45 protein-coding genes (1 of these 45 only partly in view) are annotated in these 55,960 nt (G+C 45.8%); 21 read left to right on the top strand and 24 right to left on the bottom strand.

Annotated features, from left to right (window positions below; all coding sequences use genetic code 11):
* On the bottom strand, window positions 1–1,027 hold a 1,027-nt coding region (locus L4D05_RS18525), incomplete at its 3' end, for a diaminopimelate decarboxylase family protein (RefSeq protein WP_428794884.1).
* Between the two features lie 585 nt (window positions 1,028–1,612).
* Between L4D05_RS18525 and L4D05_RS18520 the strand changes: the two genes are divergently transcribed.
* Together L4D05_RS18520 and L4D05_RS18515 are read left to right on the top strand one after the other, a co-directional pair.
* Complete coding sequence (locus L4D05_RS18520) at window positions 1,613–2,989, top strand: aldehyde dehydrogenase (protein ID WP_428753584.1); 1,377 nt, start codon at window positions 1,613–1,615, stop codon at window positions 2,987–2,989.
* Window positions 2,990–3,208: 219 nt separating this feature from the next.
* Entirely contained in the window at window positions 3,209–4,219 is a 1,011-nt protein-coding gene (locus tag L4D05_RS18515) for a hypothetical protein (protein ID WP_428794883.1), read from the top strand.
* A 224-nt stretch (window positions 4,220–4,443) separates the two neighbouring features.
* Here L4D05_RS18515 and L4D05_RS18510 read toward each other — a convergent pair whose 3' ends face one another.
* The 4 genes from L4D05_RS18510 to L4D05_RS18495 form a co-directional block, all read right to left on the bottom strand.
* Window positions 4,444–5,487, bottom strand: coding sequence for an ABC transporter permease (locus L4D05_RS18510; protein ID WP_428753581.1), 1,044 nt, complete (start codon window positions 5,485–5,487; stop codon window positions 4,444–4,446).
* A gap of 14 nt (window positions 5,488–5,501) precedes the next feature.
* Window positions 5,502–6,527, bottom strand: a complete 1,026-nt coding sequence (locus tag L4D05_RS18505) for an ABC transporter permease (protein WP_428794882.1) — start codon at window positions 6,525–6,527, stop codon at window positions 5,502–5,504.
* Window positions 6,527–8,035, bottom strand: coding sequence for a sugar ABC transporter ATP-binding protein (locus tag L4D05_RS18500; protein ID WP_428794881.1), 1,509 nt, complete (start codon window positions 8,033–8,035; stop codon window positions 6,527–6,529). Before L4D05_RS18500 ends, L4D05_RS18505 begins: the two co-directional genes overlap by 1 nt.
* Window positions 8,036–8,181: 146 nt before the next feature.
* The gene (locus tag L4D05_RS18495) at window positions 8,182–9,207 is read right to left on the bottom strand and encodes a sugar ABC transporter substrate-binding protein (RefSeq protein WP_428753578.1); all 1,026 of its coding nucleotides are present in this window, start codon (window positions 9,205–9,207) and stop codon (window positions 8,182–8,184) included.
* A 453-nt stretch (window positions 9,208–9,660) separates the two neighbouring features.
* Between L4D05_RS18495 and L4D05_RS18490 the strand changes: the two genes are divergently transcribed.
* The 10 genes from L4D05_RS18490 (at window position 9,661) to L4D05_RS18445 (ending at window position 26,173) form a co-directional block, all read left to right on the top strand.
* Window positions 9,661–10,620, top strand: coding sequence for a sugar-binding transcriptional regulator (locus tag L4D05_RS18490; protein WP_428794880.1), 960 nt, complete (start codon window positions 9,661–9,663; stop codon window positions 10,618–10,620).
* A gap of 9 nt (window positions 10,621–10,629) precedes the next feature.
* Window positions 10,630–11,616: an aldo/keto reductase gene (locus L4D05_RS18485; RefSeq protein ID WP_428794879.1), complete on the top strand. Its 987-nt coding sequence runs from the start codon at window positions 10,630–10,632 to the stop codon at window positions 11,614–11,616.
* 85 nt (window positions 11,617–11,701) lie between these two features.
* Window positions 11,702–13,474, top strand: coding sequence for a glycerol-3-phosphate dehydrogenase/oxidase (locus L4D05_RS18480; RefSeq protein WP_428794878.1), 1,773 nt, complete (start codon window positions 11,702–11,704; stop codon window positions 13,472–13,474).
* A complete protein-coding gene (locus tag L4D05_RS18475) occupies window positions 13,458–14,303 on the top strand; it encodes a class I fructose-bisphosphate aldolase (protein WP_428794877.1) in 846 nt (281 codons plus the stop codon). Before L4D05_RS18480 ends, L4D05_RS18475 begins: the two co-directional genes overlap by 17 nt.
* Before the next feature lie 21 nt (window positions 14,304–14,324).
* Window positions 14,325–15,815 (top strand): FGGY-family carbohydrate kinase, encoded by a 1,491-nt coding sequence (locus L4D05_RS18470; protein WP_428794876.1) that lies wholly within the window; start codon window positions 14,325–14,327, stop codon window positions 15,813–15,815.
* A 128-nt stretch (window positions 15,816–15,943) separates the two neighbouring features.
* The gene (locus L4D05_RS18465) at window positions 15,944–17,101 is read left to right on the top strand and encodes an iron-containing alcohol dehydrogenase (protein ID WP_428794875.1); all 1,158 of its coding nucleotides are present in this window, start codon (window positions 15,944–15,946) and stop codon (window positions 17,099–17,101) included.
* A 136-nt stretch (window positions 17,102–17,237) separates the two neighbouring features.
* The gene (locus tag L4D05_RS18460) at window positions 17,238–18,761 is read left to right on the top strand and encodes a CoA-acylating methylmalonate-semialdehyde dehydrogenase (RefSeq protein WP_428794874.1); all 1,524 of its coding nucleotides are present in this window, start codon (window positions 17,238–17,240) and stop codon (window positions 18,759–18,761) included.
* Window positions 18,762–18,947: 186 nt separating this feature from the next.
* Complete coding sequence (locus L4D05_RS18455; protein WP_428794873.1) at window positions 18,948–23,996, top strand: NPCBM/NEW2 domain-containing protein; 5,049 nt, start codon at window positions 18,948–18,950, stop codon at window positions 23,994–23,996.
* Window positions 23,997–24,147: 151 nt separating this feature from the next.
* Window positions 24,148–24,993, top strand: coding sequence for an IclR family transcriptional regulator (locus tag L4D05_RS18450; RefSeq protein WP_428794872.1), 846 nt, complete (start codon window positions 24,148–24,150; stop codon window positions 24,991–24,993).
* 220 nt (window positions 24,994–25,213) lie between these two features.
* Window positions 25,214–26,173: a transposase gene (locus L4D05_RS18445; protein ID WP_428794871.1), complete on the top strand. Its 960-nt coding sequence runs from the start codon at window positions 25,214–25,216 to the stop codon at window positions 26,171–26,173.
* A gap of 453 nt (window positions 26,174–26,626) precedes the next feature.
* Here L4D05_RS18445 and L4D05_RS18440 read toward each other — a convergent pair whose 3' ends face one another.
* Window positions 26,627–27,415, bottom strand: a complete 789-nt coding sequence (locus L4D05_RS18440) for an IclR family transcriptional regulator (RefSeq protein WP_428753563.1) — start codon at window positions 27,413–27,415, stop codon at window positions 26,627–26,629.
* A 108-nt stretch (window positions 27,416–27,523) separates the two neighbouring features.
* Complete coding sequence (locus L4D05_RS18435) at window positions 27,524–28,450, bottom strand: SMP-30/gluconolactonase/LRE family protein (protein WP_428794870.1); 927 nt, start codon at window positions 28,448–28,450, stop codon at window positions 27,524–27,526.
* A gap of 228 nt (window positions 28,451–28,678) precedes the next feature.
* On the opposite strand from L4D05_RS18435, the gene L4D05_RS18430 reads away from it, so the two are divergent.
* From L4D05_RS18430 to L4D05_RS18415, 4 genes are all read left to right on the top strand, one after another.
* Window positions 28,679–29,563 (top strand): radical SAM protein, encoded by an 885-nt coding sequence (locus tag L4D05_RS18430; protein ID WP_428794869.1) that lies wholly within the window; start codon window positions 28,679–28,681, stop codon window positions 29,561–29,563.
* A gap of 305 nt (window positions 29,564–29,868) precedes the next feature.
* The gene (locus L4D05_RS18425; RefSeq protein WP_428794868.1) at window positions 29,869–30,438 is read left to right on the top strand and encodes an aldolase/citrate lyase/malate synthase family protein; all 570 of its coding nucleotides are present in this window, start codon (window positions 29,869–29,871) and stop codon (window positions 30,436–30,438) included.
* Between the two features lie 242 nt (window positions 30,439–30,680).
* Window positions 30,681–31,637 carry a hypothetical protein gene (locus L4D05_RS18420; protein ID WP_428794867.1) on the top strand — a complete coding sequence of 319 codons (957 nt, stop codon included), beginning with the start codon at window positions 30,681–30,683 and terminating at the stop codon, window positions 31,635–31,637.
* A 251-nt stretch (window positions 31,638–31,888) separates the two neighbouring features.
* On the top strand, window positions 31,889–33,382 hold the full coding sequence (locus tag L4D05_RS18415) for an ArnT family glycosyltransferase (RefSeq protein ID WP_428794866.1): 1,494 nt from the start codon (window positions 31,889–31,891) through the stop codon (window positions 33,380–33,382).
* A gap of 173 nt (window positions 33,383–33,555) precedes the next feature.
* Here L4D05_RS18415 and metR read toward each other — a convergent pair whose 3' ends face one another.
* Window positions 33,556–34,467 carry an HTH-type transcriptional regulator MetR gene (gene metR, locus L4D05_RS18410; RefSeq protein ID WP_428794865.1) on the bottom strand — a complete coding sequence of 304 codons (912 nt, stop codon included), beginning with the start codon at window positions 34,465–34,467 and terminating at the stop codon, window positions 33,556–33,558.
* Between the two features lie 193 nt (window positions 34,468–34,660).
* Here metR and metE point away from each other — a divergent pair, with 193 nt between their 5' ends.
* Entirely contained in the window at window positions 34,661–36,940 is a 2,280-nt protein-coding gene (gene metE / locus L4D05_RS18405; protein WP_428794864.1) for a 5-methyltetrahydropteroyltriglutamate--homocysteine S-methyltransferase, read from the top strand.
* A 103-nt stretch (window positions 36,941–37,043) separates the two neighbouring features.
* Here the strand turns inward: metE and L4D05_RS18400 are convergent, their stop codons facing one another.
* From L4D05_RS18400 to L4D05_RS18380, 5 genes are all read right to left on the bottom strand, one after another.
* Window positions 37,044–37,484 carry a GspS/AspS pilotin family protein gene (locus L4D05_RS18400; RefSeq protein WP_428794863.1) on the bottom strand — a complete coding sequence of 147 codons (441 nt, stop codon included), beginning with the start codon at window positions 37,482–37,484 and terminating at the stop codon, window positions 37,044–37,046.
* A gap of 4 nt (window positions 37,485–37,488) precedes the next feature.
* Window positions 37,489–37,785 carry a YciI family protein gene (locus L4D05_RS18395; RefSeq protein WP_428794862.1) on the bottom strand — a complete coding sequence of 99 codons (297 nt, stop codon included), beginning with the start codon at window positions 37,783–37,785 and terminating at the stop codon, window positions 37,489–37,491.
* Between the two features lie 187 nt (window positions 37,786–37,972).
* Window positions 37,973–38,374: an acyl-CoA thioester hydrolase YciA gene (gene yciA, locus L4D05_RS18390; RefSeq protein ID WP_250618213.1), complete on the bottom strand. Its 402-nt coding sequence runs from the start codon at window positions 38,372–38,374 to the stop codon at window positions 37,973–37,975.
* A gap of 88 nt (window positions 38,375–38,462) precedes the next feature.
* A complete protein-coding gene (locus L4D05_RS18385) occupies window positions 38,463–39,035 on the bottom strand; it encodes a septation protein A (protein ID WP_428794861.1) in 573 nt (190 codons plus the stop codon).
* 362 nt (window positions 39,036–39,397) lie between these two features.
* Window positions 39,398–40,066 carry a hypothetical protein gene (locus L4D05_RS18380; RefSeq protein ID WP_428794860.1) on the bottom strand — a complete coding sequence of 223 codons (669 nt, stop codon included), beginning with the start codon at window positions 40,064–40,066 and terminating at the stop codon, window positions 39,398–39,400.
* Between the two features lie 423 nt (window positions 40,067–40,489).
* Here L4D05_RS18380 and L4D05_RS18375 point away from each other — a divergent pair, with 423 nt between their 5' ends.
* On the top strand, window positions 40,490–41,695 hold the full coding sequence (locus L4D05_RS18375) for a methyl-accepting chemotaxis protein (protein WP_428794859.1): 1,206 nt from the start codon (window positions 40,490–40,492) through the stop codon (window positions 41,693–41,695).
* Window positions 41,696–41,839: 144 nt separating this feature from the next.
* On the opposite strand, the gene L4D05_RS18370 is transcribed toward L4D05_RS18375, so the two are convergent.
* The 7 genes from L4D05_RS18370 to L4D05_RS18340 form a co-directional block, all read right to left on the bottom strand.
* Window positions 41,840–43,141 (bottom strand): dicarboxylate/amino acid:cation symporter, encoded by a 1,302-nt coding sequence (locus L4D05_RS18370; protein ID WP_428794858.1) that lies wholly within the window; start codon window positions 43,139–43,141, stop codon window positions 41,840–41,842.
* Between the two features lie 264 nt (window positions 43,142–43,405).
* Window positions 43,406–44,212 carry a tryptophan synthase subunit alpha gene (trpA, locus tag L4D05_RS18365; RefSeq protein WP_428794857.1) on the bottom strand — a complete coding sequence of 269 codons (807 nt, stop codon included), beginning with the start codon at window positions 44,210–44,212 and terminating at the stop codon, window positions 43,406–43,408.
* Entirely contained in the window at window positions 44,212–45,402 is a 1,191-nt protein-coding gene (gene trpB, locus L4D05_RS18360; protein WP_428753541.1) for a tryptophan synthase subunit beta, read from the bottom strand. Before trpB ends, trpA begins: the two co-directional genes overlap by 1 nt.
* A 46-nt stretch (window positions 45,403–45,448) precedes the next feature.
* Window positions 45,449–46,813, bottom strand: coding sequence for a bifunctional indole-3-glycerol-phosphate synthase TrpC/phosphoribosylanthranilate isomerase TrpF (trpCF, locus tag L4D05_RS18355; RefSeq protein ID WP_428794856.1), 1,365 nt, complete (start codon window positions 46,811–46,813; stop codon window positions 45,449–45,451).
* Window positions 46,814–46,828: 15 nt separating this feature from the next.
* The gene (trpD, locus tag L4D05_RS18350) at window positions 46,829–47,827 is read right to left on the bottom strand and encodes an anthranilate phosphoribosyltransferase (protein WP_428794855.1); all 999 of its coding nucleotides are present in this window, start codon (window positions 47,825–47,827) and stop codon (window positions 46,829–46,831) included.
* A gap of 34 nt (window positions 47,828–47,861) precedes the next feature.
* A complete protein-coding gene (locus L4D05_RS18345) occupies window positions 47,862–48,503 on the bottom strand; it encodes an aminodeoxychorismate/anthranilate synthase component II (protein ID WP_428794854.1) in 642 nt (213 codons plus the stop codon).
* A 6-nt stretch (window positions 48,504–48,509) separates the two neighbouring features.
* A complete protein-coding gene (locus L4D05_RS18340) occupies window positions 48,510–50,075 on the bottom strand; it encodes an anthranilate synthase component 1 (protein WP_428794853.1) in 1,566 nt (521 codons plus the stop codon).
* 377 nt (window positions 50,076–50,452) lie between these two features.
* Between L4D05_RS18340 and rnm the strand changes: the two genes are divergently transcribed.
* From rnm to rluB, 3 genes are all read left to right on the top strand, one after another.
* Window positions 50,453–51,325: an RNase RNM gene (rnm, locus tag L4D05_RS18335; protein WP_428753533.1), complete on the top strand. Its 873-nt coding sequence runs from the start codon at window positions 50,453–50,455 to the stop codon at window positions 51,323–51,325.
* A gap of 70 nt (window positions 51,326–51,395) precedes the next feature.
* Complete coding sequence (locus L4D05_RS18330) at window positions 51,396–52,016, top strand: L-threonylcarbamoyladenylate synthase (RefSeq protein WP_428794852.1); 621 nt, start codon at window positions 51,396–51,398, stop codon at window positions 52,014–52,016.
* A gap of 142 nt (window positions 52,017–52,158) precedes the next feature.
* Window positions 52,159–53,100, top strand: a complete 942-nt coding sequence (gene rluB / locus L4D05_RS18325) for a 23S rRNA pseudouridine(2605) synthase RluB (RefSeq protein WP_428753530.1) — start codon at window positions 52,159–52,161, stop codon at window positions 53,098–53,100.
* A gap of 178 nt (window positions 53,101–53,278) precedes the next feature.
* Here rluB and L4D05_RS18320 read toward each other — a convergent pair whose 3' ends face one another.
* The 4 genes in view from L4D05_RS18320 to L4D05_RS18305 are tightly spaced (each overlapping or abutting the next) and all read right to left on the bottom strand, a layout consistent with a single transcriptional unit that may run on beyond the window.
* Window positions 53,279–54,064 carry a peptide ABC transporter ATP-binding protein gene (locus tag L4D05_RS18320; RefSeq protein WP_265675564.1) on the bottom strand — a complete coding sequence of 262 codons (786 nt, stop codon included), beginning with the start codon at window positions 54,062–54,064 and terminating at the stop codon, window positions 53,279–53,281.
* Window positions 54,061–55,056, bottom strand: a complete 996-nt coding sequence (locus L4D05_RS18315; protein WP_428794851.1) for a peptide ABC transporter ATP-binding protein — start codon at window positions 55,054–55,056, stop codon at window positions 54,061–54,063. Before L4D05_RS18315 ends, L4D05_RS18320 begins: the two co-directional genes overlap by 4 nt.
* Complete coding sequence (sapC, locus tag L4D05_RS18310; protein ID WP_428753528.1) at window positions 55,056–55,943, bottom strand: putrescine export ABC transporter permease SapC; 888 nt, start codon at window positions 55,941–55,943, stop codon at window positions 55,056–55,058. The genes L4D05_RS18315 and sapC overlap by 1 nt, the downstream gene beginning before the upstream one ends.
* A protein-coding gene (locus L4D05_RS18305; protein WP_428794850.1) for an ABC transporter permease crosses the window boundary here: on the bottom strand, window positions 55,930–55,960 show its end. It continues 932 nt past the right edge of the window; the window shows 31 of its 963 coding nt (coding positions 933–963); its start codon lies off the right edge, out of view; its stop codon occupies window positions 55,930–55,932. Before L4D05_RS18305 ends, sapC begins: the two co-directional genes overlap by 14 nt.

The following is a 55,960-nucleotide window of genomic DNA, read 5'->3' as shown; positions in this document are numbered from 1 at the left end:
GTTGTGGGACTTCAAAGCCTTCTTTGTTGAACTCTTCAAGCATACCGGCACAGACGATCTTCGCGTAGTCTTCGATAGTGTTTGAGTTCATCATGTGTTCTTTGCTACGACACTCTGGCTCACGCTCACGTGGCCAACCGCCGCCTAGGTCACATTGGAAAGGTTGCACGCCACACTCGCGAGAGATCTCAATGATGTTGCGCGCGTATTCGCGGTAAAGCGCATCCCAACCTTCAGGCTGCTTAGAGAAGCGACCTAAGTGAGTATGGAAACCGTAGAATTCAAATACATCGATTTCTTTCACGCGGTTAACAATCTTCTTCGCTTCTTCTTTAAGAAGACCGAATTTGATCCACTTCATCGCGCCGATGAAGTTAGGGAACGGGTATGCATCTGGTTCGAAGTCGTTGAAGAAATCTTCTGGGATCACTTTTAGACGAACGGCGATACGAACTTTTTCAGCTGGCTTCACTTCGCGAGCGATGCGCTCAACGATTTCAATTTCTTCATAAGAATCTAGGTGAACCGCGTAGCCGTATTCAATTGCTTTACGGATAGCAAGCTCAGGCTTAACCGTACCGTTAAGTGCAATCGTTTTTGGATCGGCACCAGCGTAGTGAGTCGCTTCCACTTCACCAGGACCAAAACAGTCACCGCCTACGCCTTCTTCGTTACAAATAGCACGAACCGCGAAGTTAGTGTTTGATTTGATAGCAAACATAACGTTTACCGGCTTTGGCCAGTAGTTGCCGAAAGCGTTCTTAACACGACGTAGGTTGTTACGCAGTGTGTCTTCGCTTAGTACGAATAGCGGGCTACCGTATTGCTCGATAAGATCAGAGGCTTTGCAACCGCCGATGTATAAGTCGTCGCCTTGAGTGCTTAGCTCGTCAGTAGGAGTAAGAATATTTTCGAGGCGTTCAGCATAGTTTTGGTTCGCTTTATGCTCGTCCAACAGTTGTTGCTGAGTCTCTAAAATAGTGCTCAGTTGCTTTACAGATTCTTCTAAAAGCGCATGATTTTTCATATTCGTTCCTCACGAGATCGTTTCAGTTTGTGGCATGCTTTTGGTTAGCATTGCTCGATGAATACTAGTCTATCTGGCGGCTAAAAATTCAACATGTCACTCAGGGTCAATTAATCTTACGCTTAATGTTAACGTTATGAATTGTCTGGTCTTTATTTATGAGAGGTGATGAAAAGATATTTTTGGTGACGATGAGCAAGGCCTACGTATGGGGGTTATTTACGTAACTTTCATTGCGTTAAAAATAGCCGTTCATAGGGGGGAGGGAAGGTAACTTGCTGATCTTTAGTCCAATCATGAATCGGGTGAGGAGTCGTCAAGTAACATGCTCGAGAAAATTAAGGTGCTTGGTCAATTAATCTGACGCCCAGTGACGGTGCTGAGCGGCAAACTTAGGTTAGATTGTAGTCAATTTAAGGCGGGTCTCTGAGTCTTATCACTTTCGAGTCACAGCACTTTTTGAGTTTTAGTACTTTTTGAGAATTAGAACTTTTGAGTCTTAGTACATAGAGTGTCGCCAAATAACTCGAAGAGAGAAGACGATGTCTGACTCTTCACAGTACCCAATTTTACGAGGTAATTATCATGTCTTTTGATATCAACAACGCTAAAGGTGTATTCGCGACAGTGGACGCTGCGATTGAAGCAACTCATAAAGCGCAACAAGAGTTTTATGTGAACGCCACTAAAGAAGATCGCGAAGCCATCATTGCTGCTATCCGTGGAGCAGTATTAGCGCGTGCAGAAGACTTCGCTAAAATGGTTCGTGAAGAGACAAAACTAGGCCGTGTTGAAGATAAAATTGCCAAGCACCAACTAACAGCAGCTAAGACGCCAGGCACTGAAATTCTAGATACAGAAGTATGGTCGGGCGATAACGGCATCTCTTTGGGTGAGCGCGCACCATACGGTGTGATTGGCGCAGTAACGCCAGTGACTAACCCAACAGAAACCATTGTTAACAATGCAATCTCTATGCTTGCGGGTGGCAACGCGGTGACCTTCAACGTTCACCCTTCTTCTAAAGTCGTGTCTGCTGTCATGATTGATATGCTAAACACCAGCATTGTTGAAGCGGGCGGCCCAGAAAACCTTATCACTATGGTGAAAGAGCCAACGCTAGAAACACTGAACGAAATCGCGAAATCACCGCTTATCAACATGCTTGTTGGTACGGGTGGTCCGGGTCTTGTTAAGGCGATTCTACAGTCTGGTAAGAAAGGTATTGGCGCTGGCGCAGGTAACCCACCTGTCATCGTTGATGCTTCTGCTAACCTAGACCTTGCTGCTGCTGGCGTATACGGCGGCGCATCTTTCGATAACAACTTGCTTTGTATCGGTGAAAAAGAAGTCTTTGTTGAAGAAGCGGTAGCCGATGCGTTCCTAGACAAGCTAGAAGAAGTCGGCGCTTACGTTCTATCAGCAGAAGAAGCAGAGAAGCTAACCGAGCAAATCCTAACGCTTGATGAATTTGAAGGTGCTAAGCCTTGTACTGCGCATGAAATCGCACGCGTGTGGCACCCGGTGAAGCAGCATGTTGGTCAAGACGCTGGCGACATCCTGAAGTCTATTGGTGTTGAATCTGATACTCGTCTTGCGGTTATGCTTGTTGAAAATGATCACCCACTTGTGCACGTTGAACAAATGATGCCAGTACTGCCAGTGGTTATCTGTAAAGATATCGATGAAGCGGTTGAGCGCGCTGTCGCTGCAGAGCGTGGTAACAAGCACTCTTCTTGCATCTACTCAGGTAACATTGACAACGTGACTAAGTTTGGTCGCGCGGTTAACACCACTATCTTCGCGCACAATGGCCCAACGCTTTCAGGTGTTGGCTACAACGCAGAAGGCACGTCAACGTTCACGATTGCAGGTCCTACGGGCGAAGGCATCACGAACGCACTGTCTTACACGCGTGCACGCCGATTTGCTATCGCTCAAGGCGGTCTGCGCATCGTTTAATCGACGCAGTTACTTTGTTAGAAAAGACGCCTTAGGGCGTCTTTTTTTGTACCTGAAATAACGCTTAACAGTAAGCATCGTATCGATATCTTTTAGCGCTAATATCGTTTGTCACCTGTGTCACCTGTCTCCGATATCGCTTGTCACGTCAGAGTCTGATTACTCATGATGCCAATGCAATGACATGCTGGCTTAAGACATCAATGTGAGGTGAATGTGATGCAAAACAAGCTTAAAAAAACGACGCAGACTGACATTTGGGTTGGATCAGAATGGGGTGTGCTTAAAGAAGTGATCATTGGTCGAGTAGACCAACTTGCATATCCGACAATCAGTAAAGCGTTGGCTGCTCGTATGGGGATATTCAATAAGCCAGGTCGCGATAAGATTCTGGCTAACGCAGGAAAGCCGTACGCTGAAGCCGACCCAATGCGCTTTAAGAAAATTCGAAAAGAAGTCGAAGACTGGGTTAATCTGCTTGAAGGTCGTGGTATTAAGGTGCATCGACCAAGGCTACTAACAGCAGAAGAATTACAATATAAAGAGCCCGGTGTTGGGTCGCTGTTTGTCAAAGATCCTCTCTCTGTTGTCGGCAAGATGGTGATAGAAGGGGCTAATCGTTTTCCTATGCGCCATAAAGATGTGTTTACTTATCGTCATATTCTTAACAAGCGTATTAGCGGCACTGACGCCAAATGGGTAACCATACCAACCCCTCAAACGGACACCCATTGCGTAGAAGGTGGCAAAGGGCCATTTTTGACAGGTGGCGATGTGTTTGTGATGGGGAACAACAACGTGTTGCTTGGTTATAATGGTGTCGACTCGAATATGCTAGGGCTGCAATGGGCGGCCGATCTATTGAGTTCAGAAGGTTGGACGGTACATTTTGTTGAATACAGCCCGGAAGTGATGCACTTAGATTGCTGTCTCTCTTTACCTAGAGAAGGGTTAGCGTTGGTGTGTCGTGATGCTTTTCCAAATGGTCTACCTGCGCTCATTGAAGGCTGGGATATTGTGAACTGCTCGTTAGAAGAAGCACGCATAGATGCCTGTAATGGCCTACCGCTTGGCGAAGGTGTTTACGCGATGTCACCAGAGTTTGCGCATATTGGTAAGCAGTTAGAAGCCAAAGGTATTGAAGTGCTTTACTCTAATATGACCGAAACCAACCACGCGACTGGTGGTGGAATGCGTTGTAGCCACGCTGCGCTGGTGAGAGAAGACTAACCACAGTCGGCCACTGCTAGCGATAATGGGTGATGGCGCATAGCTATATAGATTTAGACGGGATAACGAAAAAGGTTAGCTTATTAGTAGGCTAACCTTTGTGTTTTTCGTATGTTCATTCATTCGAAATGATGAGTGCTTCCATGACAATTACTGAAACCTATTCAGTGGGAAGCTCGTTACTCTGGCGACGTATTATCAGTGAATCAATAATACGTGTTTATTTAGGCGGATTTTGTTTCATTTCGCTTCCGGCTCACCAAGTGGTTAGACGCCGCTGCAGCAAGCAAAGCGCCACCAATAACCAAAGTTTGGTAGTAGGCGGGAACCAGCGTTAGCATGCCTACTGTCAGTGTCATGATGATCAAGGCGCCGACAAACGAGCGCAAAACCTTACCTTCGCCGCCACTAAATGCGGTGCCGCCAATTAACACCACCAAAATAGCCGTCAGCTCCATGCCATCACCAGACAGTGGGTCGCCTAATGACATGAAACTAGAGCGAGCAATCCCAGCGAGCGCGGCAGTCGCACCCACAATGGCGTATAAGCTGAATACCACGAGCCCGGTTTTGATACCAGAAAGTTTGGCTGCGGTTGGGTTGCCGCCTGTCGCCGCCGCGTATTTGCCAAGTAATGAACGGTTTTGCAAGATGATCAAGAGCGCGGTGACGCCCACCGCGACCCAAAAGGCCATTGGCAGGCCGAGTAGCACACCATCGCGACCATAGTCGTTGAACCATGCTGGCATTTTTAAGTCGCCCATGGATTTGATTGCCGACACGCCGTCTTGTACCAACAGTAACGCAATGCCTTTGTACAGACTAAGCGTAATGAGCGTGGCAATCACTGGGGTGATATTAAACTTCACCACCAATAAGCCATTAAATGCCCCCAATAACACGCCGCAAAAGACGGTAATGGAAAATGCCGCCCAGAAGGGGACGCCATTAATGGCAAGTAGCGCGTAGATGACTGCGGTCAGCCCCATGGTACTGCCCACCGATAAATCGATGTAACCTGAAACCATGAGTAATGTGAACGCGCCAGCCAAGACTAAAATTGGCGCCGACACACGCAAAATATTGATGACATTTTTCTTATAAAGAAAGTTGCCTCGTTCAAACAGCGCATATTGCTCAAGGTTGATGCTACTTAAGAAAATAACGATCGCCGCCAGTACAAAATAGATGTAGTAATTGGCAATAAACTTTGTAATTTGTCCACCAAACGTGGGTGCCATGCTAAGTGATTTGGTTGAATCAGACATAACCCTCACCTTCCTTATTTATTTCTGAGGGACAGTGCCCACGTTTGCGCGGTGATCGCTAGAAATACCGCGACCGCTTTAAGAATGAATTGCCAATCGGGCGATAGGGTGAGTCCGGTCGCGGCCGAGGTCACGACGGCTAAAATAATGGCGCCGAAGAACATGCCAATCACCGAGCCAAATCCGCCAGCAATCGCAATACCGCCAAGCAGCGCGATAACCAATGCATCGAATTCCATTAAAAGGCCACGATTAGAAAAGCCAGATTTGAACTCTGAAGACAGCAGGACCCCAACAATACCGGCAACTAACGCACTAAACAGATACAAGTAAGTGATGTGCTTAGCGTTATCGATACCCGACAGTTTGGCGGCTTCTGGGTTGGCGCCAATCCAGTAGGTGATGCGCCCAAAGACGGTCTTACGTTCAATAAAGATCGCGACAAAGAACAGTACCAACATGAATAACACCGGGAATTGCATAGAGGTGTCGAAGACTTTTAGATTGCCTAGTACGCCAAATTCTTCAGGTAGGTTGGTATTGCGTTGCGAGCCTTGGGTAATGACCTGAGCGATCCCCCGCGCGACCATCATTGTCCCTAAGGTCACAATAATCGATGGAATACGAAATTTGACCACAAACAGCGCATTGAGTCCGCCGATTGCAAGCGCTCCCATTAAAGCACCGACAACCGCCAGCCAATAGGGTAATCCAAGCCCTGTTGAAAGTGCGGAACCGCCACCAATGGCTTGGGCGAACCACACCGATAGGACCCCTGAAAGCGCAACAATACCGCCGACAGAAAGATCGAAATTGCCAGATACAAGAAGAAAAGAAACCCCAATACCAAGTGATATTACGGCCCAGTTGTTGGTGATTAAGTTCAACATGTTTTGAACTTGAAAAAAGTTAGGCACGAAAGCAGACGCCACTAAAAAGAGGCCGATGGCAACAAATGCAACCAGTAAGGTAATGTACATTTGGTCGCTTATCCGTCGATATTCGACGGGAGAGTGATTAGGCTTTACCGACGTGTTCATTATACTGCCTCCTCAAGGCCACCCGTGGCGGCATTCAAAATATAGTTGGTGTCGACATTGGGTCCGTTTTGAATCTCTGAAACCAGTGAGCCATCGTAGAGCAAGAAAATCCGGTCACACACGCCAAGGATCTCCTCAAGTTCAGTAGAGAAGACGGCGACGGAATTTCCTTCGTTCGCTAAGCTTTTCACTAAGTCATAAATTTCTTTTTTTGCGCCTACGTCCACGCCACGAGTGGGTTCGTCAAGCAGCAGCAGCTTTGCTTGGGAAAAAAGACATTTGGCAATGACCACTTTTTGTTGGTTACCGCCGGACAGCTTTTCGGTGTGCTTTTCGATTGAGCTGGTGGCGATGGACAGTTTGTCGACATAATCCATGGCAGCGTTGAGCTCGTCATTTTCTCGAAATACTCCAAAATCCGACATTCGCGGTAGGTTCATTACTGGAATGTTTTCGCGAATGGTTAAATTGGTGAATAGACCTTGCGTGCGACGTTCTTCGGGGACTAAGGCAATACCGGCGGCGATGGCCTGTTTCGGTGAGTTGCCGACGTCTTTCCCGTTTAGGCGAATAGTGCCAGAGACTTTATCGGCACCAAAAATTGCGCGGGCGATTTCGGTTTTACCGGCACCCACTAGCCCATAAAAACCAACGATTTCGCCTTTTTTAATATCAAATGAGACATTTTTAAGTCGGTGATTGTTGAGACGTTGCGCGGCTAAAAAGACTTCATCGGTGATGGCGTCACGGGGGGAGTAATTGTGCATGATGCTGCGACCAATCATCATATCAATCAACTCTGCTCGTCCGTTAACTTCTGACATCGGTTTTGTGGCAATGTGCTTACCATCACGCATGACGGTGACTCGATCGCCCAAAGCGAGAATTTCATCTAGCTTGTGCGAGATATAAATCACCGTTACGCTTTGTTCTTGTAGCCTTCGAATGACGGTAAACAGTCTTTCAACTTCTCGCTCAGACAGTGCAGCGGTCGGCTCGTCCATAATAATGACGTTGGCACCTGAAGAGGCGGCGCGTGCTATTTCTATGATCTGTTTTTGTGCAACCCCTAAGGTTGATACACGCGCGTATGGGTCAATTGACGGCTCGATAGTGGCAAGCGTGTCTATGACTCGGTGCTCAAGATCGGATTTGATGAGAAAGCCAAATCGGCTTTGCTCCATACCTAATGTGAGGTTTTCAAGTACCGTCAGTTCGTCAACAACATGCAGTTCTTGAAATAGGGTAGCAATGCCAGATTCTCGTGCCGATTGAGTACCAGTGGGTTGGTAATCATGGCCATTAACTTTCATCACACCTTGGGTGGGCTGTATTGCCCCCGTAATCATTTTTACTAACGTTGATTTACCGGCTCCGTTTTCGCCAATTAAACAATGAACGGTACTTCGCTCAATTGAAAAGCTAACATCATTCACCGCCCTCACACCGGGGTAGTCTTTAATAAGCCCTTCGATTGACAGAGCGGGTGTTGAATTGTGACTATTCAAGATGATCTCTCCTTCAGTTGCTTCCCGTTCGCACTGCGTTGCTATGAAAAGCAATACAGTTGAAGTCGGTCTTTCCTTAACACTGAGATTTTGAATATATTAAGAGAATCAAGGTCAGCCGAGTTGTGGCCGACCTTGAGCGAGGGTTAGTTGCTAAATTGTGCGTCTAGCCATTGCTCAGCATCTGGCTTTGGCATTGACCAATATGAGATGGTATAAGCTTTATAGAAGAACTCTTCTGCTTCATCTTTGGTTGGTTCAACTTTCTTATTGATCACATCCATCACTAAATCGATACGACCGCGAGCCGTTTCAATTGGTGGTAGGCCCATAGAGACTTTTAAGCTTGACTCTGGATCGTAGATTTGACCAAATTCAACCGAATCAAAATCCACACTCGCCACAATCTCAGTAACCGGCTTACCATCTTTGAACTTACCGCGACCGAGTTGCGACAGGCCAGCCATTGTGCCTACCGTTAAGTTAGACGCTTCGGAGTAAATGAGGTTAACTTCTGGTTGTTGAGTAAGAAGGTCAACAACGATTTGTTTGGCCGCTTCTTGACCGCCACTGGCATCAAGAGCCCCTAAGTTTTTCGCGGTAGGGTCCACCGATAACACGCCCTTAGCAAACGGGTTAGTTCGACCAGAGCTGACCTCTGTGTGGTTTGGCCAGCCTAGTTGCACCATGACAATTGGCTTGTCTGGGTTAGCTTGCTTCCACGCTTTTGCCATTTGCGCACCCATATCAAACGACACCGTTGCTTCATCACTACGTGCCGTAGGAATACCGGTGGCGGTAATAGGGCTAAAGAAAGAGGTCATGGCAATATTTTCTTCTAATGCTTCTTCAACACCAGGTGTTGCCGCTTCACCATCCCAAATATGTAAAGAAGCGCCATCAAACGCACCCGCCGCAACTTGGTCGACGTTTTGTGTCATGACGGCAGAGTCTGCTTTACCATCGAAGATCACCACTTCTGCGCCGTATTTCTCTTTTGCATAGCGCTTTGCTTCAGTTGCTTGAGATTGATGAAAAACGTTCGACAAGTCGGAAACGAAAAACGCGATTCGTTCATTTGCTTGTGTTGTGGCAGCTAGGCTTGAAGCGACAATAATACTCGTAGTAATAAGTCCCTTAGTAAATATCTTTTTCAAAGTCACTGACTTCATAATTTTCTCCATTTTTTATTGGGTATTCACTCGTCGTCTTAGGAGCAACTGCTGCTTTGCTTTAGAAAAACACCTTTGTCTTTAGCAAGCTATGTTTTGTCTTTTATCAGCAGTAAGCAGCACAACACGTTGTTCTTGATGATGTGAATTATCTTTCAGACTGATGAAATATATTTCACGTGTTAAAAGGTAGTGAACAAAATGTAACCGGTCAATCCCATATCGATACAATACGTATCAGTTTGGTTATTATTTGTGATCTGTCGCACTTAAATAACCAAAACGATACGTTTGGTATCATTTTAACTTGTAAAAGTTGTTTTCTATGATTACTTTTTACTCAGATGAAATAAATTTCACATCCTATTAACGAGTCTAATGATGTATAGCGTCGTAAAAAGATAAGGTGTGAGGTCTTAATAAAGACGGTAGGAAGTAAACCAAGGTAGGGATATGACGATGAACGAACGTGACGACATATTAAGACAAACTGCAAAGGTTCTGACACTGCGTTATATGGAAAATCGCAGTCAATCAGATATTGCAAAGCAGCTTGGTCTGTCCACGGCAAAAGTGAATCGAGTCATAAAACAAGCCCACGATGATGGCTTGGTTGAAATTACCTTAAAGCTCCCGCAAGAAAGGACGCACACTTTAGAGCAACGACTGATCGAACATTTCAGAATTAAGACAGCGGTGATTCAACCCAGCCTCAGTCAAGATGATGAAGTGGTCACGCGCCAAGTCGCGCAGACCGCCGGTGAACTGCTAATTGAAACCATCAAACCCGATAGTGTTATTTGCATTAGTGCGGGTAAAACCATGGCGCAGATTGTTGATCAAATAAAACCGATGAGTTTTCCCAACGTTCGTGTTGTGCCAGCTACCGGGGGGATTCAGGGACATCACTTTACTGATGTGAATTATCTTGCGAGTAAATTAGCCGAGAAACTGGGCGGCACGAGTACTCAGTTACATGCGCCGTTATTCGTCGATACCGACGAGCAACGCACCATCTTAATGGAGATGCGCAGCGTAAAAGCGGTACTCGATTTGGCACGTAGCGCTGATATTGCTTTGGTCGGCATAGGGTCGGTGGCCAGCGAAAGTGACAGTTACTATGATTTACGATCGCTTAGTGGTCATGACACGGAATTAATGCTCAGTGCGCAGTGTAAAGGAGAGGTGTTAGCTCATCTTTATGACGCGCACGGAGATAAATGTGCAGAGCATATTAATAAAAAACTGATTGGTCTTAGCTTACAAGAGCTTAGCAATATTGAGCACAGTTTTGGAGTGGCGGCAACGCGTTCAAAAGTGTCGGCTGTGTTGGCCGCACTGAGAGGTGGACTGATTAATGGATTAGTCTCAGATGAAGACACCGTCGCCAGTGTTTTAGAACAAGCAGAATAGGGAATGAACATGCAAACAAGAGAAATTGGTAACTCAGGAATTGAAGCCTCTGTCATCGGGTTAGGAACATGGGCAATGGGTGGTTGGATGTGGGGTGGAACGGATGAAAAAGCGTCTATCGATGCCATTCACGCGTCGTTAGATAACGGCATTTCCCTTATTGATACCGCGCCCGCTTACGGTTTAGGGGTATCTGAAGAGCTGGTGGGTAAAGCCATTAAAGGGCGTCGTGACCAAGTGGTGTTAGCGACTAAGTGCGGCCTGGTCTGGCATACCAATAAGGGCAATCATTTCTTTGATGAAAATGGTAAGCCAGTGCATCGTTACCTAGGTGCTGACGCGATTCAACATGAAGTAGAGCAAAGTCTTAAACGTCTTCAAACCGACTATCTTGATTTGTACATTACCCATTGGCAAGACCCAACCACACCCGTTGAAGAAACCATGGATGCGTTATTGGCGTTAAAGAAAGCCGGTAAGATTCGAGCGATTGGTATCAGCAACGCCAATCAGCTCGACTTAGAGCAATATCAACAATGTGGTGTGGTTGATGCGGTTCAGGAAAAATACAACTTGATTGAGCGTCAGTTGGAAAAAACACTATTGCCGAGCACTATTCAGAGCAACGTCTCTTGTCTGAGTTACTCTTCTCTCGCCATGGGTTTGCTGAGTGGCAAAGTCACACCAGAGCGCGTATTTACCGGAGACGATCAACGAATTACTGACCCCATGTTTACGGTTGAAAATCGTCGTTGGGTGCAGAAATTTTGTCAGTCGATTGAGCCGATTGCTCGCCAAAAAAATGTCAGTGTCGCGCAGTTAGTCATTGCGGCCACGCTACAACAACCTGGTATCACGTATGCGTTGTGCGGCGCCCGTAACTCAGCGCAAGCGATTGAAAATGCAGCGGCTGGCAGTGTGGTGTTGTCCCAAGAAGAAGTGAAATTCATTGACGCCAAGTCCCATGAGTTTTTTGGCGAATTAGAATTGGCTTAATAATTTGTTTCGTCGGTCAGCTTCATGGAGCTAAAGACATGAAGCACGATGCAAGGACAGCAGAAACTGTTGGCAGGGAGCAACAATGAAAAATAGCGCAGAAGCCTTTAGGCAGTTAACAGAGAATGAAGAGTTTGAAGCCGTTGTCATTGGTGGGGGGATTAATGGGATCAGTGTATTTCGTGAACTCGCGCTGCAGGGCGTAAAAGTGCTGTTGGTCGAGAAGGACGACTTTTGCTCAAAAGCGAGTGCGGCTCCTTCAAGAATGATTCACGGCGGGTTGCGTTACCTCGAAAATGGCGAGTTTGGGTTAGTCAAAGAAGCCTTGTATGAGCGAAATCGACTTCTCGATAATGCACCGCATTTTGTTGCGCCTTTACAAACCACCATTCCTATCTATTCCACATGGTCGGGTATGTTTGATGGGTTGTTCAAGTTTCTTGGGCTTAAAGATAAGCCGTCACAGCGTGGTTCTGTCGTGATCAAGTTGGGGTTGAGCCTGTATGACTGGTTTACTAAACGTGATCAGCTGATGCCTAGTCACAAAATGCACTCTGCTCACTCAACCCATCAACGTTGGCCGATGATGGCCGCTAGGGCGAAGAGCAGTGCCACGTATTTTGATGCGTGGATTAGCTCACCGGAACGGCTCGCCATGGAGTTAATCCAAGAAGGTGTTGCGGCGGGCGGGACAGCGTTGAATTACTGCAAGGTATCACAATTTCAAAACGGTCAATTGTCTATAGAGAACGAGAAATTGGCAGAGTCAGTCAGGCTCACAACGGGACGAATCGTCAATGCTACCGGAGCTTGGGTAGACTTTACCAACGGGCTTTTGGCAGCGCCTAGCCAGTATATGCAGGGCACAAAAGGCTCTCATATTATTGTTGATAACCCCGAACTGTTGGCAGAGCTTGATGACAATATGCTGTTTTATGAAAACAGCGAAGGGCGTGTTTGCATTTTATTCCCGTATTTTGACAAGGTACTGGTTGGGTCAACAGATATTCCGGTCAGTGATCCTGATTCGGTGCGATGCACGGATGAAGAAATAGACTACATTTTGGAGTCTCTACGAGGCGTTCTGCCTAAACTGACGATTCATAAACAGCAAATTGTCTATCAATTTTGCGGCGTCAGGCCGTTGCCGTCAGTGAATACTTCAACCACGGGGCAGATCCCTAGAAGTCACTCTATCAAAAAAGACAAGGTGGATGGGGTCGACATTTATTCGCTCATTGGCGGTAAATGGACCACGTTTCGTGCTTTTGGGGAAGAAGTCGCCGATGACTTGCTGGTGTCCTTAGGGAAACCAAGGCAATGCAGCACGAAACAAAAAGCCATTGGTGGTGGTAATGGTTACCCCGTCACGCAGGAAGCTCAGCGTGCCTATATCGATGAGTTAGCCGCGTTACACCCTCATTATACTCGCCAGCAGATCAAGATTTGGTTTCAGCGTTATGGCACCCACTGCGCGACGTTACTTACATGGCTGGTTGATTTTAAAGATGTGCCTCTTGCGGCATTGCCTTCCTACACAAAAGGGGAGTTGAGCTACATTCTAGAGCATGAGTCTGTCTCGACGACCTTAGATGTATTACTGCGTCGCACTTCTATCGCGATTGAAGGGCAGCTTTGTCAACACAGTTTTGATGAAGTGTCAGACGTTGTTGCTGACTATTTTGGTTGGCAGCAAAGTGAGCGTGATTCAGACCGAGCCCACACGAAACAAGTGCTCTTACAGTTCCATGGTGTGTCGCTCGATGTGACACAACGTCCTCAGAGCAGCCAATTAACACCTACCGTTACGGAAAATGAACAATTACTAGATGGAGAAGAGTATGTATTTAACCAGTAAAGTCAGGATGAACCGCCTGTTTAAACAAGGACGTTGCTTAGACGTTGCGATTGATCACGGTGTCTGCAATGAGCCATCATTTTTGGATGGACTAGAAGACATGTCTTCAGTGGTTAATCAGCTGGTCGAGGCAAGACCTGATGCGATTCAGATGAATGCTGGCCAAGCAGATTTACTGCAAAACGTGGACGGTAAAGATAAGCCAGCATTAGTGATGCGCATTGATTTAGGTAATCCTTACAATGCCGAGCGTCATCGTCATATGTGGGCGCTGCTACAAAACTCTGAGCAGCCGTTGATACAGGCGCTTCAAATGGATGCAGCGTGCGTTGTGGTTAATCTCTTTATGCTTCCAGATGAGCCGGATTTGTTTAAACAATGTGTGGCGAACATTAGCCGAGTTAAAGCGGAATGTGAGAAGTATGGGATGCCGCTTATGGTTGAGCCTTTGGTGATGCAACCTAATCGACAAGGTCAGGCCTATATGGTCGACGGTGATTGCGAAAAAATTGTGACTCTTGTTCGGATGGCTCGCGAGTTAGGCGCAGATATTATTAAAGCCGATCCGACGGCACAGGCCGAAGACTTCCATAAAGTGGTGGAAGCGGCACGTTGTCCGGTGCTCGTTCGCGGTGGAGGCCGTGAAGATATCGAATCAGTATTTAGTAAAGCCCGAGCATTGCTCGATCAAGGCGCACTGGGCATGGTGTATGGGCGTAACATTTATCAGCACCCAAACCCAAGCCGCGTTGTTGATGCGTTGATGGCCATGATTCACAACGACGCATCCACAACAGATGCAATGAACATTTATATTGGTGACAAGTAGTCGGTGTAGGAGGGGGATAGGATGTCATACGCAATAGGAATCGATTGTGGTAATACAGCGATTAAAGCGGCGCTATTTAATGAGAATGGTCATGAAATCGCGACGGTCGCCAATAATTATCCGACTCATATCCCCTGCCCAGATTTTACTGAAGCAGACATGAATGAATGTTGGCAGATTTGCGCTAACGTTATTGTAAAACTTATTGAAAAAACGGGCATTGATAGTCAGCACGTAGTGGCAATTGGTACCAGTGGACATGGCAATGGACTGTATCTTCTTAACCACGATAAGTCGCCATTACTAGCCATTAAATCATTGGATAATCGCGCGGAGAAGGTGGTACAAGAACTCCAGTGCTCAGCGCGTTTTCAAGAAATAAAAACAAGAAATCGACAGGGGGCTTGGTCATCGCAGACCGCGACACTGTTGCTGTGGCTGAAACAGCATCAACCTAGTGTTTACCAGCAAATTGGTCAGGTACTGTTTTGCAAAGACTTCGTCAACTTCTGCTTAACGGGTGAATGTGCGACAGAATGGGGTGACATTACCGCATCTGGCTTGTTTGATTTTGAACGTGACATGATTTCAGAAGAGTTGCTTAACTGCTACGATCTGGCTGATATTCGCGCCAAACTGCCGTCAATTTATGAAAGTCATCAGGTGATAGGAGCGGTGACAGATAGTGTGGCAAGCCTAACTAAGCTGAAAGCCGGTACTCCAGTGATTGCCGGGTTATTTGATGTTGTGGCTTGTGCCTATGGTTCTGAGGCAAGCCAACTTGGTGCGACTTCTGTGGTGGCAGGAACGTGGAATATTAATCAGGTAGTCACAGACTCGCTGCCCCCAGAAAGTATTTTCATGGCGTGTAAGTTTTCCAAAGACCGTTATTTAGCCATTGAATCCAGTACCTGTTCAGCATCCAATTTAGAGTGGCTGGTGGAACGCTTCTTCTCGGATAAAAGAGCGCGTGAAGCGGAGTCAGGCACTACTATTTTCGAACAGTTTAATCGTCAGCTCGAAGACGTTGAACTGACCCATTCTCTGCCAATCTTTCATCCCTATCTATATGGGTCAACCCATCAAGATAACCCATCGGCCAATTTGTTTGGACTTAAAGGCTGGCATCAAGATATACACATCGTTTACGCCTTTTATGAGGGCATCGTTTTCGCTCACCTTGAGCATATCGAGCGCTTACGAGAAACCGGTTATCAAGTAGATCGTATTGCAATAAGTGGCGGGGCATCGAGAAGTGAGTTTTGGTGTCAGCTATTTGCCGATGTGCTCGGCGTTACCGTAATCCCTGGTGGCTGCGATGAAGTGGGCGCAAAAGGGGTCGCGATGTTAGCGTTTGCGAGCGTAGGGAATACCAACAAAAGTGATAAGCGCACTCAAGTAGATCAAGTTACTCAACGACGATTTGAGCCAAACCACAAGCGTGGAGAATTTTTTGCTGCGCGATACCGAAAATATGGCTTGTTAAGGGACGCGCTGACCTTGTTAAGCTGATCACGAGCGAATAAATAACGGCTAATTCTCGTTCAACCACGATATTACGGTGGTGGGGTTATTACGCCCAGAATATGGATTTTCAAATAATGATACATATTGTATCGATATAAATTATGAGGTGAATTATGAGTCAATCTATTGTTTTACCAAAGTTTTTGGAAGTGGGTGAGGGCGCCACGCAGCGAACAGGAGAGATTGCGCTTCAGCTTGGTTGCCAGCGAGTCATGATTGTGTCCGATCCCGTGATGAAAACGCTCGGACAAGTTGAGCAACTTAAGTCGATTGTCAACCAAGCTGGCGTGGAGGCTGATGTGTTTACCGATACGATTCCTGAGCCTACGGAAGCATCGATATTGCCAGCAGTCAGTAAGGTCATCGATGGTCGTTATGATGGGGTGATTGCGTTGGGTGGAGGGAGCGTTATCGACAGTGCCAAAGCCATTGCTTTGTTAGCCCAATACCAAGGGCGAATTCGTGATTACTGCGTACCTAATATCGTTACGTCTCCCATCATGCCGCTTATTGCTATTCCAACTACGGCTGGAACCGGCTCTGAAGTGACTAAAGTGACCATTATTACCGACGAGTCTAATGATGAAAAATTGCTGTGTATGGGACCCGGCTTAATTCCTTCCGCTGCAATCATCGATTTCACTCTAACCATGACAGCCCCAGAGAGAATTACTGCAGATACTGGGATTGACGCCCTGACGCATGCCATTGAAGCCTATGTCAGTGGTAAGTCGGGTTTGTTTACCGATCAACAAGCTTTGTTGGCGATGAAGCTCATCGCGCCAAACTTACGTGAAGCGGTAAATAACCCAGACAACAAAGACGCGAAAGAACAGATGATGCTAGGTGCGACATTAGCGGGTGTGGCCTTTTCTAACGCTTCCGTCGCGCTTGTGCATGGTATGAGTCGTCCTATTGGTGCGCATTTTCATGTACCTCACGGCATGAGTAACGCCATGTTATTACCAACGGTGACCGAATATTCCATTCCTGCTGCGAAAACCCGATACGCCGAGTGTGCTCGTGCGATGGGAGTGGCTGATGCCTTAAGCAATGAAGATGATGCGGTGAAGGCATTATTGAAAGAGCTTAAACAAATCAACCAAGACCTGTCTGTCCCTTCGATGCGTGACTTTGGTATCGATAAACAGGAGTTTTGGTCAAATCTCGACATCATGTCCGAACAAGCATTGGCGTCCGGTTCGCCCAATAACAACCCAAGAATTCCAGATAAAGAGGCCGTTATCGAGCTATACAAAGCGGCGTGGTAACTGTTTCTATGTCCAGGTAACTGTTTCTATGTCCAGGTAATAGTCTATGTCCAGGTAATTGTGTCTACGTCCAATAGTTCACGCCCAAATGAGCCCATTACAAATTAAGCCTAAAAATACAGACAAGGAAGATAAAATGATTAGCAATTTCATAAACAACCAACGTGTTGAAAGTCAGTCAGAAAGGCAGCAGCCTGTGTTTGATCCTGCAACAGGGCAAGTGCAAGACCACGTTGGGCTCAGTACCAGCAATGAAGTGACGCAAGTGATCTCACACGCAGAGGCAGCACTGCGTTCTTGGTCTACAACGACGCCTCTCAACCGTGCTCGAGTGATGTTTAAATTCAAAGCGTTACTTGAGGAAAATCGCGAGGAACTGGCCAATATCATCAGCCGTGAACACGGCAAAGTGTTCAGTGATGCGTTAGGAGAAATCACCCGCGGTTTAGAAGTCGTTGAGTTTGCATGCGGTATTCCCCATCTACAAAAAGGTGAGCATAGCTTAAATGTCGGCACTGGCGTGGACTCACATTCTCAAATGATGCCACTGGGTGTGGTGGCTGGCATTTCTCCTTTCAATTTTCCAGTGATGGTACCGATGTGGATGTTTCCTATCGCCATTGCGACCGGCAATACCTTTATTCTTAAACCGTCAGAGAAAAACCCTTCTGCGCCATTGTTTCTTGCTGAATTACTTAAACAAGCGGGTTTACCTGACGGGGTGTTTAATGTGGTGCAAGGCGATAAAGAAGCCGTAGATACACTACTTCAAGATGCGCGAGTACAAGCCGTGAGCTTTGTTGGCTCAACCCCAATTGCTGAATATATCTATTCGGAAGGCGCAAAATATGGCAAGCGAGTGCAAGCCTTAGGTGGTGCAAAAAACCATATGGTGGTGATGCCTGACGCGGATATTGATGGCGCAGTCAATGCATTAATGGGGGCAGCGTATGGCGCCGCGGGGGAGCGTTGCATGGCGATTTCGGTTGCCGTTGCCGTAGGCAAAGAAACAGGGGATGCCTTAGGTCGCCATCTGCAGGATAAACTCGCCACGCTCAAGGTTGGACCTGGTTACGGCCAGTCGGTTGAAAACGACATGGGGCCGCTTATCACCAAAGAACATAAACAAAAAGTCTGTGGTTACATCCAAAAAGGGGTCGAGCAAGGCGCGAGTTTACTGGTGGATGGTCGAGATTTGGAGTTGGCGAAGTCGAGTGAGGGTTATTTCGTGGGAGGGACTTTATTCGACAATGTCACCACGGACATGACGGTGTATCAAGAAGAGATATTTGGTCCGGTATTGTGCATTGTTCGAGTCGACAGTTATCAAGAGGCGTTGAAGATCATCAATGACCACGAGTATGGCAATGGCACGGCCATTTTCACTGCCGACGGTGATACCGCGCGTGATTTTAGCACCAATGTTCAAATCGGTATGGTGGGTATTAATGTCCCAATCCCTGTGCCAATGGCATTCCATAGCTTTGGCGGTTGGAAACGTTCATTATTTGGACCACTTCATATGCATGGCCCAGATGGTGTTCGATTCTTTACTCGAATGAAAACCATTACCACTCGCTGGCCTGAGTCTGATGTCAAAGTTGGCTCAAAAGAGACGACCCAATCACAAGCCGAATTCGTCATGCCGACTATGAAATAGCGAGATAACGCATTGACGTGATGAGGGGTGCGGTAGGTTTGCTTAAATTGAGTTAGCGGTCACTAGATTGGCTAATTGAGTTTGGATTGAATAGGTTGGCGATCCTGTCCTCTTCATGTTTTTAAGTGCTCACTTTTCGTAGAAAAGTGAGCTTTGTTTAGTGACCATAAAAACAAGGAGAAGGCGATGAAAGCCATTAGTTTGATAAAGTCCCTTAGCTTAAAACCAGCCATTAGTCTGGATAAGTCTAAAGAGACGTGGCGTCGCCCTGTTGTAAGCAGTGTTTTAGCGGGGTTATGCAGTACCTCGTTTATTGCCGCAGCGTATGCTGCACAAGGACCCGGTTTAGGTAACCTAAGTTATGGTTCATCTGAAGCATTTACTCATGTATCGAGTCCGCTTGTCGATGATACCACCAACTTTTTGCCACCTGATTATCCTGGACGAAAACATTACGGCGTCAACGTTATGACCATGCTTAATGGTTATATGGTTGGTGTATTTGCTCCTGACAGTGGCGGTGGCCCCGGTGGGTGGATTGCGCTGGATGTCTCTAACCCAAAATCCATGCAGTTAGTGAAAACGGTGTATGAGCCAGATTTGGCTAATTTGGATCGTACTGGTGATGGATTAAGAACGGCAGAGTTTCGAGAACCTCACTCGTTTGGTTTAGGTGAAAACAATACGATCGCTATTCAGACCGGTAAGGGTATTGAAATCTGGGATTGGTCTGATGTTGCTAACCCAATTCGCTTGTCAAAGCTTGCGATATCAGGGGTGAATTTTGGTGATTATAACAATGTGTCGTGGCAACTTTTCTGGCAAGCACCTTACCTCTATATCGCTCGTGGTAATGCTGGGCTCAGTATCGTTGACACCAGCGACATGAGTAATCCCACATTAGTTAAAACGGTCGCAAATTCTGAACTGGGTGGCTTTAATATCGGGCCATTGTTTGCGTTGGGTAACCGTATGTTTATCTCAAGCATGGAAGGGACGGCGGGTTTTTCTATGCTGAATATCGATGATCCAGTCAATCCAACGTTAGTGAAGACGGTGAATCGACTTCCTGAAAAATACTATGCGTCCTGTTGGGATGGGAAATACGCCTATTTTGGCGCTCGAAGCACCAATGATGCACTGCGCGTTTATGATACGACCACCAACCCAATGAGTTTGGTTAACGAAAAGCTTACTGGCTTTGAAAACCTTTACTGCAACGTGCAAGACAATAAGTTGTTTCTGGGTAATCAAGACGACATCGCGGTGTTAGACGTTAGTGATATCAACAACATTCGCGAGCTAGGGCGAAGTTCTCTTAATGCAACGAGCAGTAACACAGACCATGGGCAAGTGTTTCCATTTGGTAACCTAGTTTGGGTGGGGAATGACCATGGGTCGGGAAGTGGGCTGATTGCTCATCAAAGTACCGCCGACCAGGTGCCGCCTTATATTTCTGCGGCCAACCCAGCGATTGATTCGACCTTGCAACCACTATCAACCCGGATTGGTGTGGCTCTGTCAGACAGCGTGCTAATGGAATCAGTCAACAGTAGCTCATTTACCGTAACAAAAATTGGTAGTGTGACACCACTTCAAGGCCAATACAGCACCAACTTAGGTTTTGTTCACTTCACACCATCGCAAAGCCTAGAGGCGGATAGCATTTATGAAGTTGTGCTTGAAGGGATCGAAGACTTTGCTGGAAACCCGATGGCGCGCACTGAGTATCGATTTGCTACAGGCTCTCAAGTAGGGCATGACGTTTCGGTGTCGGCGAACGATAAAGTGACGTTAGGCAGTAGCGTGAGTGTTTCCGCCTCAACTGTCCCTTTGCTAGGCGGCACTGTAGAGTATTCGTGGAACTTTGGTGATGGAGGAAGCTCGACGCCGTTCTCTGCGAGTGGGAATGCCGATTATGTGTATGGTCAGCCGAATCATTGGTCGGCAGTTGTGACGATCAAAGAAACCACGGTTGATGGGGTATTTGAAAGTAGCAAATCGGTGCCGATTACGGTGTACCGAGAGCCAACCTCTACTTCACCTACAGCCTCCTCTACTATTGTTGAGTCGGCAGGCCAAGTGGTGGTGGTCAATGAAGATAATGACACGATAAGTGCGATCAGTAATGTGGCGCCTTATGCTAAGTTGTGGGAAACGGCAGTCGGTGATCAGCCAAGAACCTTGGCGGTAGCACCTAATGGCAATATCTGGGTGGTGAATCAAGTAGACGCTACGATTTCTATCGTGACTAACGCCGGGCTATTTGTTGAAAATATTGCTCTGCCACGAGGCTCACAACCCTATGGTATTACATTCTCCCCAGATGGAAGCAACGCTTTTGTTTCTCTTCAAGCGAGTGGCCAACTGGTTAAAATTGACCCAAGCTCGAAAAGTATCGTGGCGACGGCTGACGTGGGGCATAGCGCTCGTGGATTAGCGATAGACAGTGCTTCTTCTCGGGTTTTAGTGACCCGCTTTATTTCTCCGCAATCTAATGCTGAAGTGGTTGCTGTTGATGCCTCAACAATGACCGTTGACCAGAGTTACCTCATTAGCAAAGACACCACCACGGTTGATGGACCAGACAGAAGCCGAGGCATTGCGAACTACCTAGGTTCGGTAGCAATTTCTCCTGATGGCTACAGTGCTTGGTTACCATCCAACAAAGCTAACGTCGATCGCGGTGCGTACCTTGAGGGGGATGATGCGAAAGCGTTAACCTTTGAGACGACGGTAAGGGCGGTCGTGAATAGACTCGATCTTAATACAAATACAGTGATGGCGAATGCGCTTGATATTGATGACCGAGCGCAACCCAAAGCCGCTGTATTTAGTGATATTGGCGATTTGGTTTTTATTGCTGTTGAAGGTCAAAATAGTATTGAAATTCGTAATACCTTTAATCTAAATCGAGCGGGGGAGATCTTCGATACCGGGCTTGCACCACGAGGGTTGTTGTTGTCTGGTTCAACATTATTTGTCCATAACTTTATGTCGAGAACGGTGTCTGTCCACGATGTCACCACATTCCTTTCTGACCGCGGTGATATATCAACACTCGCCCAGGTTTCGGTTGTGGCTAATGAAGCGTTACACCCAAGAGTATTACGCGGGAAACAAATATTCTACAACGCCGCCGATGCCAGAATGACGCAAGATGGCTATATTTCTTGCGCAAGTTGTCATGCTGATGGCGATAGCGATCATCGGGTTTGGGACTTTACGGACCGAGGTGAAGGGCTAAGAAATACTATCTCGTTATTAGGCAAAACAGGGACAGGCAACGGCCGAGTGCATTGGACTGCCAATTTCGATGAAATTCAAGATTTTGAAAACGATATTCGTTATGCCTTTGGCGGGCGTGGCTTTATGGTGGATGCTTTGTTTAATCTGTCGGAAAGTCCATTAGGCGTATCTAAATCGGGCAAAAGTGAAGACTTAGATAACCTGGCTTTCTATGTGAGCAGCTTAAATCAATTTCCGAAAAGTCCGCATCGAGAATCGTCTGGTTCATTGACAGCTGAAGCCTTGACTGGTGAAGCATTGTTTAGTTCGAAAAGTTGCGATAGCTGTCACTCTGGCGTGTATTTTACCGACATGCAGCGACATGATGTTGGCACCATTGAAGCGTCATCAGGGCAAGGTATCAATGCCCCGTTAGCTGGAGTTGGCTTTGATACTCCAAGTCTTATTGGGCTTTGGAGTAGTGCGCCGTACTTCCATAACGGACAGGCTGCGACACTCGATGATGTATTACAAATTGGGGCTCAGCATAGCGTAGCTGATAGTACCGAGAGAGCGGCACTGGTTGCGTATCTTGAGCAAATCGAATACGAAGGTCCAGATATTGTTGTCCCAGAGCCGCCTCAGGCTACGACTTACACTTATCTCAGTGATCTAACCGAAACGACATCAAGCAATGGTTGGGGACCTGTTGAGAAAGACAGTAGTGTGGGAGAAGAGTTAGCAGGAGATGGGCAATCAATCTCTATTGGAGGCAGTGAATTTGAAAAAGGTCTTGGCGTTCACGCTCACTCGGAAATTACCTATAGTCTGACGGGCAGCAATTACGATCAGTTTACGGCCTTTATTGGCGTTGATGATGAGACGGGTAGTTCAGGTTCCGTTGTATTTGAGGTCTGGTTGGATGGTGTGATGGCCTATCAAAGTAGTATTTTACGAGGCAGTGATGTCGCCGAGTACGTAGCGGTAAATATAAGCAATAGCGCGCAAGAGCTAAAGCTTGTGGTAAGCGATGCGGGTGATGGTGTAGGTAGTGATCACGGTTCCTGGGGAGATGCAAAACTGCGTACGCCGAGTGATGGCTCTACCGCCGCCGTTCCTGGTCTTTTCTATGGCACTCTTTCGGGCAATATTAACGAAACTGACGCCAACCCCAAAACGGTTATTACGACCAGTTTGAGTGAGACGGAAGACACTATTGCAGGCAATGCAACAGAGGTTTATACCGGCTATATCTACGACGCTGATGGTCAGATTTCGTTTAGTGAGAATAACGATGACAAAACGCGTCTCTGGATAGATGGTCAATTGGTATTAAGCAGTGATCTTTGGAGTGATAGAGTGTCCACTACCAATCTTAACCTCTCTCCAGGTTGGCACCAGTTTGAACTCAGATTGAGTAACGGTAATGGGGGGAGTGGTCCTCATACAGGATTTGCTTTTGCCTATGATCCAGATGGGGGGACCAATTGGATTCATCCTTCGGATAACGGCACTGGTAATTTATTCATGACCGAAGACCCTGGCAGTAGCCCAAGCGTTCCAACAACCGTCTATTTGAGTGACCTTCAGGAAGATTCGTCGACTAACGGCTGGGGCTCAATCGAAAAAGATATGAGTAATGGAGAAGAAGCTGCGCAAGACGGAACGACGCTCTCGATTGGAGGACAGACCTTTGCGAAAGGTCTTGGTGTTCATGCTAATTCCACTGTTAACTACACTATTCCTGCGGCTCAGTACAGTCGCTTCTCTGCGAGCATCGGCGTTGATGATGAAGTGGGTAACTCTGGCTCGGTGGTGTTCCAAGTAGAATTAGATGGTGTGCTGTATTATCAGAGTGCAACACTAACAGGGACAGACACCGCAGAAGTCGTGTCTGTTGATATCCCCGTAGACGCCACATCGCTGTCGCTTAAAGTGAATGATAGTGGCAATGGTAACGGGTACGATCACGCAAGTTGGGGGAATGCGGCACTCGTTCAACACTAAACCCTGAAGGGCTTACTATAAGGTAAGCCCTTATTTTGTTATTGAGTTCGATCGTTCTTGAATTAGGCTAAGTGTTGAGTTGCACTTACCTAATAAAACCAATAGGCTATCTAAGTCTATTGAATATCGTTTCAAGGAAGAACTCAGTTTTATGGTCACTTCGAATTCAACTAAAGCCAGCGCAACAAAAGCCAATCAAGAGCAAGTCGATTCAACTAGAGCTCATTCCGCAAGTGCGACTAAAGGCTCCACTTTAGATCGAGTGTTGCAAGTTGTCGCGGTCGTTGCCAAAAGTCGAGGTCAACTCAATAGAGAATTGATAGCGGAACATTTGGCTATGCCTATTGCTTCTGCTAATAAATTGATTAATCAGCTTATTTCATTAGGTCATCTTCAAGAAAACATAATAGGTCGAGTAATCGCGGGGCCCAATCTTCAGTCGCTATCTCATGACATTTTGAAAAATCAGCGTTTTTCTGAGCAGCGCACATCTGTGTTGCAAGGTTTATCTGATCGTATTGGAGAAACGTGTGGGATTTCAGTACCAAACGGCATCGAGATGATTTATTTCGAGCGCGTCAATTGTAATTGGCCGCTGCAAATTAACTTGGCAGAAGGCAGTCTTGCTCCAATCGCGGCGTCCGCGTCGGGTAAGCTCTATTTATCATCACTTGATGCCACGATTCGTGAGAACGTAGTTCAGCATATGGGGCTTACAGAATACACCTCAAAAACCATCACCAACGAAGGTCTATTTCTCGAAGAATTGGCGCGTATATCTGAACAAGGTTTTGGTGAAGATAACGAAGAATTTGTTGATGGTATGGTTGCCATATCTGTACCCATTAGCTCTGGCGAGCTGAGTTTTGGTTATTTGTTTTGTCATGCCCCTAGCTTTCGCATTTCGTTAGAGCAGCTAAAAACGCACCTTCCAGAATTGCAGTCTGCTGCGAAGGAAATATTGGACTTTACCTTAGATGAGTTGAACTGCGGATAGCTCTCAACACTAACTGCACTAGTAGCGGGACTAGTAGGGACACACACCGCCAACACAAACGGGACAGACACCGAAGAAGTAGTGGCTGTAGAAAAAGAAAATCAAAGGACAGACACAAAAGTATGAAATTAGTTTGATTTTGTCTAATTCGCCTATTCACCGACACTTCCGTTGAAAGAGAGCTGCTAAGGTACTTAAAACCTTCATAGCGGATCCTATTTTGACAACAGCCAGAAAACAGCTCATCTCTGTTGATGTGACCTCTTATTACCACTGCGTATCACGCTGTGTGAGGCGCAGTTTTTTGTGCGGTGAAGACCCTTTGACCAACACTAGCTACGAACATCGAAGAGAGTGGATTGAGAGAAAAATTCACGCTCTGACACAGGTATACTGCATTGATGTTTGCGCCTACGCCATCATGAGTAATCATTACCACTTGGTGTTGCACATTAAGAAAGACAAAGCGCTAGCGTTATCGCTTCACGATGTAGTTGAGCATTGGGCGCGAGAGCATCAATTGCCCGTACTCATACAGCGTTGGCGGAATAAGCAACTCACTAACCAAGCAGAAAAAGACAAGTGTCTTGAGCTCATAGAAACATGGCGGGAAAGACTATGGAGCTTAAGTTGGTTCATGAAAGAGCTTAATTACGATATAGCATGTAGGGCGAACCGAGAAGACAGCTGCACGGGCCACTTTTGGGAAAGCCGCTTCAAAAGCCAAGCGCTACTTGATGAAAAAGCGCTTGTCGCGGCGATGGCGTACGTGGATTTGAATCCTATTCGAGCGGGCATTGCTAACACCCCTGAAACATCGGAGTTTACTTCTATAAAAGCCAGAATCGTTGCGCTGAGTAAAAATTTGGCTACAGCTCCGTGTTTACATCCCTTTATTGGCAACCCAACGAATGAAATGCTAGATGGTATTCCGTTTCGCCTGATTGATTACATTGATTTAGTTGATTGGACAGCACGCCAATTTCGAAAAGGAAAGACCCGTATGGACGATAATCAACCGCCTATTCTGGCTCGTTTGAGCTTCAATCAAAGACGTTGGTTATCAGTATGTAGGACATTGGAAAAACCCCGCTCTACTGCTATAGGTAGCTATGTTCAGGCCCAGAGTGCTAAGTTCGCTCTAAACAAACAAAGAATACAGATTTATCAACTCGAATAGCTACAAAGCTGACTCTGCCCGTCTCTTCGGTTATTCCAGTGGAACACTGGTCATTGGCAGGCCTGATGGAATGCGCTAAGAACAGTTTATGCCGTCAAGCTGGTAAATAGTCCGGAAATGGTCTCTTAATTCATGAAAGACATCGGCCCAGTACCTTAAAGGGGGCGGCATTTGTATGGGGTTATTATCAAGATGAGTGTCCATTGAGCTCTTTCATTTTGAATATTTAAAGTGTGTGTCCTTGTTATAGCCTGAGCCCTTGTTGGAGTCTTAGAGGGGACATTTGTTTGGGGTTATTATCAAGATGAGTGTCCATTGAGCCCTTTTATTTTGAGTATTTAAAGTGTGTGTCCTTGCTAGAGAAAGAGGGGGGATAGCAGTCAGCAAGATCCAATGGTTAAGTATTTCTCAACAGGGTAAGCGTTGGGTGACCATTCTACTTATGCTGGCGAATTACTCTTTACTATCGGCTGACAACTTCATGTTTTGATAAACCGCCTCTAAACTCTGTTGTGCTATTCGTAAAATAGGGAGGTAGTTTTCAAGGTCGGCGACACTTTTTCGGCTTTTAGGACAGTGACAAAATAACGCAGCCATAAAATTACCTAGCTGATCATAAAGCGGAAGGGCTATCGCGACCATGCCGTCGATAAACTCTTCATCATCGACACTGTATCCGCGCCGTTGAATGGTATTGAGCTCTTTTTTAAGACGCTGCTTGTCGATAACGGTGTTTTTGGCGCATTGAGATAGCTCTAATTTACTTAGAACACGACGAAGTTGTGGTGGGGTGAGAGTGCTTAAGAACAGCTTACCACTGGCTGATGCCCATAAAGGCGTTGGAAAACCAACAGGGATGACGATTTGCAGTGGCCAGTTAGTTTGAATCCGATCGTAATACACCATGTGTGGGTTAGCGTCGTCATTAGCTAGCGCTAAACCACAGGTTTCTTTAAGTTTACGGGACAGACCATGTAGGATGGCTTGACGTTGTAACTTGTGTTGGTTGGTCCATCTTACATCCAAGGCGATGGACAGCATTTGAGAACCTGGGTAAAAGTGCCCTCGTTCATCCAGTTGAACGTAGTTAGCTTCTTCAAGTTGTTGCAGCAAACGATGGCAAGTGGGTTTTGGGATGCCAGATTCAAAGATGATATCAGAGGCGGCGATAGGGCTCTTCGCTTCACTAATACGTTCAATAACATTGATAAGACGATCAACTGAATTTACTTTTTCCGACACCTTTGCTTCCTTTTAATGGCGAACCCTATAATGACATCCTTTGATACCACGTAAACTGCGGTGATGTGGGCTACAGCCGCTTTATAGTCCCAGAGTCTTCATCGAGTTTCAACTGGTTAGCGGTTCAATAACGTGTTTCAAATTTGGTAATGCGACTGAATTAATCAAAAACTCTTCTCGCCCTGGCGTTGGTGCATCTAAAACAAGCAATTGTCCTGATAGAGGGTAAAGGTGCGCTTCTTGAATACTCAGTTCAAAATTGGCTGTGGTAACAAATAATGTGTTGAAATCGTTACCTCCAAAAGTGCAGCGAGTGGCGTGCTTTACTGGCAAGTCGATTTCATCAATAAGTGTTGAAGTGCCGATTTGTTGCTGTGAGGGGGCATAATAAGAGAGCATGCCACGCTCCCAGTGGCAGATATAGAGATTGCCTTGACGGTCGACGGCGAGTCCATCGGGGTACCCTTTGCTTTGTTCGAACTCCACAAAAACGGACTTATCGAGAATACGGCTCATGGTGTCATCTAATTGGTATTCATAGACTTTCCGTTGAAACATGTTGGAGCAATAGGCGCGCTTTAGTACGGGGTTGAATGCAATACCATTGGCAACACTAAACCCTGAATCCATTTCTTTCGCCGTGCCTTGTGTTAGTTGATAGAGCTTGCCATCTGGTGCTTCAAGATGAGTGTGATTCATGGAGCCAAACCATAAGGCACCCGTTGGTGAGGTGACAGCGTCGTTAAGATGGAGGTGAGCAGTATCGAAGCAAGGGTCTGAGAGAGGGGTGAATGTATCGAAATTCACTGAGCAATAAAATAGTCCCTGTTTGCTTGCGCAGACCCATCCATTGTCATCGCAACGTGCGATGGCAGTGATATCAAATGGGGTTGTCACCGTATTCAGTGTCCTTGTGCTTAGCGAGTATTCGTAGATCTCCTGTCCTGCTGCTTCTACCCATACCACACTATTAGTGTCTGGTTTCCATATCGGGGATTCTCCGATCTTTGTCACAACATTTTCTACCGCATGCATATTTAATTACCCATATATCGATACTATTTGTATCAATATAGATTTATTATGTTGTGAGTGAAAATTTGATAGGAGAGTTTGTGAAGCAGCGCAGAACAGAGCAATGGCGAGAATGATGTTATTTTGCTTTGTCGATTAGAGTTAGGGTGATTAGCCGCAGTTTGTTATTTTGCCAATAGAAAGTACGATAGATGCCAACCAGCGCGCTAACGGAATGAGAACCGCCCTATGCTTAATTATATCGAACCTGTATTTAGACCGCCTTCAGAGTGGAAATCGTTGATACTTCAAGTGACGAATGGATGCAGCCACAATCGATGTACATTTTGTGATATGTACACCCAGCCCCAGAAAAAATTCAGACCGAAAAAACTTGAAGAAATAGCGCAAGAGTTACAGGTGATCGCAAAATCAGGCGCGCGAGTTCACCGGGTATTTCTGGCTGATGGTGATGCCATGACATTACCTTTTCGTCGCCTGCAAGAGATTTGTATGCTCATCAACCAATACTTGCCTCATGTTCAGCGAATTTCCAGTTACTGTTTACCACGCAACCTAACCAATAAAACAACAGAACAGTTGGCCGAGCTGCACCAGCTTGGGCTTAGCTTAATGTATATCGGCTGTGAAAGTGGTGATGACGAAGTATTAAAGAGAGTGCAAAAGGGCGAGAGCTTTGACTCTTCGCTTGCGGCACTTAATAAAATTAAAGCCGCCGGAATGAAAAGTTCGGTGATGATCTTGAATGGACTTGGTGGTCCTACTCTGAGTAAACAACATGCATTGAACTCGGCGAAATTAATGAATGCAGCTCAACCAGATTACTTATCTACCTTGGTTGTATCCTTTCCATTCGGCGAAGAACGTGTCGCCACGGCATTTAATGGTGAGTTTCGTCAGTTGACGCAACCAGAGTTGTTCGCTGAAATTCGTTGTTTGTTAGAAAACTTACAGCTGGAAAAGACAATTTTCCGCTCTGATCATGCGTCTAATTACCTAGTATTGAAAGGCATTTTAGGCCGAGATAAGCAAGCGTTGTTGCAAAAAGTCGAGTTGGCTATTAACCATCCAGAGCAGATTCCACTGCGTCAGGAATGGCAGCGAGGCTTATGAACTAGGGCCAATGTTACTCGTTGATTTTGACAATTTCACAAACTTGTATAAAAACGGCGTTTGTCATAATAGGGGTGGGAAAGGTTATAACCTTTTGAATACTAAGTATTAATGCTCATATTTTTGTTGGTCATGGTGTGTTTTTTACAGAGTGGTTTTGTAAAATTGACAGTGTAAAAATTTCGTTGTGAAATTGTTGTCAAAAAAGCGCTATGCTACTTAACAAGCAATAACGATGACGAATTAGCACCAACGTTTAGGGGATTTGCTTAAGTTTTTATCCATTAGCTTTGAAGGAATAGACTATGAATATGCAGACATTCGATAAAACAGAACAACATCACACACATAATTTTATCGCAGAAGCTGTGTTTGCCGTGGAAATGGTCAAATCTAATGAGCTGACGCAAAAGCAAAAAATGGCGAAACAACTTCTTGATACCTTATTCCCGCTAGATAATGGCTCTCATGAAGATGTGGTGAGCTACGAAATTAACTACCGTCATGTACAGGCTTATTTCAAAAATGGCCAGCACTGTGGCCTTAAGCATGCTAAACGCTTTGTCGCTTATACCGGTGATAAATGCGCGCCGGACTCCATTTTACTTCGTGATGAAAGTGGGACGCATGTAGAAGTAACAATGGGCCGTCGTAAAGGTACAGGATGTCTTGAGTTTGTCACTATTGAAGATATTCAGCTTGAAACCTGTACAACATTTGGACAAGCAGAAGGGTACAATGGGACGGGCCTTCGCCATTGGGTAAGTTTGGTGAAGGGGGATGAAAAGTGTCGCCCAAAAACGAGTAATGAAGATAAAGAATACACTGCGAAAAACGGTGATGACTATGCACTAGGTTTTGCGTTTTCTTTTTAATGCACTAATCTATCGGTAATATAATTTAACAATGAGCCAGAGAAGTGTCTTCTCTGGCTCATTGTTTAGACCTTTAATGCTACGTCGCCAGCGCGGCTTCGTGCATAACTTCTCCAGATAGCTAAATATATCGCTAAATCCGCCAGCCGAATCGACATGCCTAGTCACCTTCCTGTATTCTCGCACTTATTCGTAGTCCCCTGTACTTTGCACTTCGTATTTACTGCTCAGGATCCAATAACGTGGCTGATTATTTTCCCATCGATATACCTTTTGAATCACGATACCAATGTTGGTTTTGTGGCGAGCCCAGCAGTGGGACGTTACGATGCCCTCTGTCCATCAGTGGCGGAATTGAGTTGCCCACTTGTACTGAGTGCGCTTCTTTTACCGATAAAAAAGTAACGATGACGATTTGGCCGCTTCGTTTGCATATAAAGGATCGTCTTCTTAATAAGTATGCGAAACATCTTGGTATCGGTGTAAATTGGACCAAGGAAGAGCTGGAGCAGTCGCAACTAGAAGGCGCGATTTTTGAAGGTTTTAGAGCAAGCGCATGGAAAATGTATGAAATTGCGCGCGAAAGGGTCGATTTTCAGGGCTGGATGCTGACGGTAGATGGCACTGCAGTGGAGTCGTGTGATGATACTTTCTTTTTTGAATTTCAAGGCACTCGGTTTTTAAATGTCAAGTCAGCCTTGGCTTTCTATGTGAAATCAGAGGGAGTGGATGAAGCGCTGCTTACTGGTCTATTTGATATTCTAGGTAAGGAGCAGTTTGAATACTGTTTACGAATTGCGCGATTAAATCCAAGGCCGACACAAAAACTAAGAGGCCAATTGTTATGTGAGGTTGAGCAACAACGTCGAGAAACGGACCAAGCCCAAAAGCGGTCAAACACGCAGCTGAATTGCGTGGATGTCAGTACTATTCAGACAGTGAGGCTCAACAACATCATGGTTGAAGCTGAAGCAATCGCATGGATGATGAACCGATCGATAGCGAACCTTCATCAGTTGTCGCACTTTGAAGACCGCTTCTTTGAGGAACATGAGCACTTAGGTGGGCCAAGAGCGTTTCAATTATTTGATGGTATTCAGTGTTATTTAGAAGCGCGTGAGGATAAATCCTGGGTTAATCATTCAGATCCCAACCAGTTAGTTTGGTCTCAATTGGCCCTTGAGACCTCTGCTTGCTGAGTAGATAGACAATCCGTTTGTGTTCACGTCATTGCTGAGCTTTACCTCATGACAAATCCATACACGTAAAGACCTGCCTTTTATTTGTGTTTTTTATAATATTTGCGTCTATATTTTAGTGGCTTATATATCGCATTGATATTTACAGAGAATTGACGTAACACCGTTTAGTCTCGAGTTTATTTTGCGTAAAGTTCACAGCCAAAAACGTTAACAGCGATATGAAAGGTATCGGGGAGTCAGTTCAACCAATGCTAACAACAATTTTAAGTTTTGATCGAGAAGGCGTAAGCGCCGAAGAGGTAGAGCGTTCACACCGAATGGCCGGCATCTGGTGCTTTATCTATGCCGTTGCATGGGCATTTGTCTCTTATCAACTTGACCCAGCCGTACCTTATGATGCGATTGAAGCCTTAAATTGGGCCAGTAACGGTGAGTGGGGTAGCCCAAATAACCCTTGGTTTGTTGGATTTTTTGCTCGTGTTCTTCTAGTGTCTCCTTCAACAGAGTTTGCCTCGGCGTTTTGGTATGTTGGTCATTTCAGTGTGATTGCCTTAGGTATGCTCGGTTGTTACCGTTTGGCGTACAAACTAACCGATTCTGTCGCTCTAGCATGGTTGGGGCTATTAACGCTGAACCTTTCTGGTGTCATTAACTTTGAGGCAATCCCATATAACGACAATTACTTGTTGTTTGGCTCTTGGTCATGGTTATTGTTGATGTTTACCAAAGCGGTGTATGAGAATCCAAAGTGGTGGGTTCCATTTGGTATCCTTGCGGGTTGTTCTGCAATGGCGAAGTACACCACTTTCGCGCCTGTAGCCATGGTGTTTATTGTGAGCTTAGCAGTGCCAAGTGTCCGCAAAGCATGGAAACAACCAATGTTTTACGCGGGCATTGCGGCATTTATTGCTCTGGTACTGCCAAACTTTTTTTGGCTGTTTGCTAATAACTTCTCTTCACTTAAGTGGGTGAGTGGGCAAGTATCGGCACAGTTAAGCCCAGGTAGTTGGTTGGCGCTGCTTTCCGTGTTTTATCCTTTTATTCTCCTTGCAGGATTGCTAGGCAAGAATGCGTTTCGCTTTAGATCTTCCATTCCAGAAAAAGTATGGCTAAACACGTTTGTTCTACTCGCGCCGCTCATTGTGATTATGGGTTGGTTTACCTTCCATAAAGGTGGACGATTAGTCGAGTGGTTGCACCCATTCTTTATGCCTGCTCCTGCTGTTTTAGTGGCTTATCTGTCAACGCAAATCCACGGTCAACTGCGCGGTGCGTTTAAAGTGCTGTCTGTTATGGCGTTGGTGATTATTACTGGTTATGCATCGGTGATGATTTTTAACGTGAAGAATGCTGGGCAAGACTTTATTGGTATTAAGACACTGAGCAATCAAGCGAAGCAGTATTGGGATGAAAATACCGACGCAGAGCTTACGTTAGTGGGTGGCAGTGAGCTTTCTGAATGGCTGACGTTTTATATCGCACCTCACCCAAAAATGACGAATCAATGGAATAACGATACGCTGCCGAATGTTTATAACCGTCACATCACCGCAGACAAAATCCGTGCGCAAGGTGTATTGCTACTAGGCTATGCCGGGCAAGGTTGCCATGATGGTGCGTTTTCTCGGTTCACGAATGAGTGGCCCCAGTTTAGCGTAGATGTTCAAAAAGAAGTGATATTTCAAGATTCACCACAAGAGCCAGAAGAGCCAATCTGTATCGGCGTGGTCAAGCCTCAATAAATAGACGCTAATTGAAAAGTTACAGAAGATAAGAAATGGCTCGTTTAACTAACGAGCCATTTTTATGTCTGTGGGTATGTACTATTACTCGTTAACTTTGTTCAGCGTGTGTAATCAACGTATGCGCATTAGCAGATGTTTCTAAGGCGTGAGATCGTTAGTAGGTGCTCGCCTTATGCGACGCGAATCCCTTCCAGGTGTTGTTGACATTGCTGTCTAGCGGTGGAGAAAAATGCTTGCAGGTAATGCTTGTCCTTTTCGCTGTGCCTAACTGCAGCATACAGCCTTCGCCAGAGTCCTTCTCCGAGTGGTTTACTGGTAATTAACCCTTGTCTTGAGAATTCGCTCACCGCCCAATTCGGTAGCGCTGCAACACCAAGACCAGCAGAGACCATTTGAATTAGCATTAAGGTATTGTCTGCTTGTTTCCATCGCTGTGGTTCCACTCCTGCGGGGGTAAGGAAGTGCTTCACAATGTCGAGACGCTGCTTTTGCACTGGGTAAGTGAGCAACGTTTGGTCGGTAATGTCATTGGGTTCAATGCGATCTTTCTCGGCTAGAGGGTGTGAAATTGATGTCACTAAGCGCATTTCAAAATCGAACAAGGCTTCGTAGTGCACTTCTGATCGCGGTTGGATATCGGAGGTAATAACAAGGTCGAGTTCGCCAGCGACTAATGCGGGTAGAGGCTCAAAGCCAAAACCGGAAGAGAAATCCAACTCCACGTGTGGCCAAGCAAGTTGATATTCTTTGAGTGCAGGCATGAGCCATTGAAAACAAGAATGGCAGTCGATAGCCATGTGAAGACGACCATGTATGTCTTCTCTTAATCCCGCCAACTCGCCTTCTGCTTGCGCGAATCGAGGCAAAATTTCATTGGCGAGCTTTAACAAAATCTCGCCTTCTGAGGTAAATTTTACTGGGCGAGTTTTTCGAATAAACAGCGGTGCACTAATCCGTGTTTCTAGATCTTTAAGTTGATGGGAGAGTGCCGACTGAGTCAGGTGTAGTGAGGTTGCTGTCGCAGTAAGCGACCCCGTGTCTCGCAATGTTGCTAATGTTTTTAGATGCTTAAGCTCTATCATGACTGTCCCTAATCTTTATCCCTGAGGACTAACTTAACGCGAATTCTTCCTTAAGTAAACGTCTAGACGGCTATAACTCATTACTAAAGATGTTGAAAATAATTCATAACCAAGGTGAATTAATTGGAGTTGTTTTATATTGAATGGTGCGGGATAGTTTAGACATCTGGACTGCTTAATAAGGAATATCACCATGACAACAACACATATTTTGGGTTACCCACGAGTTGGCGAGAAACGCGAGCTGAAATTTGCACTTGAACAGTACTGGAAAGGTGAGACAGACGTAAAAGCACTGCAACAGGTGGCGTCTGGTATTCGCAAAAAGAACTGGGTACTTCAGCAAGATAATGCATTGTCGTTTACCACTGCTGGCGATTTCGCTTGGTATGACCATGTACTCGGAACAAGCTTGTTGTTGGGTCATGTCCCTAAGCGCCATCAACGCGGCTTCCCTGATCTTGATACGCTATTTCGCGTTGGTAGAGGGCAGTCACAAGCCAGTTGTGGGTGCTCAGGTGAAGCCGCATCAGACATGACCAAATGGTTTAATACTAACTATCATTACATCGTGCCGGAATTCACTGCCGATGATAAGTTTGAATTGAGCTGGACTCAGTTATTTGATGAGATTAGTGAAGCGAAGCAGCAAGGCCATAATGTTAAGCCAGTATTGCTTGGGCCGTTGAGTTATTTGTACCTTGGTAAAGAAGTGGAAGAGGGCTTTGACCGATTAGCTCTGCTGCCAAGACTGCTTACCGCTTACCAAGCTATTTTCACCAAATTTGAAAAGTTGGGTGTGGAATGGGTACAAATTGATGAGCCTATATTGGCACTTGAGCTTGAGTCGAAATGGCTAGATAGCTTTAAATTGGTATATCAAGTTATTAGAAGCGATGTAAAGGTGCTACTCACTACTTATTTTGATTCTATTGTTGATGTATTACCAACCATTACCGAGCTGGATGTTGATGGCCTACATATTGATTTAGCGGCAGCGCCTGAGCAACTTGATGACGTCGTGAAAGCACTGCCAAGTCAATGGGTGCTATCTGCTGGTGTGATCAATGGGCGTAATGTTTGGCGTGCTAACCTTCATAGTAAGTTGAGTGCTCTACGTGATGCGAAACTGCAACTAGGCGAGCGCCTTTGGGTAGCAACCTCGTGTTCTTTGTTACACAGCCCGGTAGATTTAGATCTTGAGACTAAATTATCTGACGAAACGAAAAACTGGTTTGCTTTTGCTAAACAAAAAGTTTCCGAAGTCAGTTGGTTATCTAGAGCGCTTGAAGGCGATGAAAAAGCGGTTGAATATTGTGCTCAGTACAGTCAACCGATTATTGACCGTGAGCTTTCTACTTGGGTCAATAAGGCCAGTGTACAGCAGAGACTCGCTGGCTTGAATGCGAACGATGCTAACCGTAGTGCTGTGTACGCAGAGCGAGCTCATCACCAAAAAGAAGTGCTTAAACTGCCATTGTTGCCGACGACGACGATTGGCTCATTCCCGCAAACCAGCGAAGTAAGACAAACTCGAGCTGCGTTTAAGCGTGGTGATATTACCCAAGCGCAATACAAAGAAGCAATCCAAGGGTTTATTCAAGATACCGTGAAGCGCCAAGAGGAGATTGGCTTAGACGTGTTGGTTCATGGCGAAGCCGAACGTAACGATATGGTGGAGTACTTCGCAGAAAACCTGTCAGGCTTTCAAACCACGCAATTTGGTTGGGTACAAAGCTACGGCTCTCGCTGTGTAAAACCGGCGATTGTTGTTGCCGATATTGAGCGTGAAGCACCGATGACCGTAGATTGGACCTGCTATGCTCAATCGTTAACTGAAAAACCGATGAAAGGGATGCTGACAGGCCCTGTTACCATCTTATGTTGGACCTTCCCGCGTGAAGATGTGACAAGAGAAACCATTACCAATCAGTTAGCGTTTGCTTTGCAAGATGAAGTATCCGATCTGCAATCGGCTGGTATTAATATCATTCAAATTGATGAACCTGCTATTCGTGAGGGGTTGCCGCTAAAAACCAGAGATCATGCAGAATATTTAAACTGGGCGGTAAATGCGTTTAAAGTTTCAGCAGCCAGTGCTAAACCTGAAACTCAAATCCACACTCATATGTGTTATAGCGAATTCAATGAAATTATTGATTCGGTAGCCGCATTGGATGCCGATGTCATTACCATAGAGACATCTCGTTCGAACATGGAATTGCTTAATGCGTTTGAAGCATTTAACTATCCGAATGAAATTGGGCCGGGCGTCTACGATATTCATTCACCCAACGTACCTGATGTGGAATGGATTGAGCAGCTGATTGAAAAAGCGGCGACACGTATTCCGGTAGAGCGCTTATGGGTGAACCCGGATTGTGGTTTGAAAACTCGAAACTGGCAGGAGACAGAGACCTCGTTGAAGCACTTGGTTGAAGCGGCAAAACGTTTACGAACGACACTCGCGTAGCAGCAATACACTAGCGATGAAGTTCATGTCATCAAACTGAAAATGGCTTGCATCTGCAAGCCATTTTTTTGTGTCGAACTTAATAGTAATTGAGTGCGTAGTATTATTTTGTTGCGGGTTGAGCCGCTGATTTTGACGGCTGGTCACAATACTGCTTCGTCACCATTTGGTCGACCATCATCTGTCCGCGAGTATTGCGCATCATGATGCGATAGGTCAGCCCTAAGTCGAGATTCGCTTTTACTTCTCTATCGGTACAATAAAAGTTCATGCTGTTATGCAAGACTTCATCAATGGGCTTTGCCCCTCTCGCATCTGTATTGTATAACATCATGATTTCTACGGTACCTTTACTGGCAGACGCTTTCATGATGGAAAGAGGACCATGCTCGATCGGTAAACCAGAAGATAAAATACTGGCTCGGCTTTGCGCGAGCATTTCCAGCTGACGCTGCTCATCGTCACCTTTGCTTGAACAGCCAGCAAGTGAGGTAATGGCAGCAAGTGACAACCAAATAACGCGACTTTTCAAAAGAGATTTCATGATATTAGAATACTTTTTTAAAAGGTTTTACGATAACGCTATGATAAACGCCAGCATCAATATAAGGGTCGCTATCCGCCCATGCTTGTGCATCTGCTAAAGAGTTAAACTCTGCAATGACGGTTGAACCGGTAAAACCTGCATCGCCAGGGTTATCGCTATCAATAGCAGGCATTGGCCCTGCGGTTAACAGGCGTCCTTCATCTTGAAGTTGTTGTAGCCTGGCGAGATGCTGAGGACGAACACTCATACGTTTCTCAAGTGAGTTTTCTACGTCTTGAGAAAAAATGACATACCACATATTTGGTTCCTTCAAATCATTAAGTCGTGACAAATGGTGCGGTTATATCGTTAGCGATGGGTCGTTCCGCTCTTTGACGACGGAAACGTAACTTGGCTATTGCTAACGTACAGAGAAAAATAACGCGCACGATACCTATGGCTATACGATGTCACTTTTTAGCGTAAAAGTCATCGTCCACTGATGCTTAATTTGGATTAATTGGACGTGGTCTCCCATTTCCATCAATGGCAACGTAATGAAACGTCCCTTCACAGACTTGATAGCGCTCACCAACACCTTCTGTTGTCACAGGCTTAACCCAGACTTCAAGGTTTATAGACATCGACGTATTACCGATTTTAGTACATTCGCCGTAGCAGCACACTACGTCACCCACTTTTACAGGGTGCTTAAATGTGATACCAGAAACCGAAACTGTAGCGATTCGACCGTGAGAGATTTCTTTTGCAAGAATACCGCCTGCTAAGTCGAGTTGAGACATGATCCAGCCACCGAAAATATCGCCGTTTGCATTAGTATTTTCCGGCATAGCCAGCGTACGGATGATTAATTGACCTTTAGGAGTGGTCGTAATTGTATTTGTCATGATGATAAGCTTCCAAAAAGCAAAACAGCGACCCTAAGGTCGCTGCAATTCAGATATGGTGCGGAGTATACAAAATCCGCACAGCGAATCAAGACATGTGATCTTCATTCTCACTTTTGGTTGGTTTACCGTCTTCGTCTTTTGGCATGTATTTGTAGATGTAGACACCGGTTACGACCGTAAAGCCGAGCGTGGCAGCTAATAGACCAAAGACTTTAAAGTTCACCCATACATCGAGTGGAAACTCATAAGCGACATAAACGTTTAGGCCAGCACAAAACGAGAAAAACGCTACCCAAGCCCAAGTCACCTTCGCCCAGACGTGATCGGGTAAGGTGATTTCTTTGCCCAGCATGCCTTTAATAGCGCTACGGCCAATGGCATGGCTTACTGCGAGACCAATTGCAAAAATAGTGTACACGATGGTGACTTTCCATTTAATGAAATTGTCATCATGTAAGAAAATAGTCATGCCACCAAATACGGCGACCATTAGAAAGGTGATGACCTGCATCTTTTCTACTTTTTTATAAAGGAAGTAGGTTAAGACAATTTGTACTGCTGTCGCAGCGATGAGTGCGCCTGTTGCGACATAGATGTCCTGCATTTTATACAGCACAAAGAAAATAATCAGGGGAATAAAATCAATAAGTTGCTTCATGTTTCTTGCAAACCTTGCAGTAATAATTGACGACAGTGTAACCAAAACTTTAAGAATACAAAACCATTAGAGACAATTAGAAACAATACTATTCCTTCCGTCCTTGCATTGTAAGAGGAAAGGTAAGCGGTAAACGGGTTCTAGACGCTTGTTTTATAGACAAAGTGTAAATAATGGGATGGGTAACAAAGTGTGCCGTAATAATTTAGGTGAGTAACAAATAACGTCGTTAGGTAACAGATACCGCGAAATTAAAGGCTAATTTGACAGTGAGTAGCCATGCGAGCAAATAGTAATGAAAGTAAACAGCAATGCAAGGCGGTTCGTGACAACCTTGCATTGAATATACTCGCTTAAACACGTTACTCTGCGATGGGTTTTTTCAGTCCAGAAATTGTGGCGTATTGTGGCGGGTGAAGGTCTTGTGGCTTGATTTGTACCCGAGCATCACTGGCTCTGCAGACTCCATCGGTATCACCGCCATTGGCTCTGACGTATTTGTGAAGCCCGGCTAAGCCGTCTTTATAATAAGAATCAAGCTTTCCACGGTAGCCATAGTACGTACATTTGTTATAACCCCAGCCATACATGTAATCCGCTAAGGCTTGTGCAAAGCTGCGTTTGCCATCAAACCACGATGCGCTGTTGCAGTTATAGCATTTAATTTTTCCAGAGAAGGTTTTTGGAAGACCATTTTCTTTTAACCTATCGACAACATATCGGTGCCCGACGGTGGTTCCCCAGCTTTTTGCCATTGAAATACTTTCTTTTCCTGGGAAACCATGGCCTCGGATATAAATTTGGTCGTCATTAGCAATATTCATCAACTCTGGAATTTTGACGCCAGGTTGATACCAAACCTGTATGGCTTCTTTTTGCTTTACTGTCCATAAATACTGAATCCAACGATGGTTCTTACGTCTTGTTGGGCTGGTGGCATAGGTGCCATGTTCGTCTTGATAGTCACCGTATTCTAGCCACGCTCTACCATCTGTTGTTGGGGTTGGCATGTAAAAAATAATCTTTCCCATATTATCCTCGACGTCCTTTTCGTAGTTTCTCTGTTGACGGTATGTTCCTTTAGATCTCTTAGTAAGCCAGATCATGAGGCATAAGTATTATGACCTAACCATAGTTGAAGAGTAGCAATTACACGAGTTAATTGAATAAAAAAACAGAATTAAAGTTACAATAACCCCTTAATTTTTAAGTGGTTTTTACATATCTCCCCTCGGGTAGTAATAGGTTTTCTATGGTTTTCATCGCTATCTGCGACCCATGCCACGTAATAAACCCATTTTCAAAGCGCTGATATAAATTTCGGTCGGTAAAGGGATATCTCGAATTACTACCTTCGATGATACTGAGTGTTGTTCACAAAAATTAATTAATTTGTATACAATTGTTGTGCTATATATCTACAATTGATGGGGTGTATTTGCAGGAGGCATAGAATGGACGTAGTGAAGGTAGGGATTATCGACAGAGTGTTGATGAATGTGAGTATGGACTGGAAGCTATTGCTACCCAGTATATTAGCGAATTTAGCTCTAGGGGGCGTTGGGGTAGCGGTGGTAGTCAGCACTGACAACTTGACGTTCAATGAGCAGGTGTTTATCGCAATATTACTGCTTTCGATGCTGGTCATATCTCTATTAGCATGGGCAATAAAAAATAGCATTTTGCCTCTATTAGATCATGTTAAACAAGTCATGCATGACGTGAATTCTGGAAGCATTGATGCACGGATTGGCTTTTCTGGTTCTGACGAGTTTGGACAAATTGGTGAAGCGACAGATGCAACGCTCGACAAGCTGGTGACATTGCTAAAAGACATGTCCTTTGCGGTTGATGAACTAAGAGATGTCTCCAATCAGTTGGATATTTTATCTGCTGATACCTTGAAGAATGTAATCAGTCAGGATGAACACGTCGATCGAACTCGTAGGGAAATCGGGTTAATGACGCAGACCGCTGAATGTAATACCAGTAGTGCTTCTACGGCGCTTGTGTCTATTGAGTCGTTATCAAGCAGTATACAAGTGGTGAGGCATAATATTTCAACTATAGCGGATAGCGTACAAGGATTAGCGGCAGACGCTAAAGCGGTATCTACTGCGAGCCAGCAGATGAGCGCTGCTGTCAATAAGGCCACTCAGTCGGTCGCGTTAATTGAAAAAATTTCAGAGCAAACCAATTTATTAGCACTTAATGCCGCTATCGAAGCGGCGAGAGCGGGAGAGTTTGGGCGAGGGTTTTCTGTGGTTGCCGAACAAGTTCGTGAGTTGTCAGAAACATCCCGTCATTCAGTGTTGGATATTAAAGATATGAATCAAGAATTGATGCACGTGTCAGACGGATTACAAGCGCGAATAGCAAAGAGTAATGACAAGATAGCGAACTTGATGTCAAGTTGTCGTGAATCGGAAGCGAGGTTTGTCGGTATTTCTGATGATATAGAGCAGTTGATACATTTTGGTCGAGAGGTAAAAGGTCAGTCGGAGCAGTTATCTGGGTTAACCAACGACAATGCACAGCGGCTTAGCTTGTCAAAAACTAAGTTGCAGGACTGTATGAATAACATCCAGCAAAGTGTGGAATACAAAAATGCGTTACTGACGCTATCAACGACCATGGATAGGGTCATAGCTCGAGTCTAGTGTGGTACCTTTCTCTGGCGGGCTGATACAGCGATCCTCGATATAGGGTTCTAATAAGCGGTAAAAAAGCCGATCTTTAGAAGATCGGCTTTGGATTACGGATAAATGACAATAGGCAGCACTAGCACTGGCTCATGTGAGCAATTATGCGTTTTGCTTTTGTAATTCTATTTCTGTTTCTTCTTCTACAAGCGCATCAACAATGACTGCACATGCCGCATCACCTGTGATGTTAAGCGCGGTACGGATCATATCGAAGATACGGTCAAGAGCGAACAGAAGCGGTAGACCTTCGATTGGAATGCCTGCTGCAAGCAACACGGCAACCACTAGGAACGAAGGACCTGGAACACCTGCTTGACCTACTGCACCAAGAGTTGATGTCACGATGATTGCCACATACGCGCCCATTGATAAATCAATGTTGAACAGCTGAGCAAAGAAAATAGCAACCAAGCCATAATAGATTGCGTTACCAGACATGTTAATCGTTGCACCTAGCGGTAGAACGAAAGAGGCTGTTGAGTTACGAACACCTAGCTCTTTTTCACATGTTTCCATTGTTACAGGAAGTGTTGCCATTGAAGATGCTGTCGATAGGGCAACCGCTTGAGGCTTTTTCATTGCGCCAAGGAATTTCTTAGCTGACGTTTTGGTGAACACTTGAATAAGTAGCGGGTAAACCACAAAGCCAAAAATCAAAATCGCGGCGGTGTAAACCACAAACAGTTTGAACACGACCATCAATGCGCCAAAACCAAACGTACCAACGGCTTCAGCCATTAGACCAAATACGCCAATTGGAGCAATGATCATCACTTTGTTGATCATCCAAACCATGACATCAACAATTGAATTTACGCCGTTAAGAAGAGGATCGCGCTTTGATACTTCAAGTTTTGATAAACCAATACCGAAGAACAGGCAGAAAACGAGAATTTGCAGGATGTTTGCTTCATTCAGTGATTGGAAAACGTTGGTTGGGATCATGCCGGTTAGGGTGGCCCAGAAAGAAGGTAGATCACCTTTTGAAGCGTATTCAGTAGAGAACATGCCCTCGATACCAGCTGTGTCGATGTTGACACCCGGTTCGAAGATTTCACCCATGAATAGAGCCAGTGCAACAGCGAGTGCTGAAGTCAGGCCAAAAAATGCTAGCGTCGTCGCGCCAACTTTGCCTGCGTTACTACTGTTACCTAGTCCAGCCGCACCAGAAATAAGTGCTACCGCAACCAGTGGAATAACGAGCATTTTAATTAAATTGATGAAAATGGTACCGAGCGGCGCAAACATCGCAGCTGACTGACCCATCATCGCCCCAATCACGGTACCGAGAATCATCGCGATGACGACTTGGACACCGATATTTTTTATCATTGACTTGTCTTTTAACACTTCCTTAACCTCTGTGCTGTAAAATTGTAATACTCCAGTATAGTCTTCCATTAGAACGGTTAATGTTAGACTATTATTTCGAGTGATTTTTTACACTTTATTAGCACTTATAGCAACTGTTAGAAAACGAATAATGTAGGAAAACGCACAAATTGAGTGACGAGTGGTGAATTATCCATCAATAGCAAACGTTTGCTATCTTTAGTGGTCATAAAAGAGTGGGTAAGGATTGGTGGTTTGAATAAATTGGCAGGTTGGGATGTAAAAAAAAGGTTGCACTTAAGTGCAACCTTTATGGATTGATAACAATTACGATCAGTGTTGAGTTGCGGCTTTCATTGACGCCACAAATTTGCTCAGTTCCGACAGTAGTGTGGTTGGATTATCAAGATTACGCTCGATAATTTTCACAACGGCTGAACCTGAAATAGCCCCAGCAGCCCCTGCACTTAATGCGTCTTTGACTTGTTGAGGCTCTGAAATACCGAAACCAAGTAGAGACGGTGGTGCATCGTGCTTGATGAGCTTATCTAGCTGCGTCGTCATCGGCATGTTGGCTTTAGTTTCAGTACCCGTTACACCAGCGCGGGAAAGCAAGTAGGTATAACCCCCACCAAGCTCAGCAACTTGCTTGATCGTGTCTTCTGTTGCGGTCGGAGGTGCAATAAAGATGGGGTGTACGCCATGTTTATGCGCCGCTGCAACAAATTCTTTGCTTTCATTAGTTGGTACGTCCGCAATGAGCACGGAGTCGACGCCAACCTCTGCGCATTGTTGGTAGAACGTATCGACACCCTTTGAATACACTAAGTTGGCATACATAAGCAGACCAATAGGTAATTCTGGGTATTTATTGCGTATCTTTGCAATCAAGTCAAAGCAGATTGGTGGTGTGGTCTTCGCATCCAGAGCACGGATGTTCGCCCCTTGAATGGTTGGGCCGTCTGCCTGAGGATCAGAAAATGGCATGCCCAGTTCAAGCGCGTCTGCACCGGCTTCTACTAGCGTCTCCATGATTTGCAAAGAGAGCTCTGGGTTTGGATCGCCGATGGTCACGAATGGAACAAAAGCCCCTTGTTGTTTTTCGGCTAGGCGACGAAACATATCTTGATAACGATCCATTATAGCGCTCCTTTTTCTTTCAAAATATCATGCACAGTAAAGATGTCTTTGTCTCCACGACCAGAAAGGTTAACCACAAGCAGTTGCTCTTTTTCTGGTTCGTTGTGCGCCATTTTCAACGCGTGTGCGAGCGCGTGAGAAGATTCTAAGGCAGGGATGATGCCTTCTTGGCGAGCAAGAATTTGGAACGCTTCTAGTGCTTCGTCATCGGTAATCGCGTCATACTCAGCACGACCTATGGCGTTGAGGTGGGCGTGTTGCGGACCCACTGATGGAAAATCAAGTCCTGCTGAGACAGAGTAAGACTCTTCAATTTGGCCATGCGGGTCTTGCATTAACGGTGCTTTCATACCGAAGAAGATACCCGTTGTACCGTGTTTAAGTGGCGCACCGTGCTGGTCGGTATCAATACCTAAACCCGCAGGCTCGACACCGATAAGACGAACCGATTCTTCTTCGATGAAATCAGCAAACATACCGATAGCATTTGAACCGCCTCCGACACAAGCAATCACCGCATCTGGCAAGCGACCTTCACGTGCTAGAATTTGATGTTTGGTTTCTTCCCCAATCATACGTTGGAATTCACGTACGATGGTTGGGAAAGGGTGCGGGCCTGCTGCCGTACCCAGTAAGTAGTGAGCCTCTTCGTAGCTGGCAGACCAATCACGTAGAGCTTCATTACAAGCGTCTTTCAGTGTTGCAGAGCCTGAGTGTACAGGAATTACTTCTGCGCCCATTAAGCGCATACGGAAAACATTCGGGTTTTGACGTTCAACGTCTTTTGCACCCATATAGACACGACATTTTAGCCCAAGTAGCGCACAAGCAAGTGCGGTTGCAACGCCGTGTTGACCTGCGCCAGTTTCTGCAATGATCTCTTTTTTACCCATGCGTTTGGCAAGCAGTGCTTGACCAAGTACTTGGTTGGTCTTGTGCGCCCCGCCGTGTAGTAGATCTTCACGCTTTAGGTACAGCTTTGTTTTGGTACCCTTAGTGAGGTTACGAGTGAGCGTTAACGCCGTTGGGCGTCCAGCGTATTCTTGCAGCAGTCCCATGAATTCGGCGCGGAATTCGTCATCGTCTTGCGCATCAATGAAGGCTTGTTCAAGTTGATCAAGTGCTGGTACAAGAATTTGTGGTACGAATTGCCCACCATATTCGCCAAAATAGGCATCCAATTTCGCCATGGTTGTTTCCTCTCTTTAATTCTGGTGACTCGCTGGTGAGCAAGTATTAGTAATCTCTTAAAAGTGCAAAGGCTTGATTCAGTTTATCGGCATCTTTTTTACCCGGAGCGGATTCCACGCCTGAGTTTAGATCCAGTCCGATACAGCCCAATTTACTGGCTTGCTTGATGTTGTCTGGAGACAAGCCACCGGCAAGCATAATGTCGTTGGTATTATTAAGGAGTTGCCAATCGAAACGCTGCCCCGTTCCACCGGTTTGTTCTCCGACTTGAGCATCAAGTAAGTGTCTGTCTGCATGGATTGTGGTTAGATCAGGCAGTACATCTTTGACGCCATGCGCTTTCCAAATCGCAATGCCGGCCTGCAGCTGAGGTTTTAGCGCATCAATGTAAGCTTGGTCTTCATCACCATGCAACTGAACTGCAGATAGACCCAAATCATTAGCAGTACGAGCTACGCTGTCGACGCCATGATTTTGGAACACGCCCACATATTCTAGTGGTGCGCCACTCATGACCATTCGAGCCGCTTCAAAATCCACGTAGCGAGGTGACTTTTCAACAAAAATCAATCCACCTTTAACCGCGCCAGCTTGATACGCTTTTGCTGCATCATCGGCGTGGGTTAACCCGCAGACTTTGTTTTCTCCAAGCAGTACTTTGCGTACAGCCAACTCAAGGTTGTCTTCGGCCATTAACGAACTGCCAATTAAAAAGCCTGTTGCGTAGTGTGAAAGGTCACGAACTTGCTGGTTATTATAGATGCCTGATTCAGAGATAATGATGGTCCCAGCGGGCAGCTTAGGGGCAAGCTCTTTGGTTCTATCTAAATTAACCGATAAGTCACGTAAGTTGCGATTGTTAATGCCAACCACTTTGGCTTGTAGCTTGATGGCGCGCTCAAGCTCTTGCTCATTGCTGACTTCGGTAAGAATACCGAGATTAAGTGAGTCGGCAACCGCCGCTAATTCACGATACTCGTCGTCATTGAGCACCGATAGCATTAACAGAATAGCATCGGCTTGATAATGGCGAGCAAGATAGACTTGGTACGTATCCACCATAAAATCTTTGCAGATGACTGGCTGCTTAACTTGACCACGAACTTGTGGCAAGAAGTCAAAGTTGCCTTGGAAATATTTTTCGTCGGTTAGCACAGAGATCGCGCTAGCGTGATTGTTATAAACCGAGGCGATATAGTCTAAATCAAAATCGTCCCTAATCAGCCCTTTTGAAGGCGACGCTTTTTTACATTCTAGAATGAACGCGGTTTTTCCCGTTGAAAGGGCGTCATAAAAAGATCGATCAGAAGGCGTTAATTGTGCCTTAAAGCTCTCAAGCGGCTGCGACTGTTTGCGGGCTTCTACCCAAACTCGTTTGTCGTCGACGATTCTTGCTAGTACCGTTTCCATTGCTAGTTCCTATTCTTAACCGCGCGCTGCGAGTTGTTTAACAAGCTCGTAAGCCTGACCAGAGTTCATGGCATTGATGGCTTGTTGTGCGTTTGCTTTTAAATCTTCGAAGCCAAACAGCTTCATAAGTAATGCCACGTTAACGGCAACCGCGCCTAGTTGAGCCTCGGTTCCCTTTCCTGTCAGCATATTGGTAATAATGGCGCGATTTTCTTCTGGCTCACCACCTTTGATTGCTTCGAGTGGGTGTCGGTTCACGCCAAAATCTTCAGGCGTTAATGTGTACTCGGTGATAACGCCATCTTTTATTTCTGCCACTAGTGTGTCGCCATGAATCGCGACCTCGTCAAGGCCGCTGCCATGCACAACTGCTGCACGTTTCATTCCCATTTGTAGCATGGTCTCCGCGATAGGGCGAACCAGTTTCGCGTCATAAACCCCCATCAGTTCGATGTTGGGACGGGCAGGGTTGATGAGTGGACCCAAAATATTAAACAGTGTGCGCGTTTTCATGGTTTGGCGAACAGGCATCGCGTGTTTCACGCCCCCGTGATATTGCGGCGCAAATAGGAATGCCACGCCTAAATCGTCCACGGCTTGACGTGTGTCTTCTGGGCTCATGGCAAGATTAATGCCAAACGAATCAAGTAGATCAGAGGACCCAGACTTGCTTGAGACGCCACGGTTACCGTGTTTCGCTACCTTTAAGCCACATGCTGCAGCAACAAATGCTGCGGTTGTGGAGATATTAATCGTATTAGAGCCGTCTCCGCCCGTGCCGACAATATCGGCAAAGTCGTAGTCTGGTCGAGGAAACGACTTGGCATTGGCCAGTAACGCTTTCGCCGCACCAGCAATTTCGTCTGGTGTTTCGCCTTTGATTTTGAGTGCTGTTAATGCCGCCGCCATAAGAATAGGGTTAAGCTCACCTTTGATAATGGTGTCAAACAACTCTTGGCTCTCTTGCTGGCTAAGCGAGAGCTGGTCGTAAAGTTTGTTGATGATATTTTCCATAATTACGATTCCTTAATTTTGTGAGTTATTTGAATTAGCGAAGTGAGCCCGCTCTTGCCCAATCGATAGCATTGCCGAGCAATGCCGCTCCATGTGTGGTCATGATGGATTCTGGGTGAAATTGAAAGCCACAAATTCGGTCTTGCTCGTTGGCAATCGACATCACTAGGCCATCCACTTCTGCGGTAATGGCTAGGCTATCAGGCACGTGAGTTGCCACAAGCGAGTGATAACGTGCAATAGCGAGAGGCGAGGGTAATCCGCTGTAAATAGCGTGATTATCATGTGCCATCATCGAGGTTTTGCCATGGATGATTTCACCCGCGCCAGCCACTGTGCCACCGTAGGCTTCCACGAGGGCTTGATGTCCGAGGCAAATACCGATCATCGGCACTTTGCCTTTGAGTTGTTGAATTAAAGCGGGCATGCAACCGGCTTCTGATGGTGCACCAGGGCCTGGCGATAATACGACAACAGCATCTGCCAATTTTAGTACTGCATCGGCTATAGTTTGCGCCGCGATATGGTTACGATAAATGGTAACCTTGTGGCCTAAACTGCGAAATTGATCCACAAGGTTGTATGTGAACGAATCGAAGTTATCGACAAAGACAATGTTGGCTTTACTTGTAGAGCTAACATTATCTTGATTTGATGTGTTGGATTGGTTGCTCATACGTGTCTACCCCTGATGCGCAGTTTTGATAGCGGAAATAACGGCTTGTGCTTTACCACGGGTTTCATCGGCTTCAGCTTGTGGGTCGGAATCGAATACCACGCCTGCGCCAGCTTGAACTTGCGCGATGCCATCTTCTACGTAGGCAGCACGAATAACGATACAGGTGTCCATATCACCAATGCCATTCATGTAGCCGACAGCGCCGCCATAACTGCCTCGGGTTTGGCCTTCTACTTGACGAATGAGTTGCATCGCACGAATTTTTGGCGCGCCGGTTAATGTGCCCATGTTCATGCAAGCTTGGTAGCCATGAAGCGCGTCGAGATCGAGGCGTAGCTGGCCAACAACACGAGAGACTAAATGCATCACATGGCTATAACGGTCGGTTTGTAGCAAGCTTGCCACATGGCGAGTGCCCGGCTCTGAAATACGAGCTACGTCGTTTCTTGCCAAATCAACGAGCATCATGTGTTCGGCGTTTTCTTTCATATCGCAACGGAGTTCTAACTCCATACGGCTATCGAGATCTTGGTTAATCGAGCCGTCTGGGTTTTTGCCGCGACGACGTGTCCCTGCGATTGGGTAGATCTCGATCTGATTGCTTTGTGAGCAATACTTTAACGCACTTTCTGGTGACGCGCCGAACAGGGTAAATAGTTCATCTTGCATGTAAAACATGTAAGGACTTGGGTTGCTTCGTTTCAGCTCTTTATACGCCACAAGAGGCGAGGGGCAAGGTAGTGTGAAGCGTCTAGAGGGCACAACTTGGAAAATATCGCCGCGGACGACGTATTCCTTTAGATCACGTACTGTCTGGCAAAAATCGGAATCCGAGACACTGGCGACTTCTTGATGGTCTTTGACCACTTGCGCGGTAGGCAGTGCTTTAAGATTGTTGCATTGTTGGCTGATGTCTTGAATGCGTTCACGAATACGAGCAAGCTCGTTGTCATCATGGTTGAAGAGTGTGGTTTGTAAGTCACATGATTCTTTTTGGTGATCGACAACAAGTAGGCTCTCAGCAACGTAAAAAACGTAGTCAGGGCAGCGATTGGACTGCTTGGCGTCACCTAAAGGTTCAAACTGAGCCACGAGGTCGTACGCGAATAAACCACCCATGAAAATCGCATTTTTGTTTAATCCGCCAACGTCAAAGCTGTGTTGAACTAATCTCAATGCATCGAATGAAGACGCTTCACGCAGTCGGGAGTCTTCATCAAGTTGGTCATCGGGCATCTCAAAACGCACGGTCAGCGTTGTTTTGCTCAGTGTGTAATGAATACCAGAGGATAAGTTACCAGCTAAAATGACCAGTAAGTTTTCACCATTTGTCGTTAAGGCTTCATAACGGACAATGTGTTCTTCACAAATAATACGAACGGCGGAGTCGACGATCAATAAACTTTGTAGATCTTGTTTTGAGTCAATTTCGGCGGACTCAAGCAGTAGGCTGTCGGTTTTGTTTTCACAAAGCGTGTGAAAAAGTGCTGTCGGGTCTTTTGAATAAGGGACTTGTAGTGAAAGTACCTCTAAACGACCTTGTTTTTGAATAGTAATGGCTTTGTTCACAAAACCTCCTCTCTTCATCAATCTGCTTTAGCAGTATCTACCCTGAAAACTATGTGTTCCATACTCGCACAATTAAAACGTTTGCCCAACGTTGAATCTGCCCAAATTGCCGCATAGTTAATCAGTTAAACTAAAAAATAAAAAAGCCCACTCATTTGAGTGGGCTAGTATTAAATCTACTTATCTTTTACGCACGTAAAAAAGCCCACTTGGAATCATTCCATGTGCGCCACCAATTTCCCGCAGAGTGTTTAACTGCGATTTGGGGTTTTTGGATTGGGTCAATTTCTTGTACCATACGTGCATTACTCTAATTCTGTACCTGCGTACTAGTTAACTAGTTCGAGGTGTGAAAGTCAACCGATATTAAAAATAAAATGAAGATAGATCTACACAGTCACACAACGGCATCAGATGGTCGTCTCTCTGTTGAAGAGCTTTTAGAGCGAGCGATTGAATTTAGTGTGAAAATTATCGCCATTACCGATCACGATACGTTGGATGCATTGCCAGAAGCTAAGCGTCTAATTGAGGAGCGTGAATGGCCGATTGAGCTGGTGAATGGCATTGAAGTTTCAACTGTTTGGCAAAATAAAGACATTCACATTGTTGGCCTTGGTGTGGCGCTAGATAGTGAGTCACTTTTGTCGCTTATTGCGGCGCAGAAAGCGCGACGTGCAGAGCGAGCTGAGTTGATGGCGCAACGGTTGGAAAAAGCGACGCGTCCAGGAGTGCTGGAAGAAGTTCAGGTGATTGCTGATGGTGCACCAATCACTCGTTCTCACTTTGCTAAGTGGATTGTCGAAAACGGTTACGCAAAAAATATGCAGCAGGTATTTAAGAAATACCTCACGCGAAACAATACCGGTTATGTGCCGCCTAATTGGTGCACAATGAGTGAAGCCGTCGACGCCATCCACGCAGCAGGTGGTGTGGCAGTCCTTGCGCATCCAGGTCGCTACCAGCTTACGGCCAAGTGGTTAAAACGCTTACTTGCTGCATTTTCAGAAGCGGGTGGAGACGCAATGGAAGTGGCGTTACCACAACAAAGTATGCAAGAAAGACGCAACCTTGCAGATTATGCGATACAATACAATCTATTAGCTTCTCAAGGTTCCGATTTTCATTATCAATCGCCTTGGACGGAACTTGGTAGAAACTTATGGCTACCATCGGGCGTAGAGCCTGTATGGGATCGTCTATCATTACAAACGGCAACAACGCTCGACAGCCAGAGTGCCGAAAAATAGTATTATTTAAGCTCTTGATGTGAAACAACAAGGAACGTTGTGCCGAGAGTATTTAGCTGAAGGAATAACAATGAGCCAATTTTTTTACGTACACCCAGATAACCCTCAAGCGCGTTTGATTAGTCAAGCCGTTGCGATTGTTCGTAATGGGGGAGTGATCATTTACCCAACCGACTCCGGGTATGCACTGGGTTGCCAGCTTGAAAATAAACAAGCACTTGAGCGAATTTGTCAGATTCGTCGTCTTGATGACAAACATAATTTCACACTTTTGTGCCGTGATTTGTCGGAAATTTCGCTTTATGCTCGCGTTGACAACACGGCGTTTCGTTTGCTAAAAAACAATACGCCAGGGCCATTTACTTTTATCTTCAAAGGTACAAAAGAAGTCCCGCGTCGCCTGATGAACCCTAAGCGAAAGACGATTGGTATCCGAGTGCCGGATAATCGAATTGCGCTTGATCTACTTGAAGCTTTGGGCGAGCCATTAATGTCTACGTCATTGATTCTCCCGGGTAATGAGATTACCGAATCCGATCCAGAAGACATTCGTGACAAACTCGAACATGCTGTTGACGTTATTTTGAACGGCGGTTACTTGGGTGAGCAACCAACTACGGTTGTTGATTTTAGTGATGAGGAACCGAAAGTACTTCGTGTTGGTGCCGGCGATCCTGCACCATTTGAATAAACATCGAGCCAGATGGTGTGATGAAATAACCTGAGAAACTTGGTGATTCTAGCCGGTTTCTCTGCGATAATACGCGACCGCGATTTTGACGATCGCAATATCTGGTTTCGACGTCTGTGAAGACGACATTATAGGTAGGTAGATGAGCGAAAAATTACAAAAAGTGCTTGCCCGCGCAGGCCACGGCTCACGTCGTGAACTTGAAACATTGATCAAGTCAGGACGAGTGAGTGTCAACGGTCAGGTTGCAAAGTTGGGTGAGCGCCTTGAAGACGACAGTGCGATTATTCGTATTGACGGACATACTGTATCGGCTAAAGCACAAGAAGAAGTGGTTTGTCGTGTATTGGCGTATTACAAACCTGAAGGTGAGCTTTGTACACGTCACGATCCAGAAGGTCGTCGTACGGTATTTGATCGCCTGCCAAAAATCCGTGGTTCACGCTGGATTTCAGTTGGTCGTCTTGATGCAAACACATCTGGTCTTTTGTTGTTTACTACCGATGGTGAACTGGCAAACCGCCTAATGCACCCTAGTCGCCAAGTTGAACGTGAATACCTCGTTCGCGTGTTTGGTGATGTGACTGAAAGTAAAATTCGCAACTTGGTTCACGGCGTAAAACTTGAAGACGGCATGGCACGTTTTGAAGATGTTGTGTACGCAGGTGGTGAAGGTATGAATCATACCTTCTACGTTGCGATTAACGAAGGTAGAAACCGTGAAGTACGTCGCTTGTGGGAATCACAAGAGACAACAGTGAGCCGCCTGAAGCGTGTTCGTTACGGTGATATCTACTTAGACAAAAAGCTGCCTCGTGGTGGTTGGACAGAACTAACGCTAAAAGACGTGAACTACTTGCGTGAATTGGTTGAGCTAAAGCCTGAGAAAGAAACGCTTCTTGATCAGAACAGCGCCAACACTTCTCGTCAGCGTGAACGCTCTCGCAGTCAAAAAATTCGTCGTGCGGTACGCCGTCACGAAGAGCGTGTTAGCACACCGTCAAAAGGTCGCAGCAACCAACAACGTCGCAACAAAAAGAGTGCAGGCGAAGCGGGTTCTCGTGCGAAAACCGGACGTCGCTGATTGCTGACGCTATCACATCTTAAGTAGTTAAGAGAGTGAAACAAATTATAAAAGGCCCGTTAGTGAAACTAACGGGCCTTTTTTGTCGATATCTTGATGGTGTTTACCTTAGGTCTACTTATTTGGACACGCGTATTTTAAGCCATGACCTAAAAATACGTCTCCATTAGCATCAGCATTAGCGATAAACCGGCTTCTTATTAAAATGGCTTTCGACCATTCGCTGCGTCACAATATGTTGAGGTTTAGTGAGGATGTCTTGCGTGTCACCGTATTCAACCACGTCACCTTCATGCATCACCATCACTTTATCCGTGATGTGTTTAACAATTCCTAAGTGTTGTGATACATAGACAAAAGCCACGCCCATTTCTTCTTGCAGCTCCAAAAATAGATTAATAATTTGTGAGCGCATTGCCATATCTAAGCCATTGAGTGCCTCGTCAGCGACGATGATAGAAGGCTGCAAGATGAGTGCTCGCGCCAAACAAATACGTTGCTTTTGACCTGTAGCGAGCATCTGCGGATAAAAGTAAGCGTGCTCTGGTAGCAAGCCAACTCGTACTAGCGTGTCTTTTACACGTCGCATTCTCGCTTCCGGTGGCATGTTGGTATTTCGCTTTAGTGGTCCTTCAAGAATTCGACCAATTTGTATCCTTGGATTCAAAGAGGTATTGGGGTCTTGGAAGATCATGCGAATAAGCTTACAGCGCGTTGAGTAATCTTTATGTTCTAATAAATCACCATTGACGCGTATTTCACCTGCTGTTGGTTCGACAACGCCTGCTAACATTCGAGCAAGCGTGGATTTCCCCGAGCCATTCTTACCAATAAAGCCAATAGTTTGCCCCGCTTCTAGACTAAAACTGACGGGCTTAACTGCATGCTGAATTTTCTTTTGAAAAAGCTTTGAACGAGTCACAAAGTCCTTTTTAAGTCCCGTGACTTCTAACAATGCACTCATGCTTTTTTCTCCGTATTCAGCGGGAAGTGACAGCTGTATTTATGGTTCTTCACTCGTTTGACGGGTGGAATTTCAACACACTGCCTCTGCGCGTAAGGACAGCGAGGGCCGAGTCGGCAGCCAATCGGCAGATGCTGAAGTGGCGGAATAGAACCAGGTAAAGACTGTAGTTTTTCTTTGTGCGGGATCCAATCACCAAAATCAGGCATCGCTTTCAATAGGGCGACGGTATAAGGATGCTTAGGAGCATCTAAGATTTTTTTGGTATCAGCAGACTCTACAGATTGCCCACAGTACATAACGGTAATGCGCGTAGCCCATTGGGTGATGGTGGTTAAATCATGGCCAATTAGGATCAAGGTTGTGTTATGGAGCTGATTCATCCGGCTTAATAAACGTAAGATCTGCGACTGAGTAATGGGGTCTAAGTCATTAGTCGGTTCATCCGCTATAAGCAATTTAGGTTTTGCAGCAATCGCCATCGCAATCATGATTTTTTGGCACTCACCGTCGGTAAGCTCATATGGGTAGCTATGCATGACACGCGTATGTTCTTTGATGCCGACTTTATGCAACAGGGCAATGGCTTGCTTCTTACGCCATTTGAATCGTTCCCACCACTTACCATCGAAAGAACGCGAAGGAATGGCTTCAATGAGCTGCCTACCGACTTCTTCTGAAGGATCCAAACAAGTGGACGGTTCTTGAAAAATCATCGCGACATCACGAGCAATCACTCGACGTCTTTCGCGTGGCGTGAGTTGCAATAAGTCGATGTTACCAAGACGCATGCGGTCTGCAGAGACTTTCCAGTTCTCTTTACATACTCCTACGATGGCTTTTGCCACCAAGCTTTTCCCAGACCCTGATTCACCAACAAGGCCGCGAATTTCACCATCATTAATGGTAAAACTCATTCTGTCGACCGCTTTTACCAAACCTTGTGGGGTTTCAATTTCAATAGTGAGGTGACGAATATCTAATACAGGCATTATTCCACTCCCGCGTTTAATGCGCTACGCACGCCTTCGCCGACGATGTTGATGACGACAACTACACATAAAATGGCAAGGCCGGGTAGGACCACTGTCCAAGGTGCGAGATAAAGAAGCTCAGCGGCATCACCTAATACCGCACCCCATTCACTACTTGGGGCTTGAGCGCCTAATCCTAAAAAGCCAAGTGCGGTAATGTCTAAAATTGCGATGGATAGCGCGAAGGTGAATTCGGCGGCAATAATGGACAAAATATTAGGCAATATTGAATTCCACAGTAAGTAGAAGTCATTGGCGCCGTCAAGGCGAGCGGCCATGATGTAATCTTTTTCCACTTCGGTGTGCACTGCTACATAAACGGTACGAACAAAGCGCGGGATCAAGGCTAGGCAGATAGCAAGCAGGATGTTGTATTCGCCGGGGCCTAAAAATGCCACAAAAATGATGGCGAGTAATAGCGATGGAATTGACATCACGGTATCAAGAAGGTGGTTCAAGATACTGGATAGTAAGCCCTTTGTCATACCCGCTAAAATACCGATAAAGCAGCCCACTAACGCTGAAATAACGGTAATAATGACCGCTGCACCGAAGGATAGGCGAGAGCCATCGATAATTCGAGAAAGGATGTCACGACCTAAATCATCGGTACCAAAAAAGAACTCGACCGTCCCCGCAGGATCCCAAGATGGTGGAATAAGTAAAAACGAGCTTTGCGCCATTGGGTCATATGGGGCGAGCCATGGCGAAGCGAGCGTGATGAGGATGATTAGACCAAAGCACCATAGCCCAAACATGGACAGGCTGTTACTTCGATAGCTTCGCCAAAAGCGTTCGAGTTGGGTTGGAATGCGTTCTTCCTGATAGATATTATCTGACAGCATACCATTCCTTCCTAACT

Origin of the sequence: Vibrio nomapromontoriensis, assembly GCF_050337205.1 — a bacterium.
Lineage (GTDB): Bacteria > Pseudomonadota > Gammaproteobacteria > Enterobacterales > Vibrionaceae > Vibrio > Vibrio nomapromontoriensis.
Note: the sequence above shows the minus strand (reverse complement) of the source record. Positions and strands in the feature narration are given on the sequence as shown.

Coding starts and splice junctions, on each gene's coding strand:
- L4D05_RS18520 (WP_428753584.1), top strand. CDS start 1,613: ATGTCTTTTGATATCAACAACGCTAAAGGTGTATTCGCGACAGTGGAC.
- L4D05_RS18515 (WP_428794883.1), top strand. CDS start 3,209: ATGCAAAACAAGCTTAAAAAAACGACGCAGACTGACATTTGGGTTGGA.
- L4D05_RS18510 (WP_428753581.1), bottom strand. CDS start 5,487: ATGTCTGATTCAACCAAATCACTTAGCATGGCACCCACGTTTGGTGGA.
- L4D05_RS18505 (WP_428794882.1), bottom strand. CDS start 6,527: ATGAACACGTCGGTAAAGCCTAATCACTCTCCCGTCGAATATCGACGG.
- L4D05_RS18495 (WP_428753578.1), bottom strand. CDS start 9,207: ATGAAGTCAGTGACTTTGAAAAAGATATTTACTAAGGGACTTATTACT.
- L4D05_RS18490 (WP_428794880.1), top strand. CDS start 9,661: ATGACGATGAACGAACGTGACGACATATTAAGACAAACTGCAAAGGTT.
- L4D05_RS18485 (WP_428794879.1), top strand. CDS start 10,630: ATGCAAACAAGAGAAATTGGTAACTCAGGAATTGAAGCCTCTGTCATC.
- L4D05_RS18480 (WP_428794878.1), top strand. CDS start 11,702: ATGAAAAATAGCGCAGAAGCCTTTAGGCAGTTAACAGAGAATGAAGAG.
- L4D05_RS18475 (WP_428794877.1), top strand. CDS start 13,458: ATGTATTTAACCAGTAAAGTCAGGATGAACCGCCTGTTTAAACAAGGA.
- L4D05_RS18470 (WP_428794876.1), top strand. CDS start 14,325: ATGTCATACGCAATAGGAATCGATTGTGGTAATACAGCGATTAAAGCG.
- L4D05_RS18465 (WP_428794875.1), top strand. CDS start 15,944: ATGAGTCAATCTATTGTTTTACCAAAGTTTTTGGAAGTGGGTGAGGGC.
- L4D05_RS18460 (WP_428794874.1), top strand. CDS start 17,238: ATGATTAGCAATTTCATAAACAACCAACGTGTTGAAAGTCAGTCAGAA.
- L4D05_RS18455 (WP_428794873.1), top strand. CDS start 18,948: ATGAAAGCCATTAGTTTGATAAAGTCCCTTAGCTTAAAACCAGCCATT.
- L4D05_RS18450 (WP_428794872.1), top strand. CDS start 24,148: ATGGTCACTTCGAATTCAACTAAAGCCAGCGCAACAAAAGCCAATCAA.
- L4D05_RS18435 (WP_428794870.1), bottom strand. CDS start 28,450: ATGCATGCGGTAGAAAATGTTGTGACAAAGATCGGAGAATCCCCGATA.
- L4D05_RS18430 (WP_428794869.1), top strand. CDS start 28,679: ATGCTTAATTATATCGAACCTGTATTTAGACCGCCTTCAGAGTGGAAA.
- L4D05_RS18425 (WP_428794868.1), top strand. CDS start 29,869: ATGAATATGCAGACATTCGATAAAACAGAACAACATCACACACATAAT.
- L4D05_RS18415 (WP_428794866.1), top strand. CDS start 31,889: ATGCTAACAACAATTTTAAGTTTTGATCGAGAAGGCGTAAGCGCCGAA.
- metR (WP_428794865.1), bottom strand. CDS start 34,467: ATGATAGAGCTTAAGCATCTAAAAACATTAGCAACATTGCGAGACACG.
- metE (WP_428794864.1), top strand. CDS start 34,661: ATGACAACAACACATATTTTGGGTTACCCACGAGTTGGCGAGAAACGC.
- L4D05_RS18400 (WP_428794863.1), bottom strand. CDS start 37,484: ATGAAATCTCTTTTGAAAAGTCGCGTTATTTGGTTGTCACTTGCTGCC.
- L4D05_RS18395 (WP_428794862.1), bottom strand. CDS start 37,785: ATGTGGTATGTCATTTTTTCTCAAGACGTAGAAAACTCACTTGAGAAA.
- yciA (WP_250618213.1), bottom strand. CDS start 38,374: ATGACAAATACAATTACGACCACTCCTAAAGGTCAATTAATCATCCGT.
- L4D05_RS18385 (WP_428794861.1), bottom strand. CDS start 39,035: ATGAAGCAACTTATTGATTTTATTCCCCTGATTATTTTCTTTGTGCTG.
- L4D05_RS18380 (WP_428794860.1), bottom strand. CDS start 40,066: ATGGGAAAGATTATTTTTTACATGCCAACCCCAACAACAGATGGTAGA.
- L4D05_RS18375 (WP_428794859.1), top strand. CDS start 40,490: ATGGACGTAGTGAAGGTAGGGATTATCGACAGAGTGTTGATGAATGTG.
- L4D05_RS18370 (WP_428794858.1), bottom strand. CDS start 43,141: ATGGAAGACTATACTGGAGTATTACAATTTTACAGCACAGAGGTTAAG.
- trpA (WP_428794857.1), bottom strand. CDS start 44,212: ATGGATCGTTATCAAGATATGTTTCGTCGCCTAGCCGAAAAACAACAA.
- trpB (WP_428753541.1), bottom strand. CDS start 45,402: ATGGCGAAATTGGATGCCTATTTTGGCGAATATGGTGGGCAATTCGTA.
- trpCF (WP_428794856.1), bottom strand. CDS start 46,813: ATGGAAACGGTACTAGCAAGAATCGTCGACGACAAACGAGTTTGGGTA.
- trpD (WP_428794855.1), bottom strand. CDS start 47,827: ATGGAAAATATCATCAACAAACTTTACGACCAGCTCTCGCTTAGCCAG.
- L4D05_RS18345 (WP_428794854.1), bottom strand. CDS start 48,503: ATGAGCAACCAATCCAACACATCAAATCAAGATAATGTTAGCTCTACA.
- rnm (WP_428753533.1), top strand. CDS start 50,453: ATGAAGATAGATCTACACAGTCACACAACGGCATCAGATGGTCGTCTC.
- L4D05_RS18330 (WP_428794852.1), top strand. CDS start 51,396: ATGAGCCAATTTTTTTACGTACACCCAGATAACCCTCAAGCGCGTTTG.
- rluB (WP_428753530.1), top strand. CDS start 52,159: ATGAGCGAAAAATTACAAAAAGTGCTTGCCCGCGCAGGCCACGGCTCA.
- L4D05_RS18320 (WP_265675564.1), bottom strand. CDS start 54,064: ATGAGTGCATTGTTAGAAGTCACGGGACTTAAAAAGGACTTTGTGACT.
- L4D05_RS18315 (WP_428794851.1), bottom strand. CDS start 55,056: ATGCCTGTATTAGATATTCGTCACCTCACTATTGAAATTGAAACCCCA.
- sapC (WP_428753528.1), bottom strand. CDS start 55,943: ATGCTGTCAGATAATATCTATCAGGAAGAACGCATTCCAACCCAACTC.